Raw genomic sequence first — 42,304 nt, 5'->3', positions numbered from 1 at the left:
TACAGGAACATCGCGAACACACAATGCAAACTCGACTACTACAATTGTGGGACTGGTGCCGCCAAACTTAAGACCCATCTTCTGTGGGCAGAATGGCCAGCAAATGGAAGTTGCCTCGATGACCTTAGTGCAACGATGCCGACTCAAATTACAAGCGGAATACCTTCAAGCTTCCGCACTTTTTCTTTTTCCTTTTATTTTTATTTATCTTTTTCCAATGAGAGTTGCCTGGAAGACGAGCTTATGACCCACTCTTTGCGGGCCGACAGTCCTCGAGCAACGGCGATGATGCACAGTACAAGCGGAATACCTTCATGCTTCCGCCCTCTTCTTTTCTCTTTTTATTTTTATTTTAGTCAGGCTCGGCCAGCGAATGAGAAAGTCAGAAAACAACTGTGTATCTCTGTGTGAAAACCACACTAGCACCTGAGGATAGTAATGTTTCAACGTATTTATAATACGGTTGCTGTAGCGTTTTTTATCGTCAACAAGCCGCCTTCGTTGCTCGACTAAAAATGCGAGTTTTCGGATCTCGACACTTTGAATGTGTAAGGGTTTAATTTTTTCTGGATAACGCAGCATAATGACCAACGCAAGTTCAGCATCGGTAGTATCATCCTTTGCTCCGCTTGGTGAAAATGCTGTTCTATATATCTCGCTAACATCGACGGATTGATAGGAAATAGAGTGACAAAATCATACTTTTGAAGAGCATAAACAATTGGCCCTTTACATAACTCTACCGCAACGGCTATTTGGCCATGATATTTCTGGTGGAGCGACGTTATCCATTCGTCAATGTATTCGAGAGACGCCTTGATGATATCAAAACTGCGCTTTCCGTCGGGAAATTCAATACATACATCATGCTTACTGGTTGCCCAATCAATACCAATATTTAACTCTTAACCTTGTTTACTAGTCATTTCTCTCTTCTAAGCTTTAGGTTCAGCATGTATGCCTAAGCTTTTCGGAAGCAATATAGCTAGCAATAATTGGAACAAGCCCTGAGTATTCGTTTTAGAGCTTGGGCGTACTAGCTGCATCGAAAGCAAACCGGAAAACATTTAAGTCTGTTATGAGCGATTTATTCGTATGCAGCTAGCACATGACCTTGAACAGAAACATTATGCTCCTTTTCAAGATTGAAAGACTATAATGAGCGAATTGCAGACTTTAACTTCTGTCATTCTTAAGACAGCTGATCCGACAAAGGAGACATAAGCATCAATGACTATCTTTTAACTTTTTTCGGTAAAAGCTGAAACAAGTGGATGCTATGGAAAGGTTAACTATTGTGCCAGAAGCAGAACTTACTCGGTCACTGAGCAGCCGTACGAATACGGCTACCAGTGACTCATTTTTAGTAGGCGCCGTAGCTTCGTCGCGACATACTGGTGGCACACTTCTCCAAGCGTGCATTTAAATTCGCTGCCACCGAACCCGATTTGCCTAAACCGCTTACCCAAGCCTCCCAACCTTTGCCAAATGCGACCGCGTCAGAAGACCTGCCAACCCAGTATATAGATTTCAGGTCATTGCTCTGCACCGGCATCAGGAGTTCCACTTTATAATCGTAGTCCTTTGCCCACTTACTATTGAAGTCCTTTTTTATCGCCAGAAATTGGTTGAAATTACAGCCTTTGTTCAACTCCATTTGTATTACATCGAGATGGTCAGCGAAGGTATAGAATGGAACTGATATCAGGATTATGAGGGTAACTATCATAGTTTTTATTTTTTTCATTAGAAGATCCTTTTTTAATTAATAGAATTATATAATTCACATCCTACTACTCAGATGGATGATATTTGAGCATAGCAACTGTGTAATTATTAATCAATTTACTGCTATCGAGAGCGGCAGTTGTTCGAACAAAGCATTCATAATCAACAACTTAAATTAATTTTACTTTAGTTCGATAGCTGCTATTTTTAGACAAAATGCTAATGTCAGGAATGTGTTCAAAGCGTCCATGCTTATTTGAAAATATTGGGCTAGATGTCAGTGTGCTCAGACAATTCAAGGGCATCATCAACCTCTACACCGAGATATCTGACTGTGCTTTCTAGCTTGGTATGCCCTAATAATATTTGAACTGCACGAAGGTTCTTTGTTCACTTATAGATAAGCGATGCTTTCGTTCTTCTCATCGAATGTGTTCCATAAGCAGTAGCATCAAGTCCTATGCTAGAAACCCAGCGTTTGACTATTCTGGAATATTGTCGAGTAGAAAGGTGGTCGTGGTTTTTTACTCTGCTTGTAAATGATAGTCGTCATTTTTTAAGCCATTGGATTTTATCCATGAAGTAATAGTCACTTTAGTTTTTGGTGTTATTTCAAATTGAACAGGTTTTCCTGTCTTTTGTTGAACTAATATCGCTCGCGATTGAACAGTTGTTCCGTGAGCAATATCACGGACTTTCAATTTAATAAAATCGCATGCTCTAAGTTTACAATCCAGCGCTAAATTAAACATAGTTAGCTCTCGGAGGTTATTACTAATATCCAACCTTGTACGAATAGACCATACCTCCTCAAGCCTTAGAGGTAGCTTTTGTCCAACAAGTTTGTCTTTATTCCAGCTTGGTTTTGGTATGTAAGGAATTATTTGATACATGACAGTTATTCTTTGACAAAGGGACTATCAAGTATGGGGGATTTTTATAAGGTCGTTTTATCCGACAAAGCCGTCATTAGCCGAACGACTCCTTTGCCTAGGATTGCGGCCTGTCACCTCGGTTATTCTTAACTTCTGCAATTGGCACATGGCCGACGGATAGAGGACGTTCTTAAATATGGGGCTTAGTAGCAAAGTACACCAATAAAATTCTTAGGGCTAATGACCGCTATGTCGGAATAGGAGACATTAGAAGTACCAATTACTAAGGACGGGTGAGCAATGCGGTGGTGCGGTTAAAGTTATAGCGAGCTTCGAAGATCCGTTGGTGATCCAAAAGATACTATGTCACCTAATACAAAAAAATGACGAAGTCGTCGAATTATTACCTCCACAAAGTAGAGCGCCGCCTCAGATAAGTCTGTTTGAATAAAAGTGATTTGTCATCATAAACAAAAGCAATGTTCAAAACTGGTTTGCACAACAGTGGGAGGCGCTTATTTTGAATTCTGAATTATGTGAAAACAATTAAGTAATAGACTAAAAGTACTCGGTTCGCACTCCCTCAAGGATAAAAATTAAGGTAAATATGGCAAATTTGAGGCATCATATGTCATTATCATTATGAAAAATGGCGCTTTATTTTACCTATATTTATTCACTATCGTACCGTTTTATGCTGGGCAGCCAGTGACGTGACGCATTAAAATATAAGCGATGGAAAACAAGAAAATTCGAAGACAACCCTTGATGCTAATTAGATGAATAAAAAACACTTTTTACTTAAAGGCTTGCTTATTTCGCTTGCTTTGAATGTCTTATGCTCATTTTTTACCTTGGGTAAGGCCCCATCGGAACTGAATGTGGCACCTAAAAAGTTTGTTTTTATGCTCATACACACTCAAGAGCCTCCGTTTTATTACTCTGCAAACAACCTATCTGACTATCGTGGGATAGTGCCAGATATTTTGTCAGGTGCTGGGCGTCGTTTGAATTTGGATATAAGTTATTTGCCTATATCACGCAACATGTTAGAGACTATGCTGCTGGAAGAAAAGGCAGATGCATTCTGGTTGACACCACAATGGACAAATAATCCTTCGAAATTCATTTTTTCAGAGTCAGCATATAAACAAGAAGATTTCTTATATAGTCTTAAGCATTTTGATGCTGAGGGGACGGAGGAAGACTGGCTGAGGAATAAATCAATTTGCTTACGTCAGAACTATGTTTATCCCACTCTGCAAACTTATATTGAGAAAGGGATAACTAAACGAATCGATGTTTCAAGTCAGGCCCCAATGATGGCTATGTTGTTTAAAGAGCGTTGTGAATTAATATACCTGCCTGGATATCAGGCGGAATGGACGGCTAAAAGTCTGGGCAAAAGCCAAGATATTTTTCGTTCTCCAAGGCCAATAGGAACATCAGAGGTAGGAATTGTATTATCGAAAAAGTGGCAGAAACATATTACGGCATTAGATGATTATATTCTGGAATTAAAAAATAGCGGTGAGATGCAAAAAATTATTCAACGAAATATGCAGGATTGGGCAAAGGAACATTGAACTTGTTTGCAGATATTTATGAAGACACCTATTTTAATTTTAAGATAATTCCGATAGGTGCTCATAATTCCACCGTTACTAATGACCGCAACAGGTCGTTTACTGTCCTTTTTAAACTAGAGCCTAAGGTCTGCAAATGGCACATTACCGACGAATAGAATAAGTCAGTAAATATGGGATCTAGTCCAAAATACTCCTATAAGATCCTTTTCGATAATGCCATAAAAGATAAATTTGCTACCCTGCAAAAGTTTATAATCGCCATATGTTGGATGCTTTAAAAACCTTCTTGATGGTATTACACTATTCCTAATGTGTGACGCTTTATTGTCGAGTATAATTTTCGCCGAGTCTGAATAAAAGTAATACTCACCACAATACGATTAACCCAATTTTAGAGCCATTAGCACGATTCGGCATATCTTTTGGCTTATATAGGTTACATAAGTTACATAAGTTACATAAGTTACATAAGTTACATAAGTTACATAAGTTACATAAGTTACATAACAAATTTATCAAGTTCGAGATTGTGATTCACACAATATTTCCTTCATAAAAGGTGAAACAGGTTGGACAATATTCGATCCTTTATTGTCGTCCGTTACATCAAATCCACATTTTCATTAGTCACTCAAAAGTTGGGTGAATTCTATGCCAAGTCAATTATTAATAGTCATGCCCATGCAAATTATTTTGGGGGTGTAGAGGTGCCGTAAGTTAAGAATAAGTTGACTCTGAGGCAACATAAATAATTACTCCAAAGGTGAGATACAGCAGCCAAACGTGCGTCTTACCAATATGTAAATATTCTAGAAAAAAGACTAATGTGTCTAGTTTACGCCGCTATTCGTAAAGGATTATCAAGGGTCTGTAAAAGTATAATTGCACCGACAACAACTATACAAAACCTTATGAATGGCTAAAAATATGATCGTCACGCTGTAATATGTATTCAGCCTTAGGAGATCATAAATGCGTGATGTCCTAAGCTGGAGTAAATTAATTAACCACGTTGTATGTGGTTTTGTTAAATTGAAGTTGTGATATCGCTTTTCATAGTTGCAATTGATGACCACTTTGAAGTAATAAACATCTATGATTATTTGATATGAGCCCAACCAATTTAGATAAACTTATTCCAACTAAATTGGCGCCCCGATATGTGAAAGCGATGGAGAAAAAAGAGAAATTTTAACTCAGGAAGCATTCAAGAAAGGTCAGTGTCGCTGGGGTGCTGAGCTACTCAACAATCTTATTTGCAATTCCAATTAATAGACAAGCGCCATTATTCCAAGCTAATATCTTCAATAGATGGATTATCAAACAAAAAGTACTATTTAACGAAATACCTACCTTTTTGGTTTAATGTAGTGGCACATAAATGACAAACGGTTCTGATCATTTCACTCTAAATTAATTGCCATAAGCTCTACAAAAATAGAGGACAAGTAGTTAACTACTTGTCCTCTATTTAATCTAAGTCTAGGTCAGTGAATAGGGTTTAATTCAAACAACACACTTTACTATGTGTATTTATCTTCAAGTTATAAGGTTACTCATAGCGGTAACCTTATAATTGATTAGCTACTTAACTGTTGGCTTATTACCAATTCTCAATGCCCAAGCTAAGGCAGGAATTAAGGTTAGTGCACCCAACATATTAAGTAAAAACATAAAGGTTAATAATAGTCCCATATCGGCTTGAAACTTAATGGGTGAGAATACCCACGTTGCTACACTTATGGCTAAAGTAATACCCGTGAAAGCGACCGCCTTACCCGTTTGATTAAGCGCATACAAATAGGTGTCATAAAGCGACTTATTCATAGTTAAGGCCTCTTTTACTTTACTGAAGATGTAAATACCATAATCCACACCTATACCTACCCCTAGAGCAATAACAGGTAAAGTGGCGACTTTAACTCCAATACCTAAAACTGCCATTAGTGCCTGACTTAATATTGAGGTTAAGACTAATGGCACAACAATACTAATGACTGTACGCACAGATCTAAAAGTGATCAAACATAAAGCAATAACCACAGAATACACCCATATTAACATTTCTGTTTGTGCTTCTTCTATCACCATATTTGTCGCAGACTCGATGCCCGCATTACCTGCTGCCATCAAAAATTCGATATCTTGAGGTGGGTTCTCTAGAACAAATGCATTGACCGCATCAACCACATTTTGCAACGTGTCTGCTTTATGATCATTCAGGAATATCAGTACCGGGGCCATACTACAGTCCTGATTAATTAAGCCTGGAGGAACTTTAGCCAAAGACGCATTGGTAACGAATTGATTACGGTTCAAACCAAACCACTTAATAGAGCCTTCATTCATGCCAAATATGCCAAATTTGGATACATCTGCAATGGATTTAACATCTTGTACACCAGGCGTGTTTCTAATGCTCCATTGAAATTGATCAATCCAAACTAAGTTGTCATATTTAATACATTGCTCTTGTGCAGTTTTAGCCATTACCACAAATACGTCAGTACTAGTGCTGTAGTTCTCAACTATGTAGGCATTGTCTAAGTTATAAACCGAATCAGGTCGCAATTCAGGTGCACCTGCATCTAGATCACCAATCTTCATGAACTGAGAAAAATATAACCCAACCACAAATAACACAGCGCCGACCGCTAGCGCTATTTTTGCCATAAAAGGCTTGGCGAAATTAGCAAAAAACCTTTCTACAACAGAAATATGCTCTAATGATTTTCGCGCATGATTGACTGCTGACTTTGTTACTCCCACATAACTCATCACAATAGGCAAGGCTATCAAGTTGGTCACTATGATCACCGCCACACCAATACTGGCCGCTATGGCTAGTTCTTGGATAACACCAATATCGATGACCATCAAAGTAGTGAAACCTATGGCATCACTTACCAAAGCGGTCATACCAGCCACAACTAATGATCGAAATGCCAGCTTTGCAGACTTAGCTTTATTATGACCATTTACCGAATGGTAAATAATCGAATTAATGATTTGCACCCCATGACTAACGCCAATCGCAAACACCAAAAAAGGTACGAGCATTGAGTAAGGATTTATTCCATAGCCTAATAAGTTAAGAATACCTAACTGACAAATCACTGCAAAAATAGAAAAGAATAAAACAGCAAAGGTACTTTTTAAACATCTAGAGTACAAAAGTAAAAGTACAAAAGTGATGGCAACAGCTAGCCCAAAAAAGATAACGACTTGCAAAGCACCATCAATTAAATCACCGACTACTTTTGCAAAACCCACGATTCTTATTTGCACAGAATCTGTTTGATATTTATCTCTTATTTCTGATTCTAATTTATTGGATAAATTTCGATAATCTAAGGGCAAGCCAGTTTCTGGATTGATATCTTGAAGTGGGGCCAAGATCATTGCTGATTTAAAATTATTGCCAACTAGTACGCCGACTTGTCCTGATTTTAGGGTGTTGGTTTGCAGCTTTCTGAGAGATTCTTCTGAACCATCATAGCCATCAGGAATAACTGCTCCCCCGACAAACCCTTCCTCTGTGACCTCTGCCCACCTGACATTAGGTGTCCATAATGATTTAAGCTCATTTCGATTGACGCCAGGAATAAAAAACACTTCGTCAGTCACTTGTTTTAATATTTCCTGAAACTGTGGTTCAAATATGTCACCGTTGGTGTTCTCAACCACGACGCGCACCACGTTGCCCAGTCCTGCAAGTTCTTTACGGTAGGTTAAGAAATTATTGATAAATTCATGTTGACCAGGGATCATCTTAGTGAAACTAGCTTCTGGCTTAACCTGCACTGCCTGAATAGATAGAAGAACAAATAGAACACTTATTATGCTCAAGATAGCCACACGTTTACTGAATAAAATATTTTCGATCGTTTGTTCAAATTTTGATGGAGACTTTTCCATAAATATCCTTATTTAACCAACCAAGTAGTCATGCCAAATTGGCCGGCTAATACTAAGCTATTGTCACGTATAACTACCGAAGAAAAAACGGCGCTCGACGGATGTCGGTGAAGACTAAGATTTGAAATATCATTGACATTAAACCTTACAATGACACCTCCATGCCCAACTAAACTAACAGTCATGTCATCTGCAATCACACCGCCTAATAAACTGGCACTACTACCTATATTTGAGGCTTTCCATGATTGACCATTATCGTTAGATACCATGAAATTACCTTGAAGACCAAAAGCCACAAGGGAGTTTTGTTTTGCGGTAATGCCAAATAGACTTCCATCATAAGGCATGTCCATTGTTTGCCATGTTTGTCCGTTATTGATTGACGAAAAACCAAGACCATTCTCACCCACAATATACATAAATCCATTGTCGGCTGTAACAATTGAATTCAAGTGATATTGGCTTGGATTCTGAACTTGGCCGTCAATTAACTGCCAAGTGTCACCCAAGTCAACACTGGTGAGAAGTGTGCCGTACGCGCCTACAGCAAATAGCTGATCGTTGTCATTAACAGTAATGCCTAATAATGGTTTATTAGGTCCATTTTTTAGTTCAATCTGAGCGTCTTCAAGATTAAATTCAAGATCCTCGATGTCATATTGAAGATCTGCAATCTCATTCTCGTCTGTTAACTCTTCAAGGTGTTCTTGAAAGTTAACAATCTTTTTACCAATATAGGTAATTTTTAATTTAGTTAATTCATTACCGTCAAACACCTTGGACCATTTGTCACTTTTTGGCTCACTTTTCAAAATAATCGAATCATGGCCAACCACAAACCGTGTTCCATCGTTCAAAGTAGTGATACCAGTCAAAGTTAAGCTGACAGGTACAATCTGCTGTTGCCAGTTGTCCATATCGGTCCACGTTAAAACGTGTCCGCGTTCGCCTACTGCAAGGACCTGATTTTTGTGTTGGATGATACTGGTAATAATGCTTTTATTAGCTATATCACTTTTTAATGCAGGGATCTGCAATAAATCAAATTGTCCCTGGGCACTTACATTAGTGGCAATACCAGAGAGCAATATGGCTAAAAATATATTGGACCTTCTCATATTTTGTCCTTATCTTGTTAATAACATGCTAATTATTGAATATTCCAATTCAAACTAATAGAAATACTATGCCAAAACGTTATCTTTTGTGCGTTTGGACATATCTTGATCAGATTTAGTGACAGGATGTCATTTGATTTTCAGTAATAAAATGATGTATTCAATGTAGTTCAACATATTTAATAAAATGTAGCTACAGCTCGAGCTTTATATAGGTTGTAAAATAGACAATGCCCATTCGTAAACCCAAAAAAAAGGAATTTCTTATAAGGAGGCTAGCTTATTTAGGTTTTCGATATTTTGTTAAGGGACGTTATAAACTGACACAATTTATAACACTGATTCTTAAAGAAATACTGGATACCATTAACAAAACTGGCAATATTATTAAATAATTTAACGACCAAGACTGAGCAATAAAATATTTTTGTTGCTCAGTCTTTATGCAGCACTAAAGAAAAGAATGGTTATCTAAATGTATTCAACAGCGATTATCTCAAACTCAACCGCACCTTTAGGTGTTTGAATATTGACAACGTCGTCTAAGGACTTACCAATCAACCCACGGGCTATAGGCGAGCCAACCGAAATTAAATTATTTTTAATATCAGCTTCATCCTGACCCACTATCTGATAGGTGATCTCTTCATCGGTTTTCAAATTGATAATAGTCACCGTCGTACCAAAAATAACCTTACCATTGTTGGTCATTTTGGTGACATCTATTATTTGTATATTAGAAAGCTTACCTTCAATATCCTGTAAACGTCCTTCACAAAAACTTTGTTGCTCACGCGCAGCGTGATACTCAGCATTTTCTTTCAGGTCGCCATGTTCTCTTGCCTCAGCAATGGATTTAACAATCTGAGGTCTTTTAACCGATTTTAAATATTTCAACTCTTCACGAAGCAATTCTGCTCCTTTAGCTGTCATTGGATATAGGGTCATATCAACAACTCTCTTATTTTTTGTTATTTGATTCAAATTAATGGGTACTAAAAATGACTTTTCAACTATGGGACAAACTGAACTTCAATTTATCCCTTAATTGTTGCCAATGGTCAAATTAGTAAATACGTTTATGTAGCTCTTGCACTGACGTGACTCGAGCTCTGTCATCAGCTTTATTGGCGTTAACTGTAGCAAACGCAGCGTTCATTGTAGTGGTATACGCCACTTTGTTTAATAGCGCTTCTTTGCGGATGTAAACAGAGTCATTAATCGCTTGACGACCCTCGGTCGTATTCACAATATAACAATATTCGCCATTTTTGATAGCATCTACAATATTAGGACGACCTTCACTAAGTTTATTAACAATGGAACATCCAACACCTGCATTATTTAATACCGTAGCTGTACCTTTAGTCGCTTCTAATGTGAAACCTTTAGATATCATAGCTTGGCCTAACTCTATTACACGATTTTTATCGTTTAATCGAACAGACAACAGCGCTTTACCACCAACAGGGATTGGTTGACTAGCACCTAAATTAGCTTTTGCATACGCTTCTTCGAAACTTTCACCTACCCCCATAACCTCACCTGTTGAGCGCATTTCAGGCCCAAGTAGTGGATCAACACCTTGAAACTTAGCAAAAGGTAAAACAACTTCTTTAACCGAGAAAAATGGAGGGATAATTTCTTTAGTAATACCTTGTGACACTAATGATTGACCAACCATCACTCTTGCACCAATTTTAGCTAAGGGCATGCCTGTCGCTTTTGATACAAAAGGTACAGTTCGCGCAGCACGGGGGTTAACTTCAATCAAATACACCTGGCCATCTTTTACAGCAAATTGGGTGTTCATCAAACCAACTACACCCAACTCCAATGCCATAGCTTTTACTTGTTGACGCATCACATCTTGCACTTCAGCACTTAATGAATAAGGCGGTAGCGAACAAGCAGAATCTCCAGAATGAACACCTGCTTGCTCGATATGCTCCATAATACCGCCGATAACCACGTTTGTACCATCGCAAATAGCATCAACATCAACTTCTATAGCATCGTCCAAAAAACGATCTAACAATACCGGTGAGTCGTTGGATACTTTAACTGCATTATTTAAGTATCTTTTAAGGTCATTAATGTCGTAAACGATTTCCATGGCACGACCACCTAAAACATAAGAAGGACGCACAACTAATGGGAAACCAATTTTATCTGCAGCCACTAAGGCTTGTTCCAAATTTCTAACCGTTGCATTAGCGGGTTGCTTCAAATTAAGTTTGTTAACCATTTTTTGGAAACGCTCTCGGTCCTCTGCTTTGTCAATTGCATCTGGTGAAGTACCAATAATAGGCACACCAGCCGCTTCTAATTCGCGTGCTAATTTAAGAGGGGTCTGTCCGCCATATTGCACAATTACGCCTTTAGGCTTTTCGATACGTACAATCTCTAATACATCTTCTAGGGTCACAGATTCGAAGTACAAACGGTCAGAAGTATCGTAATCAGTAGAAACTGTTTCTGGGTTGCAGTTGACCATAATAGTTTCATAACCATCTTCTCGTAGAGCAAGCGCTGCATGTACACAACAATAGTCAAACTCAATTCCCTGCCCTATACGGTTTGGACCACCGCCCAACACCATGATTTTATCATTGTCAGTTGGGTTAGACTCACATTCTTCATCGTAAGTAGAATACATATAAGCCGTGTCAGATGAGAACTCAGCCGCACAAGTATCAACACGCTTGTAAACGGGATGAATGTTAAAACTGCGACGCAATTCACGTACATCTGATTCATCTACACCGGTTAGATCAGCAATTCTGGAGTCTGCAAATCCTTTACGCTTAAGTATTCTCATTAAATCTTCATCAATTGAAGATAAACCAGACTCATGAATTTGTTGTTCAAGAATGATGAGTTCTTCAATCTGTACCAAATACCATCTGTCAATATTAGTTAATTCGAAAATGTCATCTACAGACATGCCCATCCGCATCGCATCAGCAATATACCAAATACGTTCAGCACCCGGTTCACGCAATTCACGGATGATGGTACTTTTCGCCTCTGGTGCATGAATGTCGATAATAGAATCAAGACCATTTACATTGACTTCTAAACCGCGTAATGCCTTTTGTAATGACTCTTGTTGGTTACGACCGATGGCCATGACCTCGCCCACTGATTTCATTTGTGTGGTGAGACGATCATTAGCGCCGGCAAACTTTTCAAAATTAAAACGTGGTATTTTAGTGACTACATAATCGATAGTGGGTTCGAAAGAGGCTGGGGTTAAACCGCCCGTAATATCGTTGGCTAATTCATCGAGGGTATAACCAATAGCTAATTTAGCGGCAACTCTAGCAATAGGGAAACCTGTCGCTTTTGATGCCAAAGCTGAAGAACGAGATACCCTTGGGTTCATCTCAATAACAACCAAGCGACCGGTTTTAGGGTCTACGCCAAACTGGACGTTTGAACCGCCAGTCTCTACTCCAATCTCACGTAGCACTGCAATAGCCGCATTACGCATGATTTGAAATTCTTTGTCAGTCAAGGTTTGTGCAGGAGCAACGGTAATAGAGTCACCTGTATGCACGCCCATAGGGTCTATATTTTCTATGGTACATACAATAATCACGTTGTCAGCTTTGTCTCTGACCACTTCCATTTCGTATTCTTTCCAACCAATTAATGACTCATCAATCAACAATTCACTAGTAGGTGATAAATCTAATCCACGGCGACAAATTTCTTCAAACTCTTGTTTATTGTAGGCAATACCGCCACCTGAACCACCCATGGTAAAAGATGGACGGATAATACAAGGGAATCCTATGCGTGTACTCACATCAAAAGCTTCTTCTATTGTATGAGCAATTTCAGCATATGGACACGCCAAGCCAATCGACTTCATAGCTTTATCAAAACGTTCTCTGTCTTCAGCTTTATCAATCGCATCAGCAGTAGCACCGATCATTTCAACGCCAAACTCTGCAAGAACACCGTACTTATTTAAATCAAGAGCGCAGTTTAAGGCAGTTTGTCCACCCATAGTGGGCAATATGGCATCTGGGCGTTCTTTCTCGATGATCTTCTTCACTACTTCCCAGTGAATAGGCTCAATGTAGGTGGCATCAGCCATCTCAGGGTCGGTCATAATGGTGGCTGGGTTTGAGTTAACCAAGATCACTCTATAGCCTTCTTCGCGCAAGGCCTTGCAAGCCTGTGCACCTGAATAGTCGAATTCACAAGCTTGGCCTATCACAATAGGGCCAGCGCCTAAAATCAAAATGCTTTTTATGTCGGTACGTTTTGGCATGTCACTAATTACTCTACTAATTCTTGTACTTTAAAAGGTGCGTACTTGAGAAGATCCGTATTTATTGGCTCTGCTGCATTAACTCTATAAAATGGTCAAATAATGGTGCTGCATCATGTGGCCCTGGGCTTGCTTCTGGATGCCCTTGAAAACTAAAAGCGGGTTTGTCTGTTCGGTGAATACCTTGCAAAGACTTATCAAATAACGACACATGTGTCACCTCTAACGTATTCGGCAAGCCGCTTTCCTCCACTGCAAATCCATGATTTTGACTGGTGATCATAACGCGTTCACCTTTAATGTCTTTAACAGGATGGTTGGCACCATGATGACCAAATTTCATTTTAGATGTTTTTGCACCACTGGCTAATGCTAATAACTGATGCCCTAAGCAAATGCCAAAAATAGGAATGTTGGTTTCTAGTAATTGCTTAATGGCTGTTATGGCATAATCACAAGGCTCAGGATCGCCTGGACCATTTGATAAAAACACCCCATTTGGTTTTAACGCGAGCACTTCATCAGCTGTCGTTTTGGCTGGAACCACAGTTATTCTACAATCACGGTCAGCTAACATACGCAAAATGTTGCTTTTGACACCAAAATCATAGGCAACAACATGAAATGTAGGGTTATCTAAGCCTTTTTTGAAGCCTTCCCCTAATACCCAACTTCCATCAGTCCACTGATAGGCTTCATCACAAGTTACTTCTTTAGCTAAATCCATACCTTTTAGACCAGCAAAAGCTTGCGCTTTACCTAAAGCAACAGATTCATCTAAAGGGATGTTGTCGAGTGTATTGCTGGCGATTATGCAACCGTTTTGTGCACCTTTGTCACGCAAAATCCGAGTCAACCTGCGTGTATCAATATCTGCAATACCAAGAATGTTATTTTCTTCTAAGTATTCGGAAAGACTTTTTTCACTGCGAAAATTACTGGCAAGAAGTGGTAAGTCACGAATAACGAGGCCTTTAGCCCAAATTTTATTTGATTCACAATCCTCAGAATTTATGCCCGTATTACCAATATGTGGGTAAGTGAGGGTTACAATTTGTTCTGCGTAAGACGGATCAGTTAGAATTTCCTGATAACCTGTAATAGATGTATTAAATACAACCTCACCAACAGATATTCCAGAAGCTCCAATAGCGGTTCCTTTAAAGACGGACCCATCTTCAAGTACTAAAAGGGCAGAGTTAGCCAAATCAACCTCCAGGTTAGATATTAAACGGTTTTAACCTTGGACTCCTATGTTTTATAACATTTTAGGAGACCATATACACTCATGTAAACATATGATTTAAATGAATATTTAGTCGATTTGCGCAGTATAAGAATGTAAGATCTGAACGATCCCACTAAATTTTGGCAAATCCGAAATATTATACATACAAGGGCGTTTCAGGTCTATTCACAATTACAGAAAAGGCATTAATAAGCGTTTGTTCATACTTTTTACACATAAGGCTTAAAACGACTACTCAAAAGTGATTAAGTTCGTTTATTTAAATCCTAGTACATCTTGCATATCATACAAGCCTGCTGGTTTATCGATAACCCAATTCGCCGCTTTAACAGCTCCGTTGGCAAACGTTAATCGACTCGATGCTTTATGGGTAATTTCTAATCTTTCACCAATGTCGGCAAATAATGCGGTGTGCTCGCCTACTACATCACCTGCCCTAACTGTAGCAAAACCTATTGTTTGATGGTCTCTTTCACCTGTTTCACCTTCTCGGCCATACACTGCACACTTAGACAAATCTCGACCTATTTCATCAGCTATTGCCTCTCCAATTGCCATTGCAGTGCCTGAAGGCGCATCTTTCTTAAATCGATGATGAGTTTCTAAAATTTCAATATCGGCGGTGTCTGCCATTACAGCGGCAGCTGTTCTGACCAGATTCAGCATCAAGTTAACACCCACACTATAATTGGCAGCAAAAACGATAGGAATATGTTTAGCCGCAGTATCTAACGCCATCTTTTGTTTAGTATTTAAACCCGTGGTACCGATAATGATAGGTTTGTTATGTGCCACACAAAATGCCAAATTTTCAGACAGTGCAGCTGGTAATGTAAAATCAATCAACACCTCTATTTGTTCAATGTGTACCGACAAATCGGTGCAAATTAGTAAGCCTTTTTTACTTATTCCCGCAAGTTCCCCCACATCGATGCCTACGAGGGATGAAGAGGCCCTCACAGCAGCACCAGTCAATTGGTCATTCACACTTTGTTCAATGGCACCAATCAGGACTCTTCCCATACGCCCATTGGCGCCAAAAACAGCAATTTTACTCATAGTGATTGTTCCATTTTTAATAGACAGATTATTGACAATAATATGTACAGATTGTGCCTTAATTACATCTTTGATGCAGCAAAGTAACGGTTCATTTTTTTATAAACCCCTTCAGCTTTGCATAAGCAAGCCAAGCAATGCAGCTTTTTTACCAGAAGTCGGATAGAATTAAACCCATGATTTTCTTTGTTATCTATTTTGTTATTAATTTATTCATCACTTTTTTTATCACTTTTTTGGAATACCATGTCAGCAACTCACTTCAGCAACCCAACCGTTTCTATTGAGCAATTACCATCAATATTGGCACTAGATAAACAATCACTATGTAAAAAATATGCACCGATAAATCGTTTACTTAACTTAAGTCTTACTCTGCTTTTCTGTTTAATTGGTACAGCACTTTATTTCCAATCAGTCGTCAACTTATCAGCAGATTTTTTGTATTCTTTACCTTATATTATTTGGAGTGTTGCTTTGCTAGGGTTTCTCAACACTTGGTTCAATTATGCATCCGATCTAGCCAAGAACTACACTCTAAGAGAACTTGATTTACACTATGCAAGTGGCTTGTTTTTTAAAAAAGTGGTAAGTCAGCCTATTACTCGGATCCAACATATCGAACTTAAACGCGGTCCAATTGAACGGAAAGTAGGATTAGCCACACTTCAAGTTTTCAGTGCCGGAGGTGACATGCATACTTTTCAAATACCTGGGTTGCCGATAGACACAGCCCAACAACTACGTCAATTTATATTGCAGCATAAGGATGTAGTCAAACATGGATGACCAGTCTGACGTATATACCGATAATAGCCAGAACCCAGCTGATAAGTTACAAATCAAAAACGATTGGCAAGTTTTATCCCCTGTTGCTATTTTGTATTTCACGGTTAGCGTATTCAAACATCTGTTTGGTAACCTTATATATCTTATTCCTGTTTTAGCGGTGAGTTACAAAAGTGTGCTTGAACATCCTTATATTTGGTTACCGAGTATTTTAGTGATGTTTGCATTAATAACACTTTTTGCATTTGTCAGTTTCAAAGTATATCGCTACCGCTTAACTGAAGATAATATCGAGATACGGTCGGGAATATTCAATAAAAAGCATTTAAACCTTCCGTTCTCTCGAGTACAAAATGTCAAAATTGAGCAACCTATTTATTATCGATTTACTGGTCATGCATGTTTACAGTTAGACACAGCAGGTTCGGCTAAAAACGAAGCTAAGTTGGTGGCGATTAAATTAAGTTTTGCACAAGAGCTAAAAACGCTTATTCAAAATCAAGTTCCAAACGACATTATGGATACCGATGAGCACAACATATCTACAAGCACTACTGAGCTCGGAGTCGGATCCGCAGACAATCTAGGGCAGCAAGAAAAAGTACTAAATCAACGAAAGTTATCTGACTTGGTTATTCATGGCATCACCAGCAATAGGATTTGGATTTTTCTGGGTGGCTTAGCCCCCTTTTATGACAATATGTTTAACTCTATAAGTGAATGGTTAAGTACTTTAGGAATAGAGTTAACTGAGTTGTTTAACCTACAAACTCGTTCGTTATTCGAAGTAGGTTTATATGTATTATCACTCACCATGTTAGTCATGTTTGTACTAATCGGTTTTTCAGTTATCGGGGCAATTGTTAGCTTTTACGGTTACACCTTGAGCAAACTGGATGATAAATACATTAGGCGAAGTGGATTGTTCACAAAACACGAAGTCAGCATGCGTTTAAGTCGTTTACAAATGATTGTTCAAAAACAAGACTGGCTAGACGTGTTGCTTAAACGGATCAACCTTAAGTTTGAACAAACTCATTCCTTTAGTCAAAATCAAAATTCATCCGCAGCCAATAGTAAAATTATTGTGCCATCTATTAAACCAGATGAGTCCCAAGCACTAATAGACGATGCCTATCCTAACAACAGCCTCAATAATTTAGTTTGTAACGATAGGTTTACCCCTATTAGCAAAGGTTTTATTTTACGTAATATCTTATTTATCTTAATGCCTGTGTGGTTGGTAATAACAAGCTTTACAATAATGAATGACAAACTTATGACATCAATACTGGTAAGTGTTTTGTTTTTAGGACTATGTGGTTTAGTTGTTTTACGCTGGAAACGTTGGGGAGTTGCCAAAGATAAGCATTTTGTCTACCTAAGAAAAGGCTTAATAGGTGTCGATTATTATTGTTTTCCTACTTACAAAGTTCAGCAAACCCAATTCAAACAAAATTTATTTATGAAAAAAAGACAATTGGCGACAGTCAAATTTATACTAGCGTCGGGGTCACTTATGGTACCTATGATTAATGAAAATTTAGCCTATGAATTAATTAACGACGGTCTTTATCAAGTAGAGTCCTGTCAAAAGTCTTGGATGTAACGTCACGTTCTAGAATAAGTTAACGGTTTTTAAGCCAACGTTTCTGTTAGTTTTCTTATAAGCATTACTTAGTGTTTTAATATCGCTACTCAAGTGGATTCCCATTCCCATACCAATGACAATGACAATGACAATGACAATGATTAACTCAATCAGAGTGAACTCGTCGTTGTTATTGGTTATATTTGTTTTTTGCATCTTTTTTATTGTCTTTAGCTTTTGAATATTATAGAAAAAATAAACGCTATTCCTAATCTAATCAACGGATAGCAGACTGAACTTGAGCTGTAAATGGACAACTTGATGATAAGCGAACAAAAACACTGCGGCATCGAATAGTAAACTTGCTAAAGATCAATAATATTAACTGCATTTAAAATACTAAATTTGTAATGTCCATTAACAGAAATATGAGGTAAATATCGTTCCAACTTCACAAAAGAAAAATCCATATTTTAAGTGGAGAGTGAAACACATTAAATGGTCGCTTGGGCAAGGCATCTTAGGCGAGGTGTCTATTTGCATATGCCCCAGGGTTAAAAGAAGGGGGCTCTAAGTCAAAAATGGCCACGTTGCTGTCGGCGCCTGACATAAATCGCTTTAAAACCTGTGGGAGACGGAAACCTGGGGCACAGCACTCCTTCGTAACGCCAATTCAGAATGTGGTCGACATTCAGTTAATAACGGTTTCATCTTTGACAGCAGGGATGCAGAAAGAATAGCGATGCAAGGTGCAATTGCTGAGAATTGGAGCATCCCATTCGTTCTGAAACACAAATATTGGAGGGGCTTGGCTTCAACATTTTAGACTTGCCTCTTCTCCATGTAAGCGATATATCAAAAAGCCGCTTAAAAGCGGCTTTAGGTTCAGATTATGTTTTTCTATTAATTGGTTAAATCATCAAAGAACTTTTTCACACCATCAAAAAATCCACTTTCTTTGGGGCGGTTTCTAGCCACGTCTTTACCTGTACCCATAGAGTCTTCTAATTCATCTAGTATTTCTTTTTGACGAGTATTCAGATTGACTGGTGTTTCGATGACAACTTTACAAATTAAATCACCAACACTTCCACTACGTACTGACTTAACACCTTTATTGCGCAAACGGAACATTTTTCCTGTTTGTGTTTCAGCTGTCACTTTCAACTTAACTTTACCTTCTAAAGTCGGCACTTCAATCTCACCGCCTAACGCTGCACGAGTGAAACTTAAGGGCACTTCGCAATACAAATTATTACCTTCACGAGTAAATATCTTGTGATCACGAACATGCACCTGAACGTACAAATCACCAGCTGGGGCACCAGCTTCACCAGCTTCACCTTCGCCTGATAAACGAATTCTATCACCCGTATCAACACCTGCTGGGACTTTAACTGATAAGGTTTTAGTTTTCTCTACGCGGCCTTGTCCGTTACAAGGTTTACAAGGATCAGATATAATTTTACCTCTACCCGAACAAGATGGACAGGTTTGCTGCACGGCGAAGAAACCTTGACGCATCTGTACTTGACCTTGTCCATGGCAAGTGGGACAAGTAGTCGGGCTAGAGCCTTTTTTCGCACCAGAACCATCACAGCTATCGCAGCCAACAAGTGTCGGCACACGAATTTCGACACTTTTACCTTTTACTGCTTCCTCAAGAGAAAGCTCTAAGTTGTAACGCAGATCCGAGCCCTGACGCGCTCGGGATTGACGACCGCCGCCGCCACGTCCACCACCAAAAATGTCGCCAAATACATCACCAAAAATGTCTCCAAAGTCACCACCTTGGCCACCACCGCCACCTCGATTAGGATCAACACCAGCATGACCATATTGATCATAGGCTGAGCGTTTTTGCGGATCAGTCAACATTTCGTGTGCTTCTTGCACTTCTTTGAATTTTTCTTCCAACGCTTTATCACCCTGTGTTCTATCTGGGTGATATTTCATCGCTAAGCGCTTATAAGCCTTTTTTATCTCGCGTTCGGTGGCGCTTTTGTCCACATCCAACACTTCATAATAATCTCGCTTCGACATCTCGATTCGGTATCCTGCGGTCTTTAGTAAAAAATTCTAGAACAACCAGTTTTGCTTATTCTTTTTGTAATTTCTTAAACAAACAAGGCGCAATCAGAATTAACTGTTGCGCCAAGTAAGACTAACTCGTTCATAAGTTAGCCATCTAAGTTGAAAAAACTACTTCTTTTCGTCTTCTTTCACTTCTTCAAATTCAGCATCAACCACATCATCATCTGGTGATTTTGCGCCTGCATCAGTCTGTCCACCAGCATCAGCGGCTTCAGCAGCAGCTTTTGCTTGCGCAACTTCCATCAGTTTGGCCGATGCTTGGATAAGTTCTTGAGTCTTTGTGTCAATCGCTTCTTTATCGCCGGCTTTCACTGCTTCTTCAAGGGCGACTACAGCGGCTTCAATCTCAGCCTTATCTTCCTCACCCAATGCGTCGCCAGCTTCTTCAACTTGCTTTCGTGTAGAGTGGATCATGCCATCAGCTTGGTTGCGTGCTTGAACAAGCTCTTCAAATTTAGCATCCGCTTCTTTGTTTGCTTCAGCATCTTGAACCATTTGTTCGACTTCTTCTTCACTCAAACCTGAAGATGCTTTGATGGTGATTTTTTGTTCTTTACCCGTATCTTTGTCTTTCGCAGACACATGTAGTATGCCATCCGCGTCAATATCAAATGTCACTTCGATTTGAGGTGCACCACGCTGTGCCGCACGAATACCCTCTAGATTAAATTGACCTAAAGATTTATTGCCCGAAGCTTGCTTACGCTCGCCTTGAAGACAATGAATGGTTACCGCAGCTTGGTTATCTTCAGCTGTAGAGAATGTCTGTGATTTCTTAGTAGGTACTGTGGTATTTTTCTCTATTAGAGCAGTCATTACACCACCCATAGTTTCGATACCTAATGACAATGGAGTTACGTCTAGCAACAATACATCTTTCACATCACCAGATAATACGCCACCTTGAATCGCTGCACCTACTGCTACTGCTTCATCCGCGTTAACGTCTTTACGAGGCTCTTTACCAAAGAATTCAGTTACATACTTCTGAACCATAGGCATACGTGTTTGACCACCTACCAAGATAATGTCATTAATATCACCTACTGATAGGTCAGCATCAGCTAAAGCTTGTTTTAGTGGCTCTAGCGTTGCTTTTACCATGTCTTCAACAAGCGATTCTAGCTTTGCACGAGTCAACTTGATTGTAAGGTGCTTAGGACCAGATGCATCAGCTGTGATATATGGCAAGTTGACTTCAGTCTGTTGTGCTGAAGATAATTCAATCTTGGCTTTTTCACCGGCTTCTTTAAGACGTTGCATGGCTAATGGGTCTTTACGAAGGTCCATACCTGAATCTTTCTTAAATTCTTCGACTAGGTAGTTGATAACTTTGTTATCGAAATCTTCACCGCCTAAGTGGGTGTCACCATTAGTGGCGAGTACTTCAAACGTATGCTCACCATCAGCTTCGTCAATTTCGATAATGGATATATCGAACGTACCACCACCTAAGTCATAAACAGCAACAACGCTGTCGCCTTTTTTCTTATCCATACCGTAAGCAAGTGCAGCAGCTGTTGGCTCATTAATAATACGCTTAACTTCAAGTCCGGCAATACGGCCTGCATCTTTAGTAGCTTGACGCTGAGAATCGTTAAAGTAAGCAGGTACTGTAATAACAGCGGCTGTTACCTCTTCGCCTAAATAATCTTCAGCTGTCTTTTTCATTTTTTTCAGAACTTCAGCAGAAATCTGTGGCGGAGCCATTTTTTCGCCTTTCGCTTCAACCCATGCATCGCCATTGTCAGCTTTGGCAATTTTGAAAGGCATGATGTCGATATCACGCTGTACTTCTTTATCTTCCCAGCGACGACCAATTAGACGCTTAATAGCGAATAACGTGTTTTGTGGGTTAGTTACAGCTTGGCGTTTGGCCGGCTGACCAACTAAAATTTCACCATCTTGAGTGTAAGCAATAATGGAAGGAGTAGTACGATCTCCTTCTGCATTTTCTAAAACCTTTGCTACGCCACCGTCTAGCACTGCCACACATGAATTAGTTGTACCTAAATCAATTCCAATGATTCTACCCATTAGTTAATCTCCAAAAATTGTTCTTAAAAGCTTGTACACTTTGTGGGGTTATTATTATTTTTTTCAATATCATGGTTAAAAAAACCTTCACAAAACTGCAATTATTTTTGCCTATTCGTCACTTCAAAATGAGGAGTAACTAGGCTTGAGTATCTACTGCGCTTTCCGGTGCTCTTGTTACCAACACCATGGCTGGGCGTAACAAACGACCATTTATCTCATATCCTTTTTGCATCACGGCCATGACTGTATTAGCTGGCAGCTCTGCGTTTTCTTGCATCGACATTGCTTGATGCTTCTCCGGGTTGAAAGGCTGACCTTGAGGGTCGATCACTGTCATACCAAATTTTTCAATCGTGCTAAAAAAAGACTTAAGCGTCATTTCAACACCATCAAAAATAGGTTTAATGGCTTCGTCTTCTGGATTAGCCACTTGTAATGCACGTTCTAAATTATCAGCGACAGGCAATAACTCACCAGCGAACTTTTCTAAAGCAAATTTACGGGCTTTGTCAATTTCGCCTTGAGCACGTTTACGGGCATTATCTGCGTCTGCAATGGCGCGCATCACTGAATCTTTTTGCTCAACCAACTTAGTTTCAGCTGCAATGACGGCAACTTCTAATTCAACAATGCGTTGTTGGTCTTCAGTTAGTTCAATAACATCTTGCTCTTCGTTTTGTTGTTCGGCGTCTATTCCAGCTTCTACTTCTTCATCGTGCTGGGGGGGTTGTTCATTTGTCATGCTCAGCTCCGTATACTCTTTATTAGGCAAATTTTTAGCAAATTTTTAACTGCCACTGATAATGGGGTTATATTTATAAGCTTCAAGGGCTGAGAATTGATGTTTTTTTTGATTTATCCGGAATAATGACTAAATAATTGTCATCAAGCTATGCAACATATTTGACTAATTAGATTTAATCCATTGAATTTTATGATTATTTTATCAAAATAACACCTAAACCGTAGATATTTTAAGCGCTGATTATTTGTTACCTGATAGCTCTGTCCGCTTTGGAGATTTGAACCAAAAATAATACAAAGGCTAGGTGCACTTCTCTTCATACACAGTTTAACCTTGAGGATACGCTAAAACTTTTCTTGGTTTTTTTGATACTTCAACACAAACAAATCAATTTGAACGGCATCTGTGACCTCGCATCTAGACGTAATATTAGTGTTTCAATCTGTTTGTCAAATGTTGCGTAGCATCCATTTAGTATGTTGTCGGAAGTAAGTATGTTTATTGGCCAACTTTATCAATTTATAGTTTGAAAAATCGTAATGATTTACAACCTTGATTACATTGCTGCGTTTCATTAATGACATATTTTATATAACGTTAAACTAGATTCGATCAATAAAATTGTAGATTTTTAAGCAAGTATAAATAAAGGTTTGAGCGTTAATTTGAAGGGTGTTGTGAGTGTTTATGTGGCGATCATAATAATAATTTTTTGCTATTTTATTTGGCACATGCATCAAACCCCAGTGGCAAACATCTTAGTTTAATATTAACGTTCGCCTTCGTCACTGCGGCCAAACTATTAGCGTTGCTAATTATAGGTTTAATCGTATGTTATGTTAGATGGAGTATTAGACATACATATCATAACCGATACACGAGCATTAACAGCACTGCGCAAAATGTTACAAAGGTTAGCAATAGGTGACAAAAGGTAGTAGATAATAAAAATTTCCTTTTGGGTGGTATAAACAAAATAGAAGAAGTTCGAAAATATACAAATAATGTACATTTAATGTACATTTAATGTACATTAAATGTACAACTATCGTACACTTAACGAACAGCAATGTCATTTTCAGACCTATTAAATGGCTGTTTTGAGACGATTTGTGTAAGAACTCGTTTGAAAACCATTAGTAAGTTAACCATATGACACTTTTTTTAGGCTACGCACTTGTGTAAAAATGGATGTTTAAAACATCCGCAAAATGCTAGAAACAAAAAGTTGATTAAGCCAATTTTTACATCAAACCACTTGCACATTAAATGTAAAAAAGTTCTGTCTGGAAAGAACACAATCCAGCAGCTTATTTATGTATATATTACATTGAACAATAATGTCTACTTTGGTTGCTATCTGCGCACTCCATGGCATACTCCACGCCGAATTGATTGGGCTTATAAAAAAGCGCATTTTTGAGTTACACTTACAACTAATTTGGAGTCGTTTATGTTGTTTAACGGTAATCTAGTCACCGAATCAGCCGTCCGTCAAAAAATCCGCGATTTTTATCGAATTGACGAAGATGCTGCTGTTGAACATATTCTGCCAGATGCAGAAGTTAATATGCGTGCCCGCAGCCGTGCTTGGGACAGAGCACGTAAAATGGTGTTGCAGATCCGTAATGATCAAGAAGGCAACGGTGTGGTTGAGGCATTGCTTAACGAATACTCATTATCTTCAGCTGAAGGTGTAGTTTTGATGTGTCTAGCAGAAGCCTTGTTACGAGTTCCTGACAAGCGTACTCAAGACAAGTTAATTAGCGACAAATTATCAAAAGGCCAATGGAGCTCGCATCTTGGTAACAGCGATTCATTATTTGTTAACGCTTCGTCATGGGGCTTGTTGCTCACAGGCGGCCTAGTCAATTATGCTAATCAAAAAAATAAATTTGGGATCCTGAAAAAAACGTTGGGTAAGGTTGGCGAGCCTGTTATTCGTAAAGCAATGAACATCGCCATGAAGGTTATGGGTCAGCAGTTTGTAATGGGTGAAACCATCGAAGATGCGGTGCAACGAGCAGAAGAAAAAGAGCGCAAAGGTTATGTTTATTCTTACGACATGCTTGGTGAAGGGGCCAGAACTCAAAAAGATGCAGACGACTATTTTACTGCTTACGCGCAAGCTATAAAAGTAATAGGCGAAGCAGCGAAAGGGAGAGGCCCGAGAAAAAGTCCTGGGATATCAGTTAAATTATCAGCCATTCACCCGCGATATGAATTTACCCATAGAGAAAGGGTCATGGCAGAGATCCCTCCCAAACTCAAACAGTTATGTTTGCTTGCCAGACAATATGACATAGGGCTGACAGTTGATGCTGAAGAATCAGAGCGTCTGGATATATCATTAGATATTATTGAACAAGTATTTAGTGATCCCGATTTAGATGGCTGGGACGGATTTGGTATGGCCGTGCAAGCTTATCAAAAACGTGCAATGTACGTGATCGATTGGTTACGCGAGTTAACTGAAACTGTTGGCCGCAAACTAATGGTGCGACTAGTCAAAGGCGCATATTGGGATACTGAAATAAAAAATGCTCAAAAAGATGGCCTTGAGCACTTCACTGTTTTTACTCGTAAATCATCTACCGATGTATCGTATCATGCTTGTGCGAACCGTTTACTTGACTATCGTGATACTATTTATCCTCAGTTTGCGACTCATAATGCCTACACCGCGGCAGTCATTGTAGAGTTAGCTGGTGATGACAAAGATGGTTTTGAGTTTCAATGCCTGCATGGTATGGGCGATAGTTTGTATGAACAAATTGTTACATTAGAAAATATCCAATGCCGTATTTACGCGCCTGTTGGGGAACATGAAGAATTATTAGCATATTTAGTTAGGCGCTTACTTGAAAACGGGGCAAATTCATCTTTTGTCAATGCTATTGTTGATGAGTCTAGGCCTGTCGAATCTTTACTTGAAGATCCCGTCGAAAAAACACAGCGCTTGAAACATAAATATAATGATCAGATCCAGAAGCCAATTAGTTTGTATGGCGCAGAAAGAGACAACTCCAGAGGTCTTGATATTACCGACATCAATCACATAACACCGCTAAAAGCGGCGATAGATAGTTGGTTTGAAGAACATTTATTGACTGAAGATCAAGTACCCGAAGGTTGTCATGCGGTGCGTAACCCTGCCAATGTTGATGAAATTATCGGCTTTCATAAATTCGATACACAACAACAGATGGCAGAAAAGTTAACAACTGCACATAATGCTTTTGCCAGCTGGTCACAAACACCTATGACTGAACGAGCAAATTTGTTGCGAAGAACAGCAGATATTCTTGAGCGCCATACGGATGAACTTATTGCCCTGTGTATTAAAGAAGCAGGAAAAGTGACATCTGACGGAGTAGACGAAGTTCGTGAAGCAGTCGATTTTTGTCGTTACTATGCCGCCAGAGCCGAAGAACTATCAAAAGATAACAGATTAGCACCTCGTGGTGTGGTCCTGTGTATCAGCCCGTGGAATTTTCCTTTAGCCATATTCTTAGGGCAAGTAGCGGCTGCGATTGTCACCGGGAATACGGTCATAGCCAAACCTGCAGAGCAAACCAGTCTAATTGCTTTGCGCGCTTTGCAATTGATGGAGTATGTAGGTTTACCTGTTGGTGTCGTGCAGTCTGTTATTGCTGCTGGACCTGATGTGGGTGAAGTTTTGCTACCCGATGAACGCATTAAAGCAGTTATGTTCACTGGTTCTACTGTTACTGGTAACGTCATTGCTAACGCCTTAGCACAACGAGGTGGTGAACAAGTTCCCTTGATTGCTGAAACAGGTGGCCAAAACTGTATGATTGTTGACTCGACTGCCTTGCCTGAACAAGTAGTTGATGATGTTATTGGTTCTGGTTTCCAAAGTGCCGGGCAACGCTGTTCAGCACTTCGAGTATTATTTTTACAAGAAGAAATAGCAGATAGCGTAACCGAGATGCTGATTGGAGCCCTCAACGAGCTCAGTGTTGGAGATCCTGCCTTTTTGTCCACTGATATTGGCCCTGTTATTGACCAAAAAGCCTTGGCTAATTTGCAAGCCCATGCTGATGATATGCAAAATAATGGAATATTGTTGCATGAGTGCAAAGTACCAGCTAATAACGGTACATTTTTTGCTCCTAAACTTTATCAAATTGCAGATATTTCAGTATTAAAACGTGAAGTATTTGGACCTTGTGTTCATATTGTTCGATTTAAAGCAGATGATCTTGAAAAAACAGTACAACAGATTAATGCTACAGGTTTTGGTTTGACTATGGGTATTCATACTCGAATTGATGCAAGAGCCATGGAGTTAGTTAAATTATCTCGTGCCGGAAACGTGTATGTAAACCGAAATATGATAGGTGCCGTAGTCGGTGTTCAGCCTTTTGGAGGTCGCGGACTTTCCGGAACCGGTCCTAAAGCAGGTGGACCCAATTATTTAACACGTTTGATGCTTGAAAAATCAACGCCACGGGCGGTTAGTGATTTATTGCCTAGCACAGATAAAGCTCTGGAAAGTAATAATCAAGCGATACAACAGGCAACACAGTTTATGAAAATTGCTTGTGCGACTGAGCACGAGTGGCGCTTAACGGATTTAAATAATCGCTTATCTTCGGTTCGTCAGTTACTCGCAACTATTGCCAAAGTGGATATAGTTGAAGAGCTGGCTGATGATTTAAACTCTACTTTAGCAGCGGCACGTTCGCAGTTGATCAGTATTGAAAGACGTCTGAAAAAACCTAAGATTTTGCCAGGTCCAACGGGTGAGTCCAATGTGTTATATTTGGAACCTAGGGGTGTTTTGGTGTGTTTCGCTGATAAAGATGTGACATTCGAGTACTGGATATTGTCTATTGTAACGGCTCTAGCTACAGGTAACGTTGTTATATCAGTAGTTTCTGAGTTGTTTTACGCAGAAGCGATAGAGTTTCGTGAACAGTTTATCGCCACTGGCGCACCTGAAGGTGTATTCCAAGTTGCTAAACTACATCACCTAGAAGCGTTATTAGCCGAAGATGCCCTAGCGGGTGTGGTAATAGACAGTGAGAGTGGTCGCTCTAGCGATATGGTGCAAATGCTTGCCAAACGAACCGGAGCCATACTACCGGTAATTACTGCTGAATATTATGACCATTTGATCCAGCGTCTACTGACAGAAAAAACGGTTAGTATAGACACTACTGCATCTGGCGGTAATACATCACTTATGACTCTGGTAGAAGAAGAAGAAGACGAGTAATACCTTGGCAATAAGTATTGCGCCAATTAATCTTCTTTAATACCATCAAAAAAACCAGCTCTTTTGCTGGTTTTTTGGTTTCTAGCGCCTAATACAATATTAACGTGATGGGTAAATATTTAGCGAGACATTGAAACAAATAAATATTTTTGATACCAAGTCTATTGAAATAGGTGTTTAGATCTTCAGTTCCTCTCCAGATTAGCGAGGTTCAGTGGCAATGGTCTAGAGTGCTATAACTCATGCAATCGATTAACATACTTATATTCATTAATGTCTAAATTTTTAATCAATACTTACCTGTTTTTTTGGCCTTTAAGTACGAGTTAATTTTGGCATAACATAACCTTACAGAGACATAAATTAAGAGGTCAAATACAGCACAAACCTGCGACAAAAAAATCAGGTTGAGTGTATGTTTACATCAACATCTAACACTTCTCTCACTTTATTTTTCAGTGCCTGCATCGAAAACGGTTTCTGTAAAAAATTAGCACCTCCATCGATATTGGCTTCTTTTCCCAATACGTCCTGTGGGTAGCCAGACATAAACAATACTTTCAAATTAGGACAAATTGTTTGTAATTTAATAGCCAAATCCATGCCATTGATCTCCGGCATGATAACATCGGTCATCAATAAATCAATATCACATAAATTTTCCCGAAACAGCTCTTCAGCAAGTTTACCGCTACTAGCCGCTAATACTGTGTAGCCGCTATTTTCTAACATAGCGGTTTCTATTTCGAGTAACATCTGTTCATCTTCAACCAGTAGTATTCTTTCCGTAGCCTGATAACGACGCGTTTCAGTTATTTCCTGTTTGGTATCCTCGACAGCTTTGACTCTATTAAAATAAATATTAAACGTAGTTCCATGTCTAGGTTCACTAAAAACGTTAATATACCCAGCGTTCATCTTGACCGCACCTAGCGTAAAAGACAAGCCTAGGCCAGTGCCTGCCCCAGGAGCTTTGGTTGTATAGAACGGCTCAAAAATATGGGTTTTTGTTGCGTCGTTCATACCACAACCATCGTCGCATACGGAAAGGATGACATAATCCCCTGGTGGAATTTCGTAAGCTTCAGTGTTGTTATAATTCTCAGTTAGGCTACAGTTCTTTACACTAATTGAGATACTCCCCGTACCAGTAATTGCATCTCGAGCATTGATACACAAGTTAGCCAGAACCTGATCGATTTGAGTTGGGTCGACTTTGACAGGCCATAAATCCACCGCCGGCTCCCAAGACACTTTAATACTAGCGCCAATCAATCGTTTGAGCATATCCATCATGGCTGACACTGATTTATTTAGATTCAACACTTTAGGTTCAATAGTTTGTTTTCGAGCAAAGGTTAGTAGTTGCCGTGTAAGTTTGGCAGAGTACTCAGCAGCTTTTGTAATCGCCTCTATATTCTTTATCAGAGGGTTATTGGGCTCCAGCTTATTTATGACTAATTCAGCCTGACCAAGTATGACACCCAACATGTTATTGAAATCGTGAGAAATACCACCGGCTAAATTACCAATTGCTTCTATTTTTTGGGACTGATGCAATTGTTCAGTCAGACTAAGTTGTTTGGCTTCCTCAGTTTTCTGGTTGGTGATATCTTCAATGATAGAAATAAAATAATCAGGTTCGTTATTGATATCTCTTACCAGACTTATTGTTACTCTGACCCAAACAATATCACCCGACCCTTTATAATAGCGTTTTTTACTTGTGTGACTGCCGATCTCATTGTTGATTATCTGATTAACAGCGGTTTGAAACATCGGTAAGTCATCTGGGTATGTTAATTCTTGACAACATTTAGATAAAAGTGACTGTTGTGGATATCCCAAAATAGCGCATAATTTTTGGTTAACCTCCAACCAGGCTCCATCCAGACCTAAACGAGCAACTCCCATGGCTGCTTGCTCAAAAATACTTCTAAATTTGTTTTCACTTTCTAGTAACTCTGCTTCTGCTTTTTTGTTGCTTGAAATATCCGTTACAGTTATCCAAAATTCGCTAGCCTTCATGGCCACCACTTGCAGCAGCCCCCAGAAGATAGTGCCATCAGCTCCCAATAAACGCATCTCAAAATTCTGTGGAGCGTCCAATTCAAAACATGTTTTGAGGTTTATATAGAAAGCTTTCAGGTCTTCTTTCAACAATATTTTACTGATAGGCGCTTTGATCAGTTTATTTCGACTCACGCCCATCATTGATGCAGCGAACAAGTTACATTCCTTTATTAACCGTTGGTCATCAAGAGTTAAATAACCGATCGGTGCCAAATCATACAAATCAAAGTAGCGGGCCTGCGAAACATCAAATTGCTGCTGCGCGCTTCGTAGTTCTTCGTTTTGTATTTCTAACTGGATCTGATGCACCAATAATTCATGCATCAGTTGTTTTGACTCAAAAGAGGAACTCGTTACAAGCTCTTCCTCTAAGCTGGCGCTAAGTAAACTTTCGGCACGTTCACGTAATTCCTTATCAGTTTGAGTTAAATTTCTATTCATACCTTAAGTTTCCGTGCTTGTTTTGTATTAACTTGTATTGATTTGGCTTGTTATGTCGTTCAGTCGTTGCGATGGCGTACACCTTTTTAGCCTGATTGATCAGCCCTGCAGCCATTAGCCAAACGTTAATAACTGGCTCATTTTTAGTCAGACGTTTTATCTGGTACGTATCCAGAATTTCTTTTTGACTCAACTGCTTGATACGGCTTAGCTCGATTGCTTGCAAATCTTCAGGAACCAGTTTGGTAATGCTCAGTGTTAATGCCTTTAATTCACTCCAATCATACCGTTTTTTTGCCGTGGCATTCCATACCATAATATTTCCATCCAAATATTGTAATAGAATGGCATCATTAGCATCACGCACCACTGTTGCCAATCGTAATTCATCGTTGGCTTTATTGAGTGATAACTCGGCCTGCTTGCGATCTGTGATATGAATAAAGTTGATCACTGCACCCTTAATCTGATTTTCAGTGTGATGATAAGGCAGCATTCGCAACATCTGATAACTGCCATCTATCGTTTGTACTTCGACCTTTTGAGGTATGAGGCTACGTCATATAAGCTAATTATTTTGTGCCAGTTGATAATAAACACTCAAAGTTGATGTAAAGTACATCAAAGGACGGTCAATGTCCGCATTAATCAAGCTGATAATTTTAGTTAGGCTGGGTGTAAAGTGTGGGATATTTAGCTTTATACCCACGATATATTGCAGCAATACCGGTTTCAACGACCAAGTTATTCATGTCATTATTGTGATTAGTTGACTCTAGAGCTTTGTTTTGCAACTCAGCGTTGGTAGTTGCCAGCTCTTCTTTCGAGGTCTCTAGCTTTTCATTAGTTGACTGCAACTCTTCCATGATTACCTGTAATTCATTGTTTATGTACTCGAGCTCTTCATTAGCTGCTAATCGTTTTTCGCTAGCACTTTGAATAAAACTATTAATAGAGATAAATCCTATGGAGCTACCCCTTGTAATGGTCAAGTAATCTTGTAGAAACTTTAAGCCGCATTGAGTAAAGTTTATTTTTTTAGTGCTGGCGCTATGTTTCCAATGGCCGAGTTGACCCTTTTATTGTTGTAATATCGAATGTAATCGTCAACGGCTGACACAACCGCTTGATGATTAATAAATAACAATGCGTTTAAATATTCGCTCTTTAGACTTCTAAAAAATCGTTTTTGAACCGCATTATCCAAACAATTACCTCGTCGACTCATTCTTTGTGTGATGCCATGCAATAATAGGGTCTCTTTGAACAGATTAGCATTATATTGAATGCCTTGGTCTGAATGAAACATTAACCTAGTCGTATCTGTTAGTTGAGCTTTCAACGCCTCTATCAAGGCTTTCCGAGCTAATCGCGCGTCTGGCGTTTGTAACAGCGCGTAGCCAATTATCTCCCGAGTACCGAGGTCAAGTCGTGTGGCAAGATAACTCCAGCCATGATGATTGCGAACGTAGGTGATACCACCTACCCAGTGCGTGTTGGCGTGCAACAGATTAAATTACCCTTTTTAATAGGTTTGGTATATCCGGCTTTTGCTTACCTGACGGATAATGGTGTAGTTTTTTTAAGGGTTTTAGCGACGATATTCGCCTCTTTCATGAGTCGTGATATTTTGAAAACACCCAGCTCGACTCCGTCGTCTGCGAGGATAACTTTCATTCGCCTTCCACCATAAACCTTAAGGTTATCATGGTGTATTGTTTTTAGTTGTTGGCGATAAATAACGTCATTTTGATTATCGACTGGTGGGTAGTAATAGCTTGATACGGGGACGTTAAACAATTGATATACATGGGTAATATTCAAGTTTTGTTCCGCCTCTCTCATTCGTTTAATCACTTTAATGCAGATCTGTCGCGAATGAAAAAGACAGTTACCTTTTTTAATAAAACGACATCCCTTTTTGAAACAGCTAGTTATTTTTCTAGCACTTGAATGCGGCGCTTATCAGAGTCCAATACCACTTTAGCTGTGCTCACCTCTCCTTGCTTCTCTGCGAGATACTGTTTTTTCCAACGGGATACGTCTGTCGTAATGGCCCCAGTCAAATCTATTACTTGGTGGTTCGAATATTGTCCTTCTATTATGGGTTTGGCATATCCTAAACGTTGACTTGGAGTAACAGTTTTGTGAACCTTTCGAGTACTATCGGTCATTTATCTTGTCTTATTTTGATGATAAATAAGCTACCAAGTCCTACAGGTTTATTAAACCATTTCAAAGACAAAAATATGTGGTCACGCTGTTTAGCGATAGTTTGAGCAGTTTATAGATTTTCTGAACTCGTGAGTCTGAACAGTAAGACATCCGATTTATTTCAGTTCAAATGAATACAAAGAAACAGAAAGGCCCTACAAAAATTATTTATGTGAATTAAAAAAATAACTGGCCAAAAAAAAGCTACTTGTGGAGTAGCTTCTTAGTATTTAGAATTGGTCTATTAACGGCGTTAATATATCAATATGATTTAACCAACTTTCTTCATCCAACCTGCACACCAACCTTTTGAAGCTACCACTTTACCTGGGAAAAACGCACATGGACGCCACTCTTTTCCTTCTTCGCCTTGTATATGTTGGCAATTTTCACAATTTTGGCCTTCAACCTCTGAGTCATGTACATACTTAAGAGCAAGGGCTGTTGGATCGTCAAGTTTTACTTGTTCTTGTGCATTAGCGCGCAATGCTACCCCACCCAAAGTCAACCCGATAATAGATGTACCTGATAATTTTAAAAAGTCACGACGATTAACGTTATTCATAATTGGTATCCTAATTTGTAGACGAAAATAAAAATGATTCTCTTTTAGGTTATCCCTGAAACGCAAAAACTCGCCATTATGGCGAGTTTTTAGGGAAACGATATTGTTAGTTCATTATCTTGTACTGATATAAAAAAAATCAGATCACTAGAAATGCTAAAAATATACACATTACTATACCATTAAAATATTAAAAGTAATTAACTATCATATTCTGTTGTTTAATCTGGTTGGGATTAAGCATAAAACCAGAACAATCGCATTATTTGGCTATTTTGGTGACAACTATTATTCACCCTCTATATAGAGATTATTCTGGCAATATCTGATTAGATATAAATAGTAGAAAACAGCTTTTAAGAGATATATATCCAATATAATGTTGATCATCAATTAATGTTCTTGCCATCTGGTATGGTGATCGCGCTATAATACTGTACGTACATACAGTATTACGAGATATAATGAATATTATACCCATCAAAGCTCAAGCTGGCATAACTGGCTTCGAGTCGCCCGCATCAGAATATCAAACTTTACCCATGTCTCTTGATGAAATACTGATTGACCACCCGACAGCAACATTTGTAGGACTTGCCGTAGGAGACAGTATGACCAGCCACGGTATATTTGATGGTGATGTGTTAATTGTTGATAGAGCCGCGACGCAGGCTAATATGGATATTATCGTTGCTACGCTAAATGGTGTATTTATGTGTAAACTTTATGACCGTAAAAAGCAGTGTTTATTGTCAGGCAGCGACATTTACAAATCTTACCAACTACAAGATGGTGATGAATTTTTAGAAGAAGGGATTGTTATTCGCTCAGTTAGGAATCACCGTCAATCGGCAAAGATGGCAAGATGTTTGCGTTAATCGATGTAAATAGCATGTATGCCTCATGTGAGAAAATTTTTGATCCCCTTGCTCGGCGAACTGGCGTTATTGTGTTGAGTAATAATGATGGTTGTGTGGTTGCCATGTGTAGGTTGGCAAAAGCCAAACTAGGGAATGTAAAATTTCAACCTTATTTCAAGATCAGTAAACAAGTTGAAGCTTCAGGTGTGACCGTCCGTAGTTCTAATTATGAGTTATATTCAGATTTATCTGCATCAATAATGGATATATTAAGTCGATACTCACCTGAACAACATATTTATTCAATAGATGAATCTTTTCTTCGTTTTCAAACCCAACCTAAAGAAAATTGGTGGCACCTAGGAAAGGAAATAAGGCGGGTAATATGGCAAGAAGTTAGGTTACCCGTGTGCGTGGGTTTGGGCCCTACCGCCACATTGGCCAAGGCGGGTAACCATTACGCTAAAAGAAACAGAAGTACAGGCGGTGTCAGTGTTGTTGATAAACAAAATATCATGACGGTGTTACAGGGAATGGCGGTCGAAGATGTGTGGGGGATCGGTACTCGCTTAGGTAAAAAATTAAGATTGATGTCAATTGATAACGCATGGAAGCTTTCTCAACAGCCCGCCAAATCAATGCGCCAACAATTTTCGGTGAATATTGAGCGCACAGTTAGGGAGCTACGAGGCGAGTCGTGTTTAACATGGGATGAAGTCAGAAGCCCAAAACAACAGATATTTTCTACTCGGGCATTCGGGGAAAAAGTCAGTGATTATGCATCTCTAGAGCAAAGTTTAGTGATGCACGGTGAAAAAGTGGCCAAAAAAGCACGTAAACAAGGCAGTTTGATAAAAATGATAGTGGCATTTGCTCACTCTAGTCCATTCGCAGACGGCCAGATTTATCGGCGAAATATTCATCATGGTTTTTTTGATGCTACTGCTGATAGCCGAGACCTCGCCATTGCAGCTAGCGAAGCGGCAAAACAAATATTTCGTCCTGGTGTACTATTTCATAAATCAGGTGTAGGCGCGATAGAGCTATTAGATAGCGCTATGTACCAGCAAGATATGTTTTCAATACAAAGACGTGATCCGCGTGTTATGGATACACTAGACACCATTAACCAACGTTTTGGTCCCGACTCTATATCATTAGCAGCAAAAGGCATTCAAGGAAAATGGCAAATGCGTAGAGCCATGAAATCACCTAACTATACGTCTTCCTGGTTAGATATGGTGAAGATAAACTGCAATAACATTATTACAAAGTGAAACAACTAAAGCACACTACAACCCAAAGACTTGAAGACTTGAATTAATCAATGCTGTGTTTTTATTTATCCAGATTCTGTATTAAGTGCCAAAAAGCAATTTTAACGTCAATAAAGTCCCTCCCCCGCAAATGTGCCATATTAATCACGTTGTGAAATTGCATATAACTAAATCAAAAAAAATGAGCATCGCTAATACTCTAAATGTAGGTATATAATGCCATTCTTGAGTGTTATTTAAAGATCAATAGGAGCAAACGTAATGAGCATCGTCACACTACTTGATGGGGGTATGGGGCAAGAGTTACTGCGCAGAAGCTCTCGAAAAGTAACACCTATGTGGTCTGCCGATATTATGCTGAATGAGCCAATACTAGTAAGAGATTTACATCGCGAATTTATCGAAAGTGGTGCCCGAGTCATAACACTTAATACTTATACTGCAACACCACAGCGGCTAAAAAGAGAGAATGAACTCGGTCAATTAACCAACCTTCATCAACAGGCCATGAGAGCCGCGCAAGAAGCAATTGAATTAACGCAGCGCAATGATGTGTTAATAGCAGGCTGCCTGCCACCATTGGTGGCTAGTTATCATCCAGATGTATCGTTATCGTTCGAAGACTCGCTTGCAAACTATCGTCGCCTTGTTACATTGCAATCGCCCGCAAGTGATTTGTTTATATGCGAAACAATGTCATCTATTACCGAAGCAAGTGCGGCCTGCACTGCTGCAATTGAAAGTGGCAAACCTGTTTGGGTCGCATTAACGGTCAGTGACGAGCATCCAAGACAATTGCGTAGTGGCGAGTTGTTAGAAGACGCCTTGCTGGTACTTGACTCATTTAATGTTCAAGCAATATTGTTAAACTGTAGTCAGCCCGAAGCCATCAGCGCTTGTTGGTCGCTATTAAACACCAATCAGCGTAAGACTGGCGCCTATGCCAATGGGTTTGTATCAGTAGATTCTCTATACCCAGGGGACACTGTCGAAGAACTTGAAATGCGTCAAGACATGAGCCCCCAACAGTATGCAGAACATGCTATGAGTTGGGTGAGAAACGGAGCATCAATCATTGGAGGTTGCTGCGAAATTGGACCACTACACATCAAGGCTATATATAGTGCATTATGCAGCGAAGGATATATTTAGAAATAGCTACTCAAATTGGTAGTTCCAATAAACAACCTATCCGGCAGCACTGTCTTTTGAGATAACAGCATTTACTATCTGGATGCTGTTATTTAACCACTATCTACTAGAAACAATTCACTACACCACAAGTTATCTGACAGCTAACCGTTAATTAGTACTTAAAACTGCTGCGCAGACATGTAAACTAATAAGGCGTGCAATAAGTACTATTAGTGTTAACACTTACCTTAAACATAGGGCTGATGACTAGCCCGTAATCTTGAGTTGCACAAATACATATGGACCTTATTTTTTTTGACCTAGATGGCACTCTATTAAATGATGTATCTGAAATATCACCTTTCACCAAAGATACACTTATTTTGTTGAGCGAAAAAAACATCGCCTACACCGTAGCGACAGGGCGCACGATGCTCTCAGCTCAGCGTATTTTAGAAGGTCATGTTTTTGACTTGCCTCAAATCTATAATAATGGGGTGACGACATGGGATCCTAAAATCCAACAACTCACCCTTGAAAACTTACTCAATCACGCTGAAATTTCAACTATTGTTGATGTGGCCGTTAAACAGGGGATCGCGCCTTTTGTTAACACTATCGATAATGCGCAGCATCATTTTATGTTTCACACTGAAACCCGTCACGATGTGGAAAAAGAACTGATCCTTAAGTACTTTTCTAGTAGTAAGGCAACACTTTTACCTCTAGAAGCGTTACCTATTGATAGTCAAGTGACCAATATTAGTATGATTGGTGCTGCGGATACTATTAACGAAATGTGGTTAGAGCTCAATACATATGAGAATCTTATCGCTTACTCTGGTCCTGCTTTAGAAGGGAAACAATTTAGGTGGATGGATGTTCATCATTGCCTCGCGAATAAGGGAACAGCAGTGACCCATTTAAAAAACAAATTGGGAGCAAGTAATGTTATTTGTTTTGGCGATAGTGATAACGATTTAAGTATGTTTGCGTTGGCAAATGAGAGTTATGCCCCAGAAAATGCCAAAGCGGTGATTAAAAAAGCTGCTAATGCTGTAATTGGGCATAATCACAAAGACGGCATAGCCCATTTTTTACGTGAGCGTTTCTCGTTATAATTGATTTTGTTAATTTGCCAAAATTAAGTTAACTCAGCTCTAATAAGACAAGTTAATAGTCAAGTTTTAGAGCAGAATATTTAAGATTGGCCATGATATGATTTTTAGATGCTAAATGTAGATGCTAAATGTAAGTGCTATACGTTCAAGTATAGCTGAGTTATTGGGGTTTCATCTTGATGAAAACCTCAATTTCGGAGCATTTTTGTTTGCTCAATAGAACAATCTAGTTGCAGTGAAATTGACCCTACCTCTAATTGACTATTTATTCTACTAGTAATAATGTCAGATTCATCCTCTCTCGTAAACTGCGAATGACAGGCATAAAAGGGTATGAATGAATGAGCAGAATAAAAAACGAAGTAGACATACTCATCATTGGTGCTGGCATCTCAGGTATCGGCGCCGCCTATCATGTGCAGAAGCATTGCCCAAATAAATCATATGCTATTATTGAAGCTCGAAACGAAATAGGCGGCACTTGGGATCTATTTCGATATCCTGGGGTCCGTTCTGATTCAGACATGTTTACTTTTGGCTTTAACTTCAAACCTTGGCGCTCACCAAAAGCAATTTCTCCTGGCGAAGATATCAAGGCTTATATCTGTGAAGCCGCAGCTGAAAATAGTATCAACAAGCACATTTTATTCGAACACAAAGTGATTTCGAGCAACTGGGATAGCTCAAGCGCAAAATGGCACACAGAGGTCCAAAATATACAAACAGGTGAGTATTGCCAATATGTGAGTCAGTTCTTTTTTTCTGGTGCGGGTTATTACAACTACGATGAAGGTTATACCCCAAACTTTAAAGGTGTTGATAGTTTTGTAGGTGACATAGTTCATCCACAATTTTGGCCGCAAGACTTAGATTACGCAGGTAAAAATGTAATTGTGATCGGAAGCGGTGCTACAGCCGTCACTCTCGTACCTGCCATGGCGATGACTGCAGAGCATGTCACTATGTTGCAGCGCTCTCCCACTTACATTGGGTCTATACCTGAACAAGATAAGTTTGCTAATGTGATACGCCGCTATCTGCCAGCTAAACTTGCTTACAGCCTTAGCCGCTGGAGAAAAATACTATTAGGTATGTTCATGTATAGCATGTCTAGACGACGGCCTGAGTTTGTTAAAAACATCATACGAGAAGGTATCATTAATGTGCTGGGAAAAGATTACCCAGTAGATAAACACTTTAAACCTAATTACCAGCCTTGGGACCAACGGGCGTGTTTAGTACCTGACGGTGATTTATTTAATGCTATCAAAAATGGTTCGGCCAGTGTAGTCACAGATCAGATTGATACTTTCACGCCAACAGGGGTTAAGTTACAGTCAGGAAAAGAGCTGAGCAGCGATATTATCATAACGGCTACCGGACTTAACTTAGACATACTCGGCTCTTATCGGCTAAGTGTTGATGACAAACCATTTAATCCCGCCGACAGTTACTGTTACAAAGGCATGATGTTGAGCGGTTTACCTAACTTTGCGTTTTCGATGGGTTACACCAATGCGTCTTGGACCTTGAAGTCAGATTTGGTTGGGCAGTATGTTTGCCGCTTGATTAACCACATGGACAAACATCAGTATCACTATTGCCAGCCTGTTTTACCCTCCGGTGGTATTGAGGCAGAACCTTTCATTAATTTCACCTCTAGTTATATCACCAGAGCATTACATAAAATGCCCAAACAGGGCCGCGATAAACCATGGAAACTTAACCAAAATTATATACTTGACCGGATGAGTCTAAACCACAGATCGTTGGAAGATGAAAGTATCGTATTTGCTTCGATCACAGCTAATAATCACAACTAGATAGACAGCTACAATTAATTGATTAATAACAAAACGTAAAAACATAATTATTTGTAAGTAAAGCCGATAGACAAATACAAAATGTGACAAAGTAGCCCTAAAATGTTTAATACAGATTTACACTTACAGCATGCTGTAGACTAGCAGTGAGTGGGTCATGATTATAACACACTAGGATGTTGGCACTGACAGTGTCGTCACTACTAGAATCATCAGAGGTTTCGGTGACAAATGAGCACTGCCTGCCACGTATTCTTCGCCAGTTATACTTGTTCCATGTAGGCCGCCAAACCACTAATTGTCAATACTGTGCCGATATGCACTCGAATTCAGTAATTCATAGTTATTTTACGTAACCAGTCTATTAAATGCTTCGACGGTAATATGCTCGTTTCGTTAATAGTAATTAGCATTAAAGTCAGCTCCCCTAAATTAGACGAAAATATGGTTGACCGCGAAGATAGTAGTACATTTTGGAGTGATAGATATCGCAAAGGTGTCTGATATAACAACTGGCCCAGCTCATGTTTATTGGATTACTTATCCCAATTCAGCATCAATGTAAGCTGAAACAACAATAAAACTCAGTTCATCTGTGTAGCATATGTGATTTATGCTTTAATGTCCTACCCAGATTATATGATAACGTGATGTCAATCTTCTGAAGAATTAACGAAGCGAGAAACACCGAAACCTAAGCGCTAGTGATTGATGGAAGATGAGCTGCAAAATACAGTTTCAGCTCAGAATTAGTCATGCTTTAAATATCAGCATTTTTAACCTCCTCTAAATCCCCCATCATGGGTCTAAAATACAACACTTTTAATACTTAAAAAAAGATGCTTAAAATTTAGGTATTTAAAAGTAAAAACGCAATAAACGACACAAATAGACAGTAGCGATAATCAATACTGTTAAAAATCTAGGCGCTTATTACACAATTTAAATCAAAACAACTACAAAAACACTCAAAATAGTTGGCTTTATTTTTGCCTCGAAATGATGTTATTAAAACTTATCTCTATGTTGCATTAACTCCTGCAGATAAATTCCCCCTTTAATACCGTCCATCGCTGCATCTATGTAATCGGCAATTTTTTCAATATCAGGGATAGTATCTCGACATGCCATTAAGCCAAAATCGATAGCGTCACAATAACTCACCACAGTAATATTTAATGATTGGCCATCGATTAACACAGATAAAGGATAAGTAGCTTGTAACTTTGCCTGACCAAAATATAAAGGTTGTCTAGGGCCGGGAACGTTAGATATGGTCACGTTTGCAGCAGGTGGTAATAAGTTAGTCATATTTAGCTGATTCATTACTGCAACCAAGCCTTGGGCTATAACGGCAAAACTAGTGGCAGCATCCGCAGAAACCGAACCCAATTCTTCTTTCGCATCTTGTGTTGAAGCACCTATTTTGGCTAATCGAGTCATAGTATCGGCTTCATCTGTGGCTAAATTAGCAGTAACATAGGTAATTTGGTTACCTGTACGATTCATCTGCCTTACAGAAACGGGGACCGAAGCGATTAATGACTTTTTAGGTAATGCATCTTTTTCCTGCATATATTTACGTAAGGCACCAGAACACAACGCGAGTACCATGTCATTCACTGTGGCATTGGCTTGTTTGCCTATGGCCTTGAGTTCAGATAAAGAAAGTGATTTCACTGCAAATCGACGAGCACCAGTAATAGGCACATTAAAAATAGATTTTGGTGCAGTAAAAGGTACTGGAGAAGTATTTTTGCTGATCCCCGAGGCTTTAAGGCCTTGTCCCAAAAACATTTTTGACAGGTCTTGAACCATACCCGCCCTATCCTTGACCTGTGCTACCCAGTTAGCTGTCTTTTCACTTAAACTTATTGAACTTTGAGTCCCAGATTTTGTGTATTTTCTCATGCCAGCCCAAGGGGCACGCACTTCATCTTGACCAGACAGACTGAAACATTCTTCCATTAATTCGATACCGCCCATACCATCAATAGCGGCGTGATGCATTTTCATATAAAGGGCAAATTTGTTGCCTTCTAACCCTTCGATTAAATGAAACTCCCACAATGGACGTTCTCTGTCTAGCAGGCGACTATGAAGACGTGAAGCTAGTTCCAACAAGTCAGTCATTTTACCGGGTTTAGGTAATGCTGAATGGCGAACGTGGTAATGGATGTCAAAATGTTCATCCGTGATCCAACTCGGCAAATTGCTGCTGCTTATGTGGCTTAATTTTTGGTTAAAAGGCGGGCCAGCAGGCTGTGATTCTAACTTTTCCATCAAATCCCGTGGAAAGTTACCTTTATACCCTTTAGGTATTTCAAAGATAGCCAAACTGGCAACATTAACAGGTGTAGTTTGCTTTTCTAAAGACAGAAAAGCGAGATCGAGCGCGCTTAATTTATTTGACACTGAAACAACCTAAAAAAATCCGTTACGTAAACTATACAATGAAATTTCAATAC

General features: G+C 39.3%; 29 protein-coding genes and 2 pseudogenes. 10 read left to right on the top strand and 21 right to left on the bottom strand.

Annotated features, from left to right (window positions below; all coding sequences use genetic code 11):
* Window positions 1–411 (top strand): hypothetical protein (locus tag QZ562_RS03775; RefSeq protein WP_293757061.1); only part of this gene is annotated, 411 nt, incomplete at its 5' end.
* Here QZ562_RS03775 and QZ562_RS03770 read toward each other — a convergent pair.
* The 3 genes and pseudogenes from QZ562_RS03770 to QZ562_RS03760 all read right to left on the bottom strand — a co-directional run.
* Window positions 346–896: pseudogene (locus tag QZ562_RS03770) on the bottom strand (transposase); the annotation flags it as partial. The gene QZ562_RS03775 and the pseudogene QZ562_RS03770 overlap by 66 nt on opposite strands.
* 467 nt (window positions 897–1,363) lie before the next feature.
* Window positions 1,364–1,747: a hypothetical protein gene (locus QZ562_RS03765; protein WP_293757059.1), complete on the bottom strand. Its 384-nt coding sequence runs from the start codon at window positions 1,745–1,747 to the stop codon at window positions 1,364–1,366.
* A gap of 251 nt (window positions 1,748–1,998) precedes the next feature.
* Window positions 1,999–2,621: pseudogene (locus tag QZ562_RS03760) on the bottom strand (tyrosine-type recombinase/integrase).
* Window positions 2,622–3,382: 761 nt separating this feature from the next.
* On the opposite strand from QZ562_RS03760, the gene QZ562_RS03755 reads away from it, so the two are divergent.
* The gene (locus tag QZ562_RS03755; protein WP_293757057.1) at window positions 3,383–4,189 is read left to right on the top strand and encodes a transporter substrate-binding domain-containing protein; all 807 of its coding nucleotides are present in this window, start codon (window positions 3,383–3,385) and stop codon (window positions 4,187–4,189) included.
* Between the two features lie 1,587 nt (window positions 4,190–5,776).
* Here QZ562_RS03755 and QZ562_RS03750 read toward each other — a convergent pair.
* The 6 genes from QZ562_RS03750 to dapB all read right to left on the bottom strand — a co-directional run bounded on the left by QZ562_RS03750 (window position 5,777) and on the right by dapB (window position 15,824).
* On the bottom strand, window positions 5,777–8,110 hold the full coding sequence (locus tag QZ562_RS03750) for an MMPL family transporter (protein ID WP_293757055.1): 2,334 nt from the start codon (window positions 8,108–8,110) through the stop codon (window positions 5,777–5,779).
* Window positions 8,111–8,118: 8 nt separating this feature from the next.
* Window positions 8,119–9,231: a YCF48-related protein gene (locus tag QZ562_RS03745; RefSeq protein WP_293757053.1), complete on the bottom strand. Its 1,113-nt coding sequence runs from the start codon at window positions 9,229–9,231 to the stop codon at window positions 8,119–8,121.
* 471 nt (window positions 9,232–9,702) lie between these two features.
* Complete coding sequence (gene greA, locus QZ562_RS03740) at window positions 9,703–10,179, bottom strand: transcription elongation factor GreA (RefSeq protein WP_293757051.1); 477 nt, start codon at window positions 10,177–10,179, stop codon at window positions 9,703–9,705.
* 118 nt (window positions 10,180–10,297) lie between these two features.
* The gene (gene carB, locus QZ562_RS03735) at window positions 10,298–13,516 is read right to left on the bottom strand and encodes a carbamoyl-phosphate synthase large subunit (RefSeq protein ID WP_293757049.1); all 3,219 of its coding nucleotides are present in this window, start codon (window positions 13,514–13,516) and stop codon (window positions 10,298–10,300) included.
* A gap of 61 nt (window positions 13,517–13,577) precedes the next feature.
* The gene (gene carA / locus QZ562_RS03730) at window positions 13,578–14,723 is read right to left on the bottom strand and encodes a glutamine-hydrolyzing carbamoyl-phosphate synthase small subunit (protein WP_293757047.1); all 1,146 of its coding nucleotides are present in this window, start codon (window positions 14,721–14,723) and stop codon (window positions 13,578–13,580) included.
* 297 nt (window positions 14,724–15,020) lie between these two features.
* Window positions 15,021–15,824: a 4-hydroxy-tetrahydrodipicolinate reductase gene (gene dapB / locus QZ562_RS03725; RefSeq protein WP_293757045.1), complete on the bottom strand. Its 804-nt coding sequence runs from the start codon at window positions 15,822–15,824 to the stop codon at window positions 15,021–15,023.
* A gap of 246 nt (window positions 15,825–16,070) precedes the next feature.
* Here dapB and QZ562_RS03720 point away from each other — a divergent pair, with 246 nt between their 5' ends.
* A complete protein-coding gene (locus QZ562_RS03720; protein ID WP_293757043.1) occupies window positions 16,071–16,613 on the top strand; it encodes a PH domain-containing protein in 543 nt (180 codons plus the stop codon).
* Window positions 16,606–18,222 (top strand): PH domain-containing protein, encoded by a 1,617-nt coding sequence (locus QZ562_RS03715; protein ID WP_293757041.1) that lies wholly within the window; start codon window positions 16,606–16,608, stop codon window positions 18,220–18,222. The genes QZ562_RS03720 and QZ562_RS03715 overlap by 8 nt, the downstream gene beginning before the upstream one ends.
* A gap of 9 nt (window positions 18,223–18,231) precedes the next feature.
* Here the strand turns inward: QZ562_RS03715 and QZ562_RS03710 are convergent, their stop codons facing one another.
* The 4 genes from QZ562_RS03710 to grpE form a co-directional block, all read right to left on the bottom strand.
* A complete protein-coding gene (locus tag QZ562_RS03710) occupies window positions 18,232–18,420 on the bottom strand; it encodes a hypothetical protein (protein ID WP_293757039.1) in 189 nt (62 codons plus the stop codon).
* Between the two features lie 687 nt (window positions 18,421–19,107).
* Window positions 19,108–20,247: a molecular chaperone DnaJ gene (gene dnaJ, locus QZ562_RS03705; RefSeq protein WP_293757037.1), complete on the bottom strand. Its 1,140-nt coding sequence runs from the start codon at window positions 20,245–20,247 to the stop codon at window positions 19,108–19,110.
* 159 nt (window positions 20,248–20,406) lie between these two features.
* Entirely contained in the window at window positions 20,407–22,335 is a 1,929-nt protein-coding gene (gene dnaK, locus QZ562_RS03700; RefSeq protein WP_293757035.1) for a molecular chaperone DnaK, read from the bottom strand.
* A gap of 139 nt (window positions 22,336–22,474) precedes the next feature.
* The gene (gene grpE, locus QZ562_RS03695) at window positions 22,475–23,080 is read right to left on the bottom strand and encodes a nucleotide exchange factor GrpE (RefSeq protein WP_293757033.1); all 606 of its coding nucleotides are present in this window, start codon (window positions 23,078–23,080) and stop codon (window positions 22,475–22,477) included.
* Window positions 23,081–24,536: 1,456 nt separating this feature from the next.
* Here grpE and putA point away from each other — a divergent pair.
* Window positions 24,537–28,328, top strand: coding sequence for a bifunctional proline dehydrogenase/L-glutamate gamma-semialdehyde dehydrogenase PutA (putA, locus tag QZ562_RS03690; protein ID WP_293757031.1), 3,792 nt, complete (start codon window positions 24,537–24,539; stop codon window positions 28,326–28,328).
* Window positions 28,329–28,730: 402 nt separating this feature from the next.
* On the opposite strand, the gene QZ562_RS03685 is transcribed toward putA, so the two are convergent.
* From QZ562_RS03685 to QZ562_RS03655, 7 genes are all read right to left on the bottom strand, one after another.
* On the bottom strand, window positions 28,731–30,842 hold the full coding sequence (locus QZ562_RS03685; protein ID WP_293757029.1) for a PAS domain-containing sensor histidine kinase: 2,112 nt from the start codon (window positions 30,840–30,842) through the stop codon (window positions 28,731–28,733).
* Entirely contained in the window at window positions 30,835–31,347 is a 513-nt protein-coding gene (locus tag QZ562_RS03680) for a PAS domain S-box protein (RefSeq protein WP_293757027.1), read from the bottom strand. Before QZ562_RS03680 ends, QZ562_RS03685 begins: the two co-directional genes overlap by 8 nt.
* Before the next feature lie 157 nt (window positions 31,348–31,504).
* On the bottom strand, window positions 31,505–31,834 hold the full coding sequence (locus QZ562_RS03675) for a hypothetical protein (protein ID WP_293757025.1): 330 nt from the start codon (window positions 31,832–31,834) through the stop codon (window positions 31,505–31,507).
* 38 nt (window positions 31,835–31,872) lie between these two features.
* Window positions 31,873–32,349, bottom strand: a complete 477-nt coding sequence (locus QZ562_RS03670) for a DDE-type integrase/transposase/recombinase (RefSeq protein WP_293757023.1) — start codon at window positions 32,347–32,349, stop codon at window positions 31,873–31,875.
* 47 nt (window positions 32,350–32,396) lie between these two features.
* Window positions 32,397–32,666: an IS3 family transposase gene (locus QZ562_RS03665; protein ID WP_293757021.1), complete on the bottom strand. Its 270-nt coding sequence runs from the start codon at window positions 32,664–32,666 to the stop codon at window positions 32,397–32,399.
* 110 nt (window positions 32,667–32,776) lie between these two features.
* Complete coding sequence (locus tag QZ562_RS03660; RefSeq protein WP_293757019.1) at window positions 32,777–33,016, bottom strand: hypothetical protein; 240 nt, start codon at window positions 33,014–33,016, stop codon at window positions 32,777–32,779.
* Window positions 33,017–33,327: 311 nt separating this feature from the next.
* Window positions 33,328–33,621 carry a high-potential iron-sulfur protein gene (locus QZ562_RS03655; protein WP_293757017.1) on the bottom strand — a complete coding sequence of 98 codons (294 nt, stop codon included), beginning with the start codon at window positions 33,619–33,621 and terminating at the stop codon, window positions 33,328–33,330.
* Window positions 33,622–34,085: 464 nt separating this feature from the next.
* Here QZ562_RS03655 and QZ562_RS03650 point away from each other — a divergent pair, with 464 nt between their 5' ends.
* The 5 genes from QZ562_RS03650 (at window position 34,086) to QZ562_RS03630 (ending at window position 39,836) form a co-directional block, all read left to right on the top strand.
* Window positions 34,086–34,499: a S24 family peptidase gene (locus QZ562_RS03650; protein WP_293757015.1), complete on the top strand. Its 414-nt coding sequence runs from the start codon at window positions 34,086–34,088 to the stop codon at window positions 34,497–34,499.
* Window positions 34,487–35,758 carry a Y-family DNA polymerase gene (locus QZ562_RS03645; protein WP_293757013.1) on the top strand — a complete coding sequence of 424 codons (1,272 nt, stop codon included), beginning with the start codon at window positions 34,487–34,489 and terminating at the stop codon, window positions 35,756–35,758. The genes QZ562_RS03650 and QZ562_RS03645 overlap by 13 nt, the downstream gene beginning before the upstream one ends.
* 261 nt (window positions 35,759–36,019) lie before the next feature.
* Window positions 36,020–36,910 (top strand): homocysteine S-methyltransferase family protein, encoded by an 891-nt coding sequence (locus QZ562_RS03640; RefSeq protein ID WP_293757011.1) that lies wholly within the window; start codon window positions 36,020–36,022, stop codon window positions 36,908–36,910.
* Between the two features lie 281 nt (window positions 36,911–37,191).
* Window positions 37,192–38,013 (top strand): HAD-IIB family hydrolase, encoded by an 822-nt coding sequence (locus QZ562_RS03635; RefSeq protein ID WP_293757009.1) that lies wholly within the window; start codon window positions 37,192–37,194, stop codon window positions 38,011–38,013.
* A 341-nt stretch (window positions 38,014–38,354) separates the two neighbouring features.
* Complete coding sequence (locus QZ562_RS03630) at window positions 38,355–39,836, top strand: NAD(P)/FAD-dependent oxidoreductase (RefSeq protein ID WP_293757007.1); 1,482 nt, start codon at window positions 38,355–38,357, stop codon at window positions 39,834–39,836.
* 1,008 nt (window positions 39,837–40,844) lie between these two features.
* Here QZ562_RS03630 and QZ562_RS03625 read toward each other — a convergent pair.
* Window positions 40,845–42,251: a wax ester/triacylglycerol synthase family O-acyltransferase gene (locus tag QZ562_RS03625; protein ID WP_293757005.1), complete on the bottom strand. Its 1,407-nt coding sequence runs from the start codon at window positions 42,249–42,251 to the stop codon at window positions 40,845–40,847.
* Between the last annotated feature and the right edge of the window lie 53 nt (window positions 42,252–42,304).

The sequence above is a fragment of the uncultured Paraglaciecola sp. genome (assembly GCF_913058035.1).
In the GTDB taxonomy this organism is placed as follows: domain Bacteria; phylum Pseudomonadota; class Gammaproteobacteria; order Enterobacterales; family Alteromonadaceae; genus Paraglaciecola.
Note: the sequence above shows the minus strand (reverse complement) of the source record. Positions and strands in the feature narration are given on the sequence as shown.

What these genes read in the sequence shown, in the direction of transcription:
- QZ562_RS03765 (WP_293757059.1), bottom strand. Translation starts at nt 1,747, where the DNA reads ATGAAAAAAATAAAAACTATGATAGTTACCCTCATAATCCTGATATCA.
- QZ562_RS03755 (WP_293757057.1), top strand. Translation starts at nt 3,383, where the DNA reads ATGAATAAAAAACACTTTTTACTTAAAGGCTTGCTTATTTCGCTTGCT.
- QZ562_RS03750 (WP_293757055.1), bottom strand. Translation starts at nt 8,110, where the DNA reads ATGGAAAAGTCTCCATCAAAATTTGAACAAACGATCGAAAATATTTTA.
- QZ562_RS03745 (WP_293757053.1), bottom strand. Translation starts at nt 9,231, where the DNA reads ATGAGAAGGTCCAATATATTTTTAGCCATATTGCTCTCTGGTATTGCC.
- greA (WP_293757051.1), bottom strand. Translation starts at nt 10,179, where the DNA reads ATGACCCTATATCCAATGACAGCTAAAGGAGCAGAATTGCTTCGTGAA.
- carB (WP_293757049.1), bottom strand. Translation starts at nt 13,516, where the DNA reads ATGCCAAAACGTACCGACATAAAAAGCATTTTGATTTTAGGCGCTGGC.
- dapB (WP_293757045.1), bottom strand. Translation starts at nt 15,824, where the DNA reads ATGAGTAAAATTGCTGTTTTTGGCGCCAATGGGCGTATGGGAAGAGTC.
- QZ562_RS03720 (WP_293757043.1), top strand. Translation starts at nt 16,071, where the DNA reads ATGTCAGCAACTCACTTCAGCAACCCAACCGTTTCTATTGAGCAATTA.
- QZ562_RS03715 (WP_293757041.1), top strand. Translation starts at nt 16,606, where the DNA reads ATGGATGACCAGTCTGACGTATATACCGATAATAGCCAGAACCCAGCT.
- QZ562_RS03710 (WP_293757039.1), bottom strand. Translation starts at nt 18,420, where the DNA reads ATGCAAAAAACAAATATAACCAATAACAACGACGAGTTCACTCTGATT.
- dnaJ (WP_293757037.1), bottom strand. Translation starts at nt 20,247, where the DNA reads ATGTCGAAGCGAGATTATTATGAAGTGTTGGATGTGGACAAAAGCGCC.
- dnaK (WP_293757035.1), bottom strand. Translation starts at nt 22,335, where the DNA reads ATGGGTAGAATCATTGGAATTGATTTAGGTACAACTAATTCATGTGTG.
- grpE (WP_293757033.1), bottom strand. Translation starts at nt 23,080, where the DNA reads ATGACAAATGAACAACCCCCCCAGCACGATGAAGAAGTAGAAGCTGGA.
- putA (WP_293757031.1), top strand. Translation starts at nt 24,537, where the DNA reads ATGTTGTTTAACGGTAATCTAGTCACCGAATCAGCCGTCCGTCAAAAA.
- QZ562_RS03685 (WP_293757029.1), bottom strand. Translation starts at nt 30,842, where the DNA reads ATGAATAGAAATTTAACTCAAACTGATAAGGAATTACGTGAACGTGCC.
- QZ562_RS03680 (WP_293757027.1), bottom strand. Translation starts at nt 31,347, where the DNA reads ATGTTGCGAATGCTGCCTTATCATCACACTGAAAATCAGATTAAGGGT.
- QZ562_RS03660 (WP_293757019.1), bottom strand. Translation starts at nt 33,016, where the DNA reads ATGACCGATAGTACTCGAAAGGTTCACAAAACTGTTACTCCAAGTCAA.
- QZ562_RS03655 (WP_293757017.1), bottom strand. Translation starts at nt 33,621, where the DNA reads ATGAATAACGTTAATCGTCGTGACTTTTTAAAATTATCAGGTACATCT.
- QZ562_RS03650 (WP_293757015.1), top strand. Translation starts at nt 34,086, where the DNA reads ATGAATATTATACCCATCAAAGCTCAAGCTGGCATAACTGGCTTCGAG.
- QZ562_RS03645 (WP_293757013.1), top strand. Translation starts at nt 34,487, where the DNA reads ATGTTTGCGTTAATCGATGTAAATAGCATGTATGCCTCATGTGAGAAA.
- QZ562_RS03640 (WP_293757011.1), top strand. Translation starts at nt 36,020, where the DNA reads ATGAGCATCGTCACACTACTTGATGGGGGTATGGGGCAAGAGTTACTG.
- QZ562_RS03635 (WP_293757009.1), top strand. Translation starts at nt 37,192, where the DNA reads ATGGACCTTATTTTTTTTGACCTAGATGGCACTCTATTAAATGATGTA.
- QZ562_RS03630 (WP_293757007.1), top strand. Translation starts at nt 38,355, where the DNA reads ATGAGCAGAATAAAAAACGAAGTAGACATACTCATCATTGGTGCTGGC.